The organism is Aldersonia kunmingensis, assembly GCF_001646865.1.
In the GTDB taxonomy this organism is placed as follows: Bacteria; Actinomycetota; Actinomycetes; order Mycobacteriales; family Mycobacteriaceae; genus Aldersonia; species Aldersonia kunmingensis.
Genome location: NZ_LRRB01000198.1, coordinates 1 through 56,778 on the forward strand (window position 1 = coordinate 1; position 56,778 = coordinate 56,778).

56 protein-coding genes, 1 tRNA gene and 2 pseudogenes are annotated in these 56,778 nt (G+C 65.8%); 30 read left to right on the forward strand and 29 right to left on the reverse strand.

Annotation, left to right across the window (positions count from 1 at the left end; translation table 11 throughout):
* Positions 1 to 325 (reverse strand): lactate/malate family dehydrogenase (locus A8G08_RS15355; RefSeq protein ID WP_425394564.1); only part of this gene is annotated, 325 nt, incomplete at its 3' end.
* A gap of 9 nt (positions 326 to 334) precedes the next feature.
* Positions 335 to 559: a DUF3618 domain-containing protein gene (locus tag A8G08_RS15360; protein WP_068275686.1), complete on the reverse strand. Its 225-nt coding sequence runs from the start codon at positions 557 to 559 to the stop codon at positions 335 to 337.
* A gap of 109 nt (positions 560 to 668) precedes the next feature.
* Here A8G08_RS15360 and bcp point away from each other — a divergent pair, with 109 nt between their 5' ends.
* The 5 genes from bcp to A8G08_RS15385 all read left to right on the forward strand — a co-directional run bounded on the left by bcp (position 669) and on the right by A8G08_RS15385 (position 4,029).
* Positions 669 to 1,139 (forward strand): thioredoxin-dependent thiol peroxidase, encoded by a 471-nt coding sequence (gene bcp / locus A8G08_RS15365; protein ID WP_068275688.1) that lies wholly within the window; start codon positions 669 to 671, stop codon positions 1,137 to 1,139.
* 100 nt (positions 1,140 to 1,239) lie between these two features.
* Positions 1,240 to 2,370: a DNA glycosylase AlkZ-like family protein gene (locus A8G08_RS15370; protein WP_068275689.1), complete on the forward strand. Its 1,131-nt coding sequence runs from the start codon at positions 1,240 to 1,242 to the stop codon at positions 2,368 to 2,370.
* Between the two features lie 88 nt (positions 2,371 to 2,458).
* Positions 2,459 to 2,941 (forward strand): hypothetical protein, encoded by a 483-nt coding sequence (locus tag A8G08_RS15375; protein ID WP_068275691.1) that lies wholly within the window; start codon positions 2,459 to 2,461, stop codon positions 2,939 to 2,941.
* A gap of 122 nt (positions 2,942 to 3,063) precedes the next feature.
* The gene (locus A8G08_RS15380) at positions 3,064 to 3,741 is read left to right on the forward strand and encodes a DUF998 domain-containing protein (protein ID WP_068275694.1); all 678 of its coding nucleotides are present in this window, start codon (positions 3,064 to 3,066) and stop codon (positions 3,739 to 3,741) included.
* A gap of 102 nt (positions 3,742 to 3,843) precedes the next feature.
* Positions 3,844 to 4,029, forward strand: a complete 186-nt coding sequence (locus A8G08_RS15385; RefSeq protein ID WP_068275696.1) for a hypothetical protein — start codon at positions 3,844 to 3,846, stop codon at positions 4,027 to 4,029.
* 173 nt (positions 4,030 to 4,202) lie between these two features.
* Here A8G08_RS15385 and A8G08_RS15390 read toward each other — a convergent pair whose 3' ends face one another.
* Complete coding sequence (locus A8G08_RS15390; RefSeq protein WP_068275699.1) at positions 4,203 to 5,420, reverse strand: serine/threonine-protein kinase; 1,218 nt, start codon at positions 5,418 to 5,420, stop codon at positions 4,203 to 4,205.
* A gap of 123 nt (positions 5,421 to 5,543) precedes the next feature.
* On the reverse strand, positions 5,544 to 6,224 hold the full coding sequence (locus tag A8G08_RS15395; protein ID WP_157108600.1) for a TetR/AcrR family transcriptional regulator: 681 nt from the start codon (positions 6,222 to 6,224) through the stop codon (positions 5,544 to 5,546).
* Positions 6,225 to 6,385: 161 nt separating this feature from the next.
* On the opposite strand from A8G08_RS15395, the gene A8G08_RS15400 reads away from it, so the two are divergent.
* The 3 genes from A8G08_RS15400 (at position 6,386) to A8G08_RS15410 (ending at position 8,912) form a co-directional block, all read left to right on the forward strand.
* Entirely contained in the window at positions 6,386 to 7,363 is a 978-nt protein-coding gene (locus A8G08_RS15400; RefSeq protein ID WP_068275703.1) for an ATP-binding cassette domain-containing protein, read from the forward strand.
* Positions 7,360 to 8,127, forward strand: coding sequence for an ABC transporter permease (locus A8G08_RS15405; RefSeq protein ID WP_068275706.1), 768 nt, complete (start codon positions 7,360 to 7,362; stop codon positions 8,125 to 8,127). The genes A8G08_RS15400 and A8G08_RS15405 overlap by 4 nt, the downstream gene beginning before the upstream one ends.
* Positions 8,128 to 8,300: 173 nt before the next feature.
* A complete protein-coding gene (locus A8G08_RS15410; RefSeq protein WP_245672847.1) occupies positions 8,301 to 8,912 on the forward strand; it encodes a TetR/AcrR family transcriptional regulator in 612 nt (203 codons plus the stop codon).
* A 128-nt stretch (positions 8,913 to 9,040) separates the two neighbouring features.
* Here the strand turns inward: A8G08_RS15410 and acpS are convergent, their stop codons facing one another.
* Together acpS and A8G08_RS15420 are read right to left on the reverse strand one after the other, a co-directional pair.
* On the reverse strand, positions 9,041 to 9,472 hold the full coding sequence (acpS, locus tag A8G08_RS15415; RefSeq protein ID WP_068275804.1) for a holo-ACP synthase AcpS: 432 nt from the start codon (positions 9,470 to 9,472) through the stop codon (positions 9,041 to 9,043).
* A pseudogene (locus A8G08_RS15420) lies at positions 9,469 to 18,793 on the reverse strand (fatty acid synthase subunit beta domain-containing protein). Before A8G08_RS15420 ends, acpS begins: the two are co-directional and overlap by 4 nt.
* 441 nt (positions 18,794 to 19,234) lie before the next feature.
* Between A8G08_RS15420 and A8G08_RS15425 the strand changes: the two are divergent.
* A tRNA-Leu gene (locus A8G08_RS15425) sits at positions 19,235 to 19,316 on the forward strand.
* 250 nt (positions 19,317 to 19,566) lie between these two features.
* Here the strand turns inward: A8G08_RS15425 and A8G08_RS15430 are convergent.
* From A8G08_RS15430 to A8G08_RS15460, 7 genes are all read right to left on the reverse strand, one after another.
* Positions 19,567 to 19,803 carry a hypothetical protein gene (locus A8G08_RS15430; RefSeq protein WP_068275708.1) on the reverse strand — a complete coding sequence of 79 codons (237 nt, stop codon included), beginning with the start codon at positions 19,801 to 19,803 and terminating at the stop codon, positions 19,567 to 19,569.
* Position 19,804: 1 nt separating this feature from the next.
* Positions 19,805 to 20,083 (reverse strand): hypothetical protein, encoded by a 279-nt coding sequence (locus A8G08_RS15435; protein ID WP_068275710.1) that lies wholly within the window; start codon positions 20,081 to 20,083, stop codon positions 19,805 to 19,807.
* A gap of 192 nt (positions 20,084 to 20,275) precedes the next feature.
* Positions 20,276 to 21,364, reverse strand: coding sequence for a ferredoxin--NADP reductase (locus tag A8G08_RS15440; RefSeq protein WP_068275713.1), 1,089 nt, complete (start codon positions 21,362 to 21,364; stop codon positions 20,276 to 20,278).
* 9 nt (positions 21,365 to 21,373) lie between these two features.
* A complete protein-coding gene (locus A8G08_RS15445; RefSeq protein WP_068275806.1) occupies positions 21,374 to 22,243 on the reverse strand; it encodes an SDR family NAD(P)-dependent oxidoreductase in 870 nt (289 codons plus the stop codon).
* Between the two features lie 29 nt (positions 22,244 to 22,272).
* The gene (locus tag A8G08_RS15450) at positions 22,273 to 23,865 is read right to left on the reverse strand and encodes a flavin-containing monooxygenase (protein ID WP_084436330.1); all 1,593 of its coding nucleotides are present in this window, start codon (positions 23,863 to 23,865) and stop codon (positions 22,273 to 22,275) included.
* A 55-nt stretch (positions 23,866 to 23,920) separates the two neighbouring features.
* Entirely contained in the window at positions 23,921 to 24,940 is a 1,020-nt protein-coding gene (locus A8G08_RS15455) for an AurF N-oxygenase family protein (protein ID WP_068275719.1), read from the reverse strand.
* 118 nt (positions 24,941 to 25,058) lie between these two features.
* The gene (locus A8G08_RS15460; protein ID WP_068275720.1) at positions 25,059 to 26,048 is read right to left on the reverse strand and encodes a diiron oxygenase; all 990 of its coding nucleotides are present in this window, start codon (positions 26,046 to 26,048) and stop codon (positions 25,059 to 25,061) included.
* A gap of 124 nt (positions 26,049 to 26,172) precedes the next feature.
* Between A8G08_RS15460 and A8G08_RS15465 the strand changes: the two genes are divergently transcribed.
* The 10 genes from A8G08_RS15465 to A8G08_RS15510 all read left to right on the forward strand — a co-directional run bounded on the left by A8G08_RS15465 (position 26,173) and on the right by A8G08_RS15510 (position 35,435).
* A complete protein-coding gene (locus A8G08_RS15465; RefSeq protein WP_068275721.1) occupies positions 26,173 to 26,526 on the forward strand; it encodes a DUF4873 domain-containing protein in 354 nt (117 codons plus the stop codon).
* 257 nt (positions 26,527 to 26,783) lie between these two features.
* Positions 26,784 to 27,653, forward strand: coding sequence for an MlaE family ABC transporter permease (locus A8G08_RS15470; protein WP_068275724.1), 870 nt, complete (start codon positions 26,784 to 26,786; stop codon positions 27,651 to 27,653).
* Positions 27,653 to 28,519 carry an ABC transporter permease gene (locus A8G08_RS15475; RefSeq protein WP_068275727.1) on the forward strand — a complete coding sequence of 289 codons (867 nt, stop codon included), beginning with the start codon at positions 27,653 to 27,655 and terminating at the stop codon, positions 28,517 to 28,519. The genes A8G08_RS15470 and A8G08_RS15475 overlap by 1 nt, the downstream gene beginning before the upstream one ends.
* A 4-nt stretch (positions 28,520 to 28,523) precedes the next feature.
* A complete protein-coding gene (locus A8G08_RS15480; RefSeq protein WP_068275730.1) occupies positions 28,524 to 29,573 on the forward strand; it encodes an MlaD family protein in 1,050 nt (349 codons plus the stop codon).
* Positions 29,570 to 30,577 carry an MlaD family protein gene (locus A8G08_RS15485; RefSeq protein ID WP_068275735.1) on the forward strand — a complete coding sequence of 336 codons (1,008 nt, stop codon included), beginning with the start codon at positions 29,570 to 29,572 and terminating at the stop codon, positions 30,575 to 30,577. The genes A8G08_RS15480 and A8G08_RS15485 overlap by 4 nt, the downstream gene beginning before the upstream one ends.
* Positions 30,574 to 31,647, forward strand: coding sequence for an MlaD family protein (locus A8G08_RS15490; protein ID WP_084436320.1), 1,074 nt, complete (start codon positions 30,574 to 30,576; stop codon positions 31,645 to 31,647). Before A8G08_RS15485 ends, A8G08_RS15490 begins: the two co-directional genes overlap by 4 nt.
* Before the next feature lie 3 nt (positions 31,648 to 31,650).
* Entirely contained in the window at positions 31,651 to 32,742 is a 1,092-nt protein-coding gene (locus A8G08_RS15495; RefSeq protein WP_084436322.1) for an MlaD family protein, read from the forward strand.
* The gene (locus A8G08_RS15500; RefSeq protein ID WP_084436324.1) at positions 32,739 to 33,797 is read left to right on the forward strand and encodes an MlaD family protein; all 1,059 of its coding nucleotides are present in this window, start codon (positions 32,739 to 32,741) and stop codon (positions 33,795 to 33,797) included. Before A8G08_RS15495 ends, A8G08_RS15500 begins: the two co-directional genes overlap by 4 nt.
* Positions 33,794 to 34,771 (forward strand): MlaD family protein, encoded by a 978-nt coding sequence (locus A8G08_RS15505; protein ID WP_068275740.1) that lies wholly within the window; start codon positions 33,794 to 33,796, stop codon positions 34,769 to 34,771. The genes A8G08_RS15500 and A8G08_RS15505 overlap by 4 nt, the downstream gene beginning before the upstream one ends.
* A gap of 43 nt (positions 34,772 to 34,814) precedes the next feature.
* Positions 34,815 to 35,435 (forward strand): hypothetical protein, encoded by a 621-nt coding sequence (locus A8G08_RS15510; RefSeq protein ID WP_068275743.1) that lies wholly within the window; start codon positions 34,815 to 34,817, stop codon positions 35,433 to 35,435.
* Between the two features lie 61 nt (positions 35,436 to 35,496).
* On the opposite strand, the gene A8G08_RS15515 is transcribed toward A8G08_RS15510, so the two are convergent.
* From A8G08_RS15515 to A8G08_RS15530, 4 genes are all read right to left on the reverse strand, one after another.
* Positions 35,497 to 36,183 (reverse strand): TetR/AcrR family transcriptional regulator, encoded by a 687-nt coding sequence (locus A8G08_RS15515; RefSeq protein WP_157108597.1) that lies wholly within the window; start codon positions 36,181 to 36,183, stop codon positions 35,497 to 35,499.
* A gap of 87 nt (positions 36,184 to 36,270) precedes the next feature.
* Complete coding sequence (locus tag A8G08_RS15520) at positions 36,271 to 37,017, reverse strand: hypothetical protein (protein ID WP_068275749.1); 747 nt, start codon at positions 37,015 to 37,017, stop codon at positions 36,271 to 36,273.
* Positions 37,018 to 37,062: 45 nt separating this feature from the next.
* On the reverse strand, positions 37,063 to 38,310 hold the full coding sequence (locus tag A8G08_RS15525) for a hemerythrin domain-containing protein (RefSeq protein WP_068275817.1): 1,248 nt from the start codon (positions 38,308 to 38,310) through the stop codon (positions 37,063 to 37,065).
* Positions 38,311 to 38,342: 32 nt separating this feature from the next.
* On the reverse strand, positions 38,343 to 39,002 hold the full coding sequence (locus tag A8G08_RS15530) for a TetR/AcrR family transcriptional regulator (protein WP_068275752.1): 660 nt from the start codon (positions 39,000 to 39,002) through the stop codon (positions 38,343 to 38,345).
* A 269-nt stretch (positions 39,003 to 39,271) separates the two neighbouring features.
* On the opposite strand from A8G08_RS15530, the gene A8G08_RS15535 reads away from it, so the two are divergent.
* The 7 genes from A8G08_RS15535 (at position 39,272) to A8G08_RS15565 (ending at position 45,856) form a co-directional block, all read left to right on the forward strand.
* On the forward strand, positions 39,272 to 39,946 hold the full coding sequence (locus A8G08_RS15535) for a TetR/AcrR family transcriptional regulator (RefSeq protein ID WP_068275757.1): 675 nt from the start codon (positions 39,272 to 39,274) through the stop codon (positions 39,944 to 39,946).
* Between the two features lie 191 nt (positions 39,947 to 40,137).
* Complete coding sequence (locus A8G08_RS15540; protein WP_068275759.1) at positions 40,138 to 41,346, forward strand: lipid-transfer protein; 1,209 nt, start codon at positions 40,138 to 40,140, stop codon at positions 41,344 to 41,346.
* 83 nt (positions 41,347 to 41,429) lie between these two features.
* Positions 41,430 to 41,873, forward strand: coding sequence for a type II toxin-antitoxin system Rv0910 family toxin (locus A8G08_RS15545; RefSeq protein ID WP_068275761.1), 444 nt, complete (start codon positions 41,430 to 41,432; stop codon positions 41,871 to 41,873).
* Between the two features lie 4 nt (positions 41,874 to 41,877).
* Positions 41,878 to 42,744, forward strand: coding sequence for a MaoC/PaaZ C-terminal domain-containing protein (locus A8G08_RS15550; RefSeq protein ID WP_068275763.1), 867 nt, complete (start codon positions 41,878 to 41,880; stop codon positions 42,742 to 42,744).
* 65 nt (positions 42,745 to 42,809) lie between these two features.
* Complete coding sequence (locus A8G08_RS15555; RefSeq protein WP_068275765.1) at positions 42,810 to 43,679, forward strand: SDR family oxidoreductase; 870 nt, start codon at positions 42,810 to 42,812, stop codon at positions 43,677 to 43,679.
* Between the two features lie 12 nt (positions 43,680 to 43,691).
* Complete coding sequence (locus A8G08_RS15560) at positions 43,692 to 44,945, forward strand: acyl-CoA dehydrogenase family protein (RefSeq protein WP_068275767.1); 1,254 nt, start codon at positions 43,692 to 43,694, stop codon at positions 44,943 to 44,945.
* 29 nt (positions 44,946 to 44,974) lie between these two features.
* Positions 44,975 to 45,856 carry an alpha/beta fold hydrolase gene (locus A8G08_RS15565; protein WP_068275771.1) on the forward strand — a complete coding sequence of 294 codons (882 nt, stop codon included), beginning with the start codon at positions 44,975 to 44,977 and terminating at the stop codon, positions 45,854 to 45,856.
* Positions 45,857 to 45,882: 26 nt separating this feature from the next.
* On the opposite strand, the pseudogene A8G08_RS15570 reads toward A8G08_RS15565, so the two are convergent.
* Both A8G08_RS15570 and A8G08_RS15575 read right to left on the reverse strand, forming a co-directional pair.
* Positions 45,883 to 46,074: pseudogene (locus A8G08_RS15570) on the reverse strand (DNA alkylation repair protein); the annotation flags it as partial.
* A 28-nt stretch (positions 46,075 to 46,102) separates the two neighbouring features.
* On the reverse strand, positions 46,103 to 46,462 hold the full coding sequence (locus A8G08_RS15575) for a nitroreductase family deazaflavin-dependent oxidoreductase (RefSeq protein WP_169823316.1): 360 nt from the start codon (positions 46,460 to 46,462) through the stop codon (positions 46,103 to 46,105).
* A gap of 173 nt (positions 46,463 to 46,635) precedes the next feature.
* Between A8G08_RS15575 and A8G08_RS15580 the strand changes: the two genes are divergently transcribed.
* Entirely contained in the window at positions 46,636 to 47,052 is a 417-nt protein-coding gene (locus A8G08_RS15580) for a transcriptional regulator (protein WP_068275775.1), read from the forward strand.
* The gene (locus A8G08_RS15585) at positions 47,049 to 47,420 is read left to right on the forward strand and encodes a DUF3817 domain-containing protein (RefSeq protein WP_068275777.1); all 372 of its coding nucleotides are present in this window, start codon (positions 47,049 to 47,051) and stop codon (positions 47,418 to 47,420) included. The genes A8G08_RS15580 and A8G08_RS15585 overlap by 4 nt, the downstream gene beginning before the upstream one ends.
* A 6-nt stretch (positions 47,421 to 47,426) precedes the next feature.
* Here the strand turns inward: A8G08_RS15585 and rdgB are convergent, their stop codons facing one another.
* The 10 genes from rdgB to clpS form a co-directional block, all read right to left on the reverse strand.
* The gene (rdgB, locus tag A8G08_RS15590; RefSeq protein WP_068275781.1) at positions 47,427 to 48,038 is read right to left on the reverse strand and encodes an RdgB/HAM1 family non-canonical purine NTP pyrophosphatase; all 612 of its coding nucleotides are present in this window, start codon (positions 48,036 to 48,038) and stop codon (positions 47,427 to 47,429) included.
* Positions 48,031 to 48,813, reverse strand: a complete 783-nt coding sequence (rph, locus tag A8G08_RS15595; protein WP_068275783.1) for a ribonuclease PH — start codon at positions 48,811 to 48,813, stop codon at positions 48,031 to 48,033. Before rph ends, rdgB begins: the two co-directional genes overlap by 8 nt.
* Positions 48,814 to 48,893: 80 nt before the next feature.
* Positions 48,894 to 49,655, reverse strand: coding sequence for a cyclic nucleotide-degrading phosphodiesterase (locus tag A8G08_RS15600; RefSeq protein ID WP_068275823.1), 762 nt, complete (start codon positions 49,653 to 49,655; stop codon positions 48,894 to 48,896).
* 56 nt (positions 49,656 to 49,711) lie between these two features.
* The gene (locus A8G08_RS15605; protein ID WP_084436328.1) at positions 49,712 to 50,482 is read right to left on the reverse strand and encodes a rhomboid family intramembrane serine protease; all 771 of its coding nucleotides are present in this window, start codon (positions 50,480 to 50,482) and stop codon (positions 49,712 to 49,714) included.
* Positions 50,483 to 50,563: 81 nt separating this feature from the next.
* Complete coding sequence (locus tag A8G08_RS15610) at positions 50,564 to 51,526, reverse strand: PLP-dependent cysteine synthase family protein (RefSeq protein WP_068275788.1); 963 nt, start codon at positions 51,524 to 51,526, stop codon at positions 50,564 to 50,566.
* A gap of 1 nt (position 51,527) precedes the next feature.
* A complete protein-coding gene (locus tag A8G08_RS15615) occupies positions 51,528 to 51,824 on the reverse strand; it encodes a MoaD/ThiS family protein (RefSeq protein ID WP_068275791.1) in 297 nt (98 codons plus the stop codon).
* A 27-nt stretch (positions 51,825 to 51,851) separates the two neighbouring features.
* The gene (locus A8G08_RS15620) at positions 51,852 to 52,307 is read right to left on the reverse strand and encodes a M67 family metallopeptidase (RefSeq protein WP_187344471.1); all 456 of its coding nucleotides are present in this window, start codon (positions 52,305 to 52,307) and stop codon (positions 51,852 to 51,854) included.
* Positions 52,308 to 52,321: 14 nt separating this feature from the next.
* Positions 52,322 to 53,425 carry a P1 family peptidase gene (locus A8G08_RS15625; RefSeq protein ID WP_068275792.1) on the reverse strand — a complete coding sequence of 368 codons (1,104 nt, stop codon included), beginning with the start codon at positions 53,423 to 53,425 and terminating at the stop codon, positions 52,322 to 52,324.
* A gap of 19 nt (positions 53,426 to 53,444) precedes the next feature.
* Positions 53,445 to 54,014 carry an oxidative stress transcriptional regulator AosR gene (gene aosR, locus A8G08_RS15630; RefSeq protein WP_068275794.1) on the reverse strand — a complete coding sequence of 190 codons (570 nt, stop codon included), beginning with the start codon at positions 54,012 to 54,014 and terminating at the stop codon, positions 53,445 to 53,447.
* A 66-nt stretch (positions 54,015 to 54,080) separates the two neighbouring features.
* Positions 54,081 to 54,410, reverse strand: coding sequence for an ATP-dependent Clp protease adapter ClpS (gene clpS, locus A8G08_RS15635; protein WP_068275796.1), 330 nt, complete (start codon positions 54,408 to 54,410; stop codon positions 54,081 to 54,083).
* 64 nt (positions 54,411 to 54,474) lie between these two features.
* Here clpS and A8G08_RS15640 point away from each other — a divergent pair, with 64 nt between their 5' ends.
* Positions 54,475 to 55,821, forward strand: a complete 1,347-nt coding sequence (locus A8G08_RS15640; protein ID WP_281182155.1) for a nicotinate phosphoribosyltransferase — start codon at positions 54,475 to 54,477, stop codon at positions 55,819 to 55,821.
* 9 nt (positions 55,822 to 55,830) lie between these two features.
* Positions 55,831 to 56,778, forward strand: a 948-nt coding sequence (locus A8G08_RS15645) for an ATP-dependent DNA helicase (RefSeq protein ID WP_157108599.1), incomplete at its 3' end; no start/stop codon positions are given.

A 56,778-nucleotide genomic window follows, 5' to 3' on the forward strand; every position in this document is an offset into this window, starting at 1 on the left:
CCAGCTCCGGAATCATCGTCCGGCAGATCTGGGCGTTCGTGGCGGCGAGATCGAGGCGGCTCTGCCCGGGCTTCTGCTTGGCGCCCGCGGTGATGACGATGATGTCGGCCCCGCGGCAGACCGCTATGTCACCGCCGCCGTCGACGTGTGCGGAGGGCACGAACTCGAGACCGTGCCGGAGATCGAGGACCTCGGCCTCGGCCTTGGCCGCCGCGAGGTCGTAGATCGAGAGACGACTACAGGCCCCTCGCAGCAGGCACGCATATCCGATGGTGGTGCCGACGCTGCCCGCGCCGACTACTGCGACGTGCGTGCCTGCGGCCACCGCGGCTCCCTAGCTTCGGAAAGTCTTCACCAAAACGATCGCTACGACAGCCACACCTGCGCCGATAAGGCTGTACTTGACCTTGGGCTCGCTGAGCTTCGCGAGCACCTGCGCCTTCGTGCTCGCCACGATGTTCTTTGGATTGGCCCGGACACTCAGCTCGTCGAGCGTGCTGGCGAGCTGGTTGCGGGCAGCGTCAATCTCCCGCTCGATGCTCTCGGTGTCCCTTGCCACGTGTCCTCCAAACAGATCGCGAACCTGCGCGCTACCGCGCTCCGCCGATGACAGTACCGGGGTGCCGTAACCGGTGGCTTGGTTCCAGGGTTCGGTAACGTGACAAATCGTGACCGACAACAGGCTCAACCCCGGTGACGCGGCCCCGGATTTCACCCTCCCGGACGCGGACGGAAACGACGTCTCGCTCGCCGACTACCGCGGCCGCAAGGTGATCGTGTACTTCTACCCCGCGGCGAGCACGCCGGGCTGCACCAAGCAGGCCTGCGATTTCCGCGACAACCTGGCCGAACTCGGCGGTGCCGGAATCGATGTCATCGGCATCTCGCCCGACAAGCCGGCCAAGCTCGCGAAGTTCCGCGACAACGAGGCGCTGACTTTCCCGCTGTTGTCAGACCCGGAGAAGACCACGCTGCAGGCTTGGGGCGCGTTCGGTGAGAAAACGATGTACGGCAAGAAGGTGACCGGCGTGATTCGCTCCACCTTCCTCGTCGGCGCGGACGGCAAGATCGAGGTCGCGCAGTACAACGTGCGGGCCACCGGGCATGTCGCCAAGTTGCGCCGCGATCTGCAGGTCTAGCTCGCCGCGCACCTTCTCGCCGCATCGCGCACGCCCAGGTGTGCGCGATGGCCGCAAAACGTGCGCGGCGGCTGTCGTTTCCCCGGCCTAGGCTTCGAACATGGCCTCCGGATTGACGGTGACCCGAGCCGACGTGCTCGGGTTTCGTTGGCGCGCGCACGGTCTCGACGCAGCGGCCGAGTCGGCATCCGTGGAATCCATTGGGATCCTCGATCTCGGCGTGCAGGACACCGGCGAGGGTGCGCGATGGTCGCTGCTCAACCGCGGCCTCGGCGCGACCGATCCCGATGAATTGCTCTACGCGTGGACTCTGCGCGGCGCGCCGCATGCCTACCGGCGCTCGGACGCGGCGGCGGTCGCGGTGGCAACCGCTCCCCTCGATGAGCGCGACGCCGGGAAGCGGATCTTCGATGCCGCCAAACCGCTGCGCGACAAGGGGATTGGATTCCTCGACGCACTGGCCCGCGTCGCGCACGCCGAGCGGGACATCGTCGCCCGACCGACGGTCAAGGGTGCACTGTCCACCGAGCTCACCGCTCGCCTGCCGGCCGAACACCTGCGCTTCTGCCGACCGTGCAACACCACGCACAGCTTCGAGCAGCCCTTCCGGATCGCTGCACTGCAGGCCGGGCTCGAACTCGAACCCGACACCTCGCCACCGGTCCTGCGCCGGATCCCCAAGCTGCGCGCGCCGATGTTCGGCAAACCCGGCACCGCCGCGGACGAGCGGTTCGATGTCGTGCGCGGTTACCTGCGCTTCTTCGGTCCGGCCGGGCCCAAACAGGTTGCTGCCTACATCGATGCCCCGCTGGCGTCGGTGAAGGCGCACTGGCCCGAGGACACGGTGCCGGTCACTGTCGATGGCACCGGCGACGCACTGCATCTGCTGGCCGAGGATGTCGAAGCGGCTGCGGCGGGACCAGCCCAGGGTGACGTCCGACTGCTCGGCGCGTTCGACCCGTGGCTTCAGCTGCGCGACCGCGAACTCCTCGTGCCCACCACGGCACATGCCAAGGATCTGTGGCGCACCCTCGGCCGACCCGGCGCCGTGGTGCGCGGCGGCGAGGTGATCGGCACATGGCGCCCGCGGTCATCGGGCGGAACGTTGGGCCTGCTTCTCGAGCGATGGGCGACATGGTCGCCGCAGGCCATCAAGGCAGTAAACGCGCAGGCAGAGGCGCTGGCGACGTACCGCGGCGCGAAGCTCGGGAAGGTCGCGATCGAGGCGTAGCGCAGTTTCGAGTAGTGCACTACTCGCGATCACGTGCTCCATGCCGCCCCACAATTACTCCCATCAGTCGGGGAACCGAGGAGGCGTCGTGACAACTTCGATCGCAGAATCGTCCGCTGCGCTGCCGCTCATCGCGGAGGTCTCGGCGCGGGCGCTGCAGATCGTGACGACTGCAAGGACGACCTCGCGCGGAACCCCCGGCCTGGACTTGCATCCGCTACCACCCCTGGAGCGCTTTCAGCGTGCGGCAGCGGAAATGACGCATTGGTTCGCACAACACGCGATCGAATCCGAGATCCAAGGACGACCAGGCAGCGGAGTCATCGACGAACTGGTCGATGACTGGTGCAGCGCATCGCCATGGCCGCGGGACTGGCCTCAGCCGGGGCCTGTTCCGGTGCTGGACCTGCCCGTCCGCCCCGAAACCGCTGATCCGCAACTGGTTCGGGCTGGACGCATCGTCGGTGCTCTCGTGCTGGCGGGCGTTGGCTCGCGGCTCCCGACCGGTGATCTCGGTACCGCAATGTTGCGGGGCGCGGAGCGGCTCTCCGAGGCCGCTCTAGCCGGCTGAAGCCCTTTTCCTTGGGGCTCAGGTCTTTCGGCCCTATTGCATGCGGCTGCGGAGTGGAACGGTGGGGATTGCGATGAGCGGTCTCATCCGGGTCCGTTCGCGTCGAAAGGTGGTGGCGGACGATGCGTAAAGTCCTGCTCGCCTGCGGCATCCTCGCAGCGGTGCTGTACGTCGTCATGATCTGGGTAATTAGTTACGACGGTTACAGCATGATCGACCATACGGTGAGCGAGTTGTCGGCATGGGATGTCTCGACGCGCCCGCTGTGGTTGGTGCTCGGTCTCCTGTTCGAGGTGTTGGTTGTCGCATTCGGATTCGGCGTGTGGGCGTCTGCCAATGGGAACCGTTGGCTGCGCGTCGTCGGTGCACTGCTCGTCGTCTACGGGGTGATCGGTGCCGTCGCTTGGCCATTCGCTTCCATGCACCAGCGCGAGGTGCTTGCCGCCGGCGGCAGTACCGCCGCCGACTCCGCGCATCTGATCATGGTGGCGATCGGCACCGTGCTACTCGTCGCGGCCATGGGCTTCGCCATAGCCGCATCCCGCAAACGGTGGTTCCGGTGGTACACCGTTGTGACCGTCGCGCTCCTGCTCGCGTTCGGGCTCGCGACGTCGTCGGGCATGTCCGACGTCGAACAGAACCTGCCTACGCCATGGATCGGGCTCTGGGAGCGTCTGAATATCTGCCTGACGATGCTGTGGTTCATCGTGTTCGCCGTCTACCTGCTTCGAGCGGAGCGACCTGCCACCGGCGTTGAGCCCGCCAAGGGCAAGGATCTCTCCGCGCGCCCAGTTGCTTGACCGGTATCCGCCGCCGCGCTACACAAGAACGACAACTTCTTCGTCGAGTAAGCGACGCGCATTGGTCGGCGGCACATGTCCACATGAGCGAGAGGCGGCGACATGAGCGACAACAACAGAAGCGCAGGCGCAGCCGGCGGCGGCGCCATCTACGGACTGGGCATCCTCGGCGCTTGGGTGTACTTCTGGCAGCAGGCCGATGGGTTCTGGGAATACGTGTGGGCGGTGATCGAGGGTTTGTTCTGGCCCGCATTCATGGTCTACGAGGTTTTCAACGCTCTCGACTGAGCGTGCCACGATAGCCGACTCGGCGGCTACCCGTCGAAGGTCTGCGCCGCGAGCGGTCGGGCTCGCCCACCGACGTGAAATCGACTACGGACAAGGATCTTTTCGATTCTTGGTCTGAATAACATTGCACGAGTTGGACTTGCGGGTGCACGGCAATAGGTGTGCGCAGGTGTCTAACCGCCGCCGTTGCCCTTCTCCTTGTTCTTCTCCTTGTTTTTCCCGTTCCCGTTGCCATTGGGTTGTTCTGCCGGTGGACTCCCAGGCGGTGGTGGGGGAACGCCGGTCAGCGCGGGCCCGGCAGGTTCGGGCACTGCGCTGACCGCCGCGGGCAGGGTGGTGTCGGTGGTGCCCGTATTCGGCGGCGCCGAATCGTCTTGGCCTATCGCGGCGACCGCTAGCGCGACCGCGATGACTACGGCGATAGCCAACCCGGCGATCAGCCAGACGATCCGGGGTCCGTGGCGGCCTGCTTCCGGCGGCGCACCGAGATCGACGCGCGGAGGGGCCGTGTCGAGTGGCAGCATGCCGGGAGGTCCGGCGGTGAACGGGCGGGTCGCAGAAGACACTGGGATCGGCACCGGACCGGGTGCGGACGGCATTGCCGCGCGCATGTCGCGTGCGCTCCCAAAACGCTGTACGGGATCGCGGGACATGGCTCGCTCGATCACCGAAGCAAGCACGGGATCGACGTCCGGCCGGATATCTGCCAGGGCGATTGGTCGATCCTCGACGATGGCACGCGCCGTAGCCGCCGGATGTTCCCGCGCGAAAGGCTTTCGAGCCGTGAGGGCTTCGTAACCCACTACCCCGAGTGCGTAGAGGTCGTCACTCACGGTAGCGGGTTCGCCGGCGAGCCGGTCGGGACTGAGGTACGGCAAGGTACCCAAGATCAATCCGGTGGAGGTGTGGTCGGTTTCGGAAGTCTTCGCAATGCCGAAGTCGGCGACCTTCACTTGCCCGCCGTTGGTGAATAGCACGTTGCCGGGCTTGATGTCGCGGTGCAATATGCCGGCATCGTGCGCGGCGGTGAGGGCGTCGAGCACCTCGCACAGGATCGTGCAGACCTGCTGCTGCGGCAGCGGTCCGTGGGCGATCTCGTCCGCGAGTGTCCCGCCCGGAAGTCGCTCCATGACGATGTACGGCGTCTGGTCGTGCTCGCCGCTGTCGTGCACTGCGACGATGTTCGGGTGGTTTAGGGCAGCCGCCGACCGCGCTTCCGCCTCGAAGCGCCGACGGTTCTCCAACGTTGCACAGAACATCGGGTACAGCCGCTTGATCGCGACCGCTCGGCCCAGGCGGGTGTCCCAGCCGGCGCGAACCTCCGCCATCCCGCCACGGCCCAATACGTCACGCACCTCGTAGCGCCCGCCAAGCAGTTCCGGTCGCGACATGCGCTCAACGCTAGTCGTGGTCACCGGTCGGCACACATCTCGGCACACATCACCGCTGGTCATGAGGTGCGCGCCGCGCGAGCATTACTTCGCAGACCTTGCCACGCTCGGTGACATCGGCGCCTACCCGTCGAAGCTCTCGACGAACCGCTCGTAGCCGTCGAGCAACCGCTCGAAGCCGAAGGCGAAATCCGAGACTTCCCATTCCGGATCGTCGGCGTCGAAGGTCTGGGCCGCGAGCGCGCGCGTGATCGCCGGGAACTGTGCGGGATCGAGCACCTGGGTCATGATGCGCCCGAAGTCGGCATCGGCGTCGGGATCGGATGCGGAGAACTCGCGCACCAGCCGGGTGCGGCCGATGACGTAGAACGACACGTTCATCACGAGCTGGAACTTGAGCGACTCCGGTAGGCCACTCGGTGCGATCGCCGCGAGCCCGGCCTCGAGCCACGCCATGTTGTTCGGTCCGGTGGGCGGTGCGCCGAGCGGAATATCGAGCCACCAGGGGTGCTTCATGATCGACTCGAATTCGGCCATCCCCCAAGCGAACAGCGCGTCACGCCAGCCGAGCGCGGGATCGATCTGCGGCGCCGGTCCGATTACGCGGTCGGTGACGAGCTGGATCAGCGTGTCTTTGCTGTCGACATAGCGATACAGCGACATCGTCGTGTAGCCGAGTTGCTTGGCGACCCGGCCCATCGACAGTGCTGACGCCCCCTCCGCGTCCGCCACCTCGACGGCCGCATCGACGATCTGTTCCAGCGTCAGGCCACGACGCGGGCCGCGGGTGCCGGGTGGGGCCATCCCCACGCCAACTCCACCGCCCGCGGGATTCCGCTCGAAACCGGGCCGGCCGGTTGCTCCGCCATGCGCACTCCTGTCGGGGTCTTGCGTCGATCCTAAAACTGCGTACCGTGTACACATAGCGTATTACATACACAGTTATCTATCGGATCGGAGGACCCATGACACCTCACGGACCCGCCCCCGCGATTTCCATCCACGGCCTGTGCAAACGGTTCGGTGATCAGACCGTGCTCGACGGTCTCGATCTCGACGTTCGCGCCGGTTCCGTCTTCGCACTGCTCGGCCCGAACGGCGCCGGCAAGACCACCACCGTGCAGGTCCTCGCCACCCTGCTCGCCGCCGATGCCGGCGAGGTAAAGGTCGCCGGACACGACATCGCACGTGAACCCGACGCCGTGCGCGCCGCAATCGGCGTCACCGGCCAGTACTCCGCCGTCGACGGCCTCCTTTCCGGCCGGGAGAACCTCGAACTCATGGCCGCGCTGCACCACCTCGACCGGCGCACTGCACGCAAACGCGTTGCCGAACTGCTCGAGCGGTTCGACCTCGTGGACGCCGCAGGCAAGCGCGCCCGCGATTACTCAGGCGGAATGCGGCGCCGGCTCGACCTCGCCATGAGCCTGGTCGGAAGACCGCGCATCGTGTTCCTCGACGAGCCGACCACCGGCCTGGATCCACGCAGCCGTCGCGGAATGTGGGCCGTGATCCGCGAACTCGTCGACGACGGCGTGACGATCTTCCTGACTACCCAGTACCTCGAGGAGGCGGATCAACTCGCCGACCGGATCGCCGTCCTCGACGACGGCCGACTCGTCGCCGAGGGCACGGCAGAGGAACTGAAGCGACTGGTGCCCGGCGGACATATCGAGGTGCGGTTCGCCGATATCGACGGCCTGGATGCCGCGAGTCGGAATGTGCCGTCGGCAGCCCGGGACACAGACGCCCTCACGCTTGCCGTGCCCTCGGACGGCAGCGTCGGCGCCCTGCGCGCACTGCTCGCCGAGCTGGACGAGCGGAACATCTCGATCGCTGATCTGGCCATCCACACGCCCGATCTCGACGACGTCTTCTTCGCGCTCACCGGCGCGGAACGCGCGAAGTCCGACACGACTCAGATGGAGGCCTCGGCCCGATGACCACCTTCCAATACGCGGCCGCCGACTCGTTGACCATGTTCCGGCGCGGTATCCGGCACACGCTGCGCACCCCGGACACCATGATCGTCGCGGTCGCCCTGCCCGTGATTCTGATGCTGATGTTCGTCTACGTCTTCGGCGGCGCGATGAGCGTCGGCACCGATTACATCGACTACGTCGTGCCGGGAATCATCCTGCTGTGCGCCAGCTTCGGAGCGGCGAGCACGGCGACGAGCGTGGCAGTCGATATGACCGAGGGCATCGTGGACCGGTTCCGCACGATGGCGATCGCCCGGTCCGCGGTCCTCACCGGCCATGTCGCCGCGAGCCTGGTGCGGAACCTGGTCACCACCGGCATCGTGATCGGCGTTGCCGTGCTCATCGGTTTCGGCCCGAATGCGACCTTCGTCGAATGGCTGGCTGCGGTCGGCCTGGTGGCGTTGTTCGTGCTCGCGATCTCCTGGCTGTCGGTCGCATTGGGGCTTATCGCACGCAGCGCGGAAGCCGCGAATGGGTTCACCTTCCTTCTGCTGTTCCTGCCTTACGTGTCGAGCGCGTTCGTGCCGACCTCGTCGATGCCGTCCTGGCTGCAATGGTTCGCCGAGAACCAGCCGGTGACCCCGGTGATCGAGACCCTGCGCGGATTGCTGATGGGCACCGCAATCGGCGATAGCGCGGTGCTGGCAATCGGCTGGTGCGTGGGAATCGCCGTGTTCGGATATCTCTGGTCGGGATGGCTGTTCCGGCAGAAGACCAGTCGGTGACCAGCACTTTCGGAGGCAGTCGTTAGGCGCGCGAGGGAATGCGGGAAGAATCTCACAGTTTCTCGCGCATCGAACCGACTAACCTGGTGATCGTGGATTCGGCAGCAAGCACCAGCGTCCAACGACGCCGCCCCGATCCTGCGCTCGAAATCCAAAATGACCCGCAGGAGTTGATGCCCCGCAAGCGGCCCACGCAGGAACGCAGCCGGCGCAAGTTCGACGCGCTACTAGCCGCATCCCGAAAGCTGCTCGTGGAGGTCGGCTTCGAATCTTTCACCTGTGAAGAAGTAGCGGCGCGTGCGGAAGTGCCGATCGGCACGCTTTATCAGTTCTTCGCCAACAAGTACGTGATCGTGTGCGAGCTCAATCGCCAGGACCTGGTGGCGGTCTCACAGGAACTGGCCGATTTCAACGGCGAAATCCCGTCGCTCGACTGGTTGCGGTACATGAACAGCTTCGTCGACCACATGGCGGAATTGTGGACCTCGGACCCGTCGCGCCGCGAGGTGTGGCTGGCGATGCAGTCCACTCCTTCCACCCGCGCGACCGGCGCGATCCACGAGAAGGAATTCGCCGAGGTCGTCGGGCAGATGCTGCGGCCGCTCACGCCGCGCACGCCTCGGCCGCGCCGAAAGATGATGGCCGAGGTGCTGGTGCACGTCGTCTATTCGATGCTCAATTTCTCCGTACAGGATGAGCAGTCCCATGAGGATGCGGTCGCCGAACTCAAGCGGCTGATGGTCGCCTACCTCCTGGTCGCCGAGAAGGAATCCCGCACGCGCTGAACGTAATTCGCGAGCAGAGCACGTAACTACCGGTACCTGACACTGTGCGCTCGCCGCGGCCTTGGCCGCGACGAGCGCACAGTTGTTTGTCGGTATCGCGAGGCGCGCCTGCTACGCGCGCCCGGCGATCAGTCCGGCAGTTCTACGAGATCCGCCAACTCACCCGGATCTTCGAGGACGACCACGGCAGCCGCGGTGTCCCCGTCGTGGGTCAGCGAGAGGTGGACCCGGACCCGCGGCAGGAAGTCCTGCGCGAGGCCGTGCAGCTTGATCGACGGCCGGCCCCACGCATCGTTGACGACCTCGATGAGCAGGTACGGGTTGTCACCAACCTGCGGGCGCCGGGCAAACCGGGACCCCGCCCAAGCCTTGATCACCGCCTCCTTCGCCGCCCAGCGCACCGCGTAGCTGCGCGCGGGGTCGGCGGTGCCCTTGCCTTCGCAGTAGCGCCGCTCCCCTGCCGTGAAGCTCTCCCGCAGCATGGTGGTGCCCGAGCGCTCGATCTGCTCGGCGAACTCGGACACCGTCACCAAGTCGAGCCCAATCCCGATGATGCTCACGCGCATCCGGGCTTTCCGCTGGTGTAGACATCGTCGTCACCGAGGCGCGCGCCCTCACTGAGGAGCACATCCGCCTCGAGCTCGCGGATCGCCTTGTGCGCAGCGTCGTCCTCGCCGAAGCGCCGGTCCGCCGGCCGCTCGTAGAGATCCGCACCGCCACACAGCGCCTGCGCGAAGCGCTGACGTCCGTCGGCGAGTCGCTTGTTCGCCTTGGCGAGGTACTCCTCTCGGTCCGCCGCGTCGAGGGCCGCGACGAACGCCTGCGGGTGCACCACCGCGATCAGGCCGGACACGTGCCCGAAGCCGAGGCTGGTCAGCAGACCGGCCTGCAGCGGCAGACGCTCACCGAAGCGGAGCGGCTCACGCGGCCACACCAGATGCGGGAACTCCTCCATCTTCGGATCGACGCAGTCCAGGCTGCGGTTCGGAGGGATGACGCCCTGGGTGAGCACCTGGCACAGCCCGATCAGCTGGAACGCCGCGGCGCCACCCTTCGCGTGACCGGTCAGGCTCTTCTGCGACACCACGAACAGCGGGTTGCCCTCGCTGCGGCCGATCGAGTTGGCAAGCCGCGTGTGCAGCTCGGCCTCGTTCGGATCGTTTGCAGCGGTGGACGTGTCGTGCTTCGAGATGACCGCGACACCGTCGGCACTCACACCGAGTTCGGCGAGCGCCTTCGCCAGCCGCGACTTCGTTCCACCGCGACCCGCGCCGAGCGCGCCCAGACCGGGTGCCGGGATGGAGGTGTGCACGCCGTCGCCGTAGGACTGCGCGTAGGCCACCACACCGAGGACCGGCAGGCCCATCTGCTGTGCGAGGTCACCGCGGGCGAGCAGGATCGTGCCGCCGCCCATCGACTCGACAAAGCCGCCGCGTCGACGGTCGTTGGCGCGGGAGAAGCGACGGTCGTCGATTCCCTTGCCGCTCATGGCCGCCGAGTCCGCCGTTGCCGACATATCGCCGAAGCCGATGATGCCCTCGTTGGACAGATCGTCGAAGCCGCCGGCGACCACCAGGTCGGCCTTGCCGAGCTTGATCTTGTCGACGCCTTCCTCGACCGACACCGCCGCCGTGGCGCACGCCGCGACCGGGTGCACCATCGCGCCGTAGCTGCCGACGTAGGACTGAACGACGTGCGCCGCAACGACGTTGGGCAACGCCTCCTGCAGGATGTCGTTCGCCCGCGCCTCGCCGAGCAGGGTGTCGATGTAGAGCGACCGCATCGAGGCCATGCCGCCCATGCCGGTGCCCTGCGTGTTCGCCACCTGGCTCGGGTGCGTCCAGCGCATCAGTTCCGACGGCGTGAAGCCCGAGCTGATGAACGCGTCCACGGTGCAGACGATGTTCCACAGCGCGACCCGGTCCACCGAGCTCGCCATGTCCGCGGAGATGCCCCAGCGGGTCGGGTCGAAGCCGGTCGGGATCTGGCCGCCCACGTAGCGGGTCAGCTTCATCTTGCGCGGCACGCGAATCTCGGTGCCCGCCTTGCGAGTCACCTGCCAGTCGCCGGAATCGGCGACCGCGTTGATGATCGTGTGCTCCGGGTCGGACGACGCGAACGCGCGTGCCTCGGCCTCGCTGGTCACCACGAAGGTGAGGTCGTCGTCGAGGAACACCGACGTCATGAGTGGCGCCGTGTTGTCCACCATCGCTCCGTCATCCGCGTAGCGGCGGATACCGCAGCGCTCGACGACCGCGTCGTGGTACATGTCGGCGACTTCCGCCTCGGGGACCAGGTCACCGGATTCGGCGTCGTACCAACCCGGCTTGGGATCGTTCTCCCACGTGACCAGGCCGGTGCTCCACGCGAGCTCCAGCACGCCGGCCGCCGAGAGCTCCTCGTCGACCTCCATCTCGAAGCGGGTACGGGCCGAGCCGTACGGGCCGAGCTCGCCCGCGCCGACGATGACCACGAGGTCCGCCGGATCGACGTCGAGTTCCGCCCAAGCGAGCTCGGCCACAGCCGCGACCTGAGTCGGCGGCGCCGGCAGCGCGAGAATCGTTCCCGCGGTATCGGTTTCCGCCTCGTCCTCGGCCTCATCGGTGTCGTCCTCGGCCGCAGCCTGCGCCTGCTTGGCCAGTGCCGGCAGGTCGAGATCCGCAGTGGCGAGCCCGCCGGTGAGATCGGCCTCGACCGGCTTGGTGGCAGCCTGCTCGCGAGCCTCGGCCGTTGACAGCTTCAGCAGCTCGGTCGCCATGTCCTGGGTGGACCAGGTGGTGACACCGGCAGCCTCGACCGCATCGACCAGCGGATCGTTGTGACCCATCAGCCCGGTGCCGCGCACCCAGCCGATCAGCGCGTGTGCCAGCGTGACGCCATCGGCCCACGAGCGCTCGGCGCTCCAGCGCGCAACCAGTGCATCCAGTGCGGCCTTCGACTCGCCGTAGGCACCGTCGCCACCGAACATGCCGCGGTTCGGGGAACCGGGCAGCACGACGTGCAGACGCGCATCGACATCGTGGTCGCGACCGATGCTCGACAGGCCGCCGATCAGTCGCTCGACCGACCACAGCAGCACGCGCATTTCCCATCTCGGCGCGGGCACCCGCGTCGGACAGATCGCCGGCCACTCGCGGAGCCGCGAACGGGAACAGCAGGGTCGGCGTCATCGCGCCCTTGACGACCGTCTTGGCGCCACCGGCCGAGTCGACCTGCTCGTTGCCGATCCACTCGATCAGTGCGTCGACGTCGGTGTAGGACGCCATGTTCGCCGGGACCACCCACAGGGCGGCGCCGTTCTGCGCGGAATCGCTGAACAGCTTGCGGTAGAAGCCGAGTCGCTCGGAGTCCAGGCGCGAGGTGGTCACCACGACAGTGGCGCCGCCGCCCAGCAGCTGGCCGGTGATCGACGCCGCGATCGAGCCCTTGCTCGCGCCGGTGACGACTGCGATCTCGTCTGCCCAGACGCCCTTCGCGGTGGCCTGGTTGGCAGCCTGCTCGATCTGCTCGTAGGTAGCGGCCAGCACGGACCGACCCGCGGTGCGGGCCTTGGCGCGCCACCACGCAGCCTGCGTGGCAACCGCGGCTCCGGCGCCGATGAAGCTATCGACGGCCACCGACTCCGCGCCGTCCTCCGCGATCCACAGCCGCGCGAGATCCTCACGCGCAGTGGCCCAACGGTCGTCGATCAGTACTGCCCTGCGGGCATCGAACGCCGGGGCAACAAGTCGCGGCCAGTCCGAACCGAGTTCGGCCGAAACCAGTTCCACGAGCTCGGTGTCGGTCGACGCCTCGGGCGCCGAGACCTTCTCGTCGAGGCCGAGCTGCTCGAGCACGAGTCGCGCGGCGGAGGCGAGCACGCCGTCCTTGCCGGTGATGTGCTCGGTGAACTCGCCGAGTGCGGCCGCGTCAACGGTGCCACCACCGGCACCGCCACCCGCCGACGGCAGGGAAACCGCGATACCGCGGCGACCCGCCACCGCAGCGACTGCGGCATCGACAGCGGCATCGACGGACGCGCCGTCGGTGAGCGCGCCGGCCACCAGACCGCCGAGGTCACCGCCGCGGACGCTGGCCCCATCGCGGGTGCCGAGGGCAACCTCGGCCATGACGTGGCTGGCCCAGCCGTCGCCGAGCTCCCAGACCTTCTTGACGCGGTCGGTCAGCGCCGCCGGGCGCTTGCCGGACGGGCCGAGCACCTTGCGCAGGTGGTCACCCATCGAGTCGGAGAGCACCGAGCCGAACGGCTTGTAGGTACGGGCGAGCTTGTCGACCGTGCCGGCCAGCGCCACCATGTCGGCGTCCGCCGCACCGTCGATCGCGCCGAGCGAGAGCTCGGAGCCGAGGTCGACGAGCAGCTGGTTACGCCGCGAGGAAACGCCGTCGCACAGCGCCTCGATGGTGTCCACGGGACCGATCTGGTCGAGTCGCAGCTTGGTCCACAGCGCGATCAGCACCTTGGTGGCATCCGAAGCGCTGAAGGCGATGTCGTCCGGACGCGGTCCACCGGACGGTGCGGCCGGCGCGGGGGCCGGTGCAGCCGGAGCGGCGGGCGCAGCCTCGGCCGCGGGGGCGGCAGGCTCCGGAGTGACCTCTTCCTCGACCGGCTCCGGGTCGACGTCGGTGGCGAACACGACCGCACGCTCGCGCTCGATGTTGGCAACCTCCACCGGGCCACCGATGCGGCCGGGAAGCTTCAGCGTGTTGGACGCCAGGTTCGCAACCGTCGGGGTCGCGGCCAGGCCGATCTCCACGAACCGCTCAACGCCGAGGCCGCCGTGCAGCTCGTCGGTGAACAGCAGGTCCTGGGTCTCGATCCAGCGCACCGGGCTGGCGAACTGCCATGCCAGCAGCTCGATGAGCACGACGCGGCACAGCTCGCCCGGACGTGCGGCCCAGCTGTCGAAGTCGGCCAGCACCTCGGCCAACGGGTCCGACGGCACCAGTTCCGCGATCTCGGCGATGAAGTCGCGCTCGAGCGAGAACGGCTTCGGCACCAGGTTCGGGATGTAGCGGCCGGTCAGGATTTCCGGGTGCAGGTCGGCAGGCAGCAGGTCCTGCAGCTTGTGCCGGAAGTCGGGGACACCATCGCGCAGCACCGAGGAGTGGAAAGGCACGTCGATGCCGGGCACCAGGATGTACGCGCGCTTACCGCCGAATTCGGCGACACGGCGGTCGATTTCGGTCTCGAGCGCCTCGAGTCCGGCGACCGTGCCGGCGATCGCGTACTGCGAGCCGCGCAGGTTCAGGTTGACGACCTGCAGGAATTCACCGTTCTGCTCACCGATCGAGGCGACGAAGGACTCGACGTCCTCATCGTTCAGCCCGAACTGCGACGGCCGGATGGCGGCCATGCGGTAGTTCGAGCGGCCGTCGGCATCGCGCGGCACCAGCTCGTGCATGGCAGTACCGCGCTGGAACACGACCTCGAGCACCGCCTCGAGCGGCAGCACCTGGGCTACCGCGCAGAGCGCGTTGTACTCACCGACGGAGTGGCCGGCCAGGATCGCGTCCTCGATGAAGGCGCCGGACTCACGCAGCTCCTCCACCTGAGCCGCGCCGAGCACGGCCATCGCGACCTGGGTGAACTGCGTCAGGTGCAGCACGCCATCCGGGTGCTTGTGCTCGACACCCCGGGCCTTGAGGTAGGTCGGGTTGTCACGCACCACAGCGAGGATCGAGAAGCCGAGGGCATTGCGGGTGTGCTTGTCGGCGCGGTCCCAAATCTCCTTGGCGGCCTTCGAGCGGGTCCGGGCGTCGAGGCCCATGCCCTTGGCCTGGATGCCCTGACCGGGGAAGGCGTAGACGGTCTTCGGCGGCGCGGTGCGGCCGGTCGCGACCATCACCAGGTCACCACCGACGCGGCAGGCGACCTCGACGATCTCGGCGCCGGCATCGATCGCGACCCGGTTGACCTGGACGTCGATCTTGGCGCCCGGGCGGACCATGCCGAGGAAGCGCGCGGTCCACGCGGTCAGCTTGCGGGCCGCGATGTTCGACTCGGGGTCGATCGCGGAAACCGCATGCTGGGCCGCGGCCGAGAGCCACATGCCGTGCACGATCGGGGTGCCCAGGCCGGCGAGCAACGCTGCGCCGTTCGAGGTGTGGATCGGGTTGTGGTCGCCGGAAACCTGGGCGAACGCACCCATGTTGGTCGGCGCGGTGATGGTGACGTCACGACGGCGACGACGCGAGGTGTCCACCGCGGACTCCGCGGCACCGCTGGCGCGCGGCGGGTCGGTGAGCTCACCGGCACCGGTGCGGCCGCGGATCGCGAACCGCTCGACCAGCGTTGCCAGCGGCAAGGACTCCAGGCCCTGATCGCGCATCACGCCGATGGTCACGTGCACCTCGACGACGCGACCGAGGTCGGTGTCGAGAACCGACGTCGACTCTGCCTTGACGGTCAGGATGCTGGTCTCGCTGGGCAGCGTGCGCTCGAGGTTCACCTGGTGATCGAGGTGGACCAGGTCGAGCATGCCCTCGATGACGCTCAGTGCATCGGCGGTCTTGGTCGCGCCAAGAGCCGCGAACACGGCCGGCCAGCAGGCGCCGACGAGCACATCGGGCACGGAATTGCCGACCGCACTGAGGGATTCGGGCATACCCGCGGCCGTGACGCCGGCGTGGTCGGCGACCAGGTCCGGGGTCCAGGCCAGGTTGACCCAGGCAGCACCGTTCTTGACCTCGGGCAGTTCCTGCCCGGCGGCGACGGCGAGCAGCGCCGACATCGAAGCCTCGGCGTCCTCGGCGGTCACGACCGGCGCACCGCCGGTGTGGGTCGAGGCCGGCACGGTGATGCGGATGCGCACGACGTTGTCGGCGAGGAGTGGAACGACGAGCTCAACATGCTCGGCGTCGATCTCGGAGAGCGTCGCGCCGGAGGCGGGGTGAACCGCGTTGCGGCCGTCCACAATCCACTCGGCGGTGTCGCCGAGGCGGCTGGCCGGGTTCTTGGTGATTCGACCGGCCCAGGTGACGTCGGGCGCGCCGAGCACGATGTCGACCGGTCCCGCCGCGAGACCTGCCTGGCGGCGGCTGACGATGGCGACCGGGCTGTCACCGCCCGCGACGAGCGCGTCGGCGGCGGCCTTCTCGAAGCGGTCGAGCAGCTCGCCGACCGGCTCGTTCAGCTTGGTGATACCGGCGACCGCGACGGTGCCGGGGATGACGCAGACCTGATCCGCCGAGTAGCGCGGATCGTGCGCCTGCCACAGCGAGTCGGAACGCCACCAGCGACGGACGTCGCCGTCGACGACGGGCACGAAGTTCACCGGCTTGCCGGGCGTCTTGCAGAGCCCGACGAAGAACGGGACGTCGGCCGGGTGCAGCACCGCGGTGTCGGCGTCGGGGTAGGCGGCACGCAGGGCGGCGATCGCCTCGACGGGCCGCTCGATGAGCGACTTGTCCTCGAACAGCGTCGCGATCGGGCCGCGGTCGGCCGGGTGCAGGCGAGCCTCGGCACGCTGCAGCATCTCGGCGAACCGGTCGCTCCAGGTGATATCGAGCCACAGCGAACGGGTGGCGTCGGAGATCGCGGCACCCACATCTGAACCGGTGTCGAACTCGGCGAGCGCGTCCGGGCCGATGGCCAGCTCGATGTAGCGGTCGAGCCACTGGCCGTAGGTCATCGTCGAGACATCGCCGAAGTACGGCTTCGCGGTGCCGTTGAGCGCGGCGATGATCTCGTCGCGACGCTCGGCGACGGCGTCGGCGTCACCGGCGACCTCGTCGAGCAGACGGCCGGTGCGGGACGCGGCGTTGTCGATCTCGTGGATGTCGGCACCGAGCTGGCTGCGGCCGGAAGCCATGCCGCCAACCGCGGTTCCGGCGCCGACCCAGTCGGGGGTGCCGGGGGTGTCGACGAGCAGCTGCTTGACCTCGGGAGCGGTGGTCGCCTCGAGGGTGGCCATCGCCGCAGTGCCGACGAGGATGCCGTCGAGCGGCATCTTCGGGAAGCCGTACTGGGTCGACCACTCGCCGGTCAGGTACTCGGACGCGCGCTCGGGGGTACCGATGCCGCCGCCGACGCAGATCACGATGTTCGAGCGGTTGCGCAGCTCGCCGTAGGTATCGAGCAGGAGGTCGTCGAGGTCTTCCCACGAGTGGTGACCACCGGCGCGACCGCCCTCGATGTGCATGATCACCGGGTAATCCGGCACCTCGTTCGCGATCCGGATGACGGACCGGATCTGCGCGACGGTGCCCGGCTTGAAGGCGACGTGACTGATGCCGACCTCGTTGAGCTCCTCGATCAGCGCGACGGCCTCTTCGAGCTCGGGGATGCCGGCGGTGACGATGACACCGTCGAACGGTGCACCCGCGGAGCGGGCACGCTGCACGAGGCGCTTACCGCCCAGCTGCAGCTTCCACAGGTAGGGATCGAGGAACAGCGAGTTGAACTGCACCTCGCGGCCCGGCTCGAGCAGCGTGCGCAGCTCGGCAACGCGGTCGGCGAAGATCTGCTCGGTGACCTGACCTCCACCGGCGAGCTCGGCCCAGTGGCCGGCATTCGCGGCGGCGGCAACGATCTTGGCGTCGACCGTGGTCGGGGTCATACCCGCGAGGAGGATCGGCGAACGGCCGGTGAGGCGCGTGAAGGAGGTCTCGACGACGACGCGGCCGTCGGGCAGCGTGACCGGCTTCGGGGCGAAGCTGGACCAGGCTGCGGCGATCTCCGGGGTCGCGCCCGGGGTCAGCAGGTGACGCTGTCCGTCACGGGTAGCGGCGGCGATGATGCCCGAGCCGGTGCCCCGCAGCGTCGAGGAGCTCATCCGGGTCAGCAGGTCGCCGGGGCCGAGGTCGAGCAGCCAGTTCGCACCGGCCGCAACCGAGTCCTCGACGGCGTCGACCCAGTCGACGGGATCGACGAGCACGCCGGCCGCGAGCTCGCGGGCGAGCTCAGCGTCGAGGCCGCACAGGCCTGCCCAGTCGGCGACGAGATCAATGGTCTCGCCGAGAGCCGGGTGATGGAAGCCGATTTCGACGGCGAGCGGCTCGAAGACCGGTGAGAACACCGCGCCGCCGCGCTTCTTGGCATCGCGGTCGTGGGTCTGCTCAGCAGTGATCTGCTCGCAGTACTCCTTGACGCGGTCGATCGAGGCGGGGGCGCCGGAGATGACGAAACGACGACGACCGTTGCGGATCGAGAGGTACGGCGCGATCGAGGAATCGGTGTTCGCTGCGACGGCCGCGATGGCCGCCTCGAGCTGCGCGCGGTCGGCGTTGGAAACGGCAACCATCGGCGCCCGGTCACCAACGGCAATCAGGCCGCGACGACGGCCGACGAGAGAGGCGGCCGCGCCGATCAGCTGAGCAACTGCGAGGAGTTCGGCGTCGGCGTTGCCACCACGCGCGACGGCCGCGACTCCGATGAGGCCCTGAGAGTGTCCGATCACCGAGACCGGCGCGTTCACCGCGGGATCGAGGCCCTGCAGCTTGAGCGCGCGCAGCGCGGCGAGCTGGGTGAGGAAAACGCCGGGCAGCGAGACCGCGGCGGAGCGCAGGGTCGCCTCCGACGGCGCAGCGCTGGTTTCGCCGCTCTCCTCGTCGACGATGTCTTCTTCGAGCATCCAGGCGATCGGGTCGAAGCCGACCGGGCGGACGACGAGCAGCTTGCCGGCCAGCGGCGAGAGAATCGCGGTGGCCTCATTGACGAGTGCGGTGAGCTCCGGCTCGAGAGCGCTGTCACGACTGATCTCTTCGAGGGCGCCGAGCCAGGACGCGCCCTGTCCACCGAAGGCGAGCGCGTACGGCTCACCTGCAAGGAAACGATCGAGCAGCGGAGTGCGGTCGAGTGCGGATGATCCGTTCGCGCGCGAGCCTGTGGCCGAGTAAGCGTCGCGTCCGCGGCCGGAGGCTGCGCTTTCATGGATGGTCACGGGTGTTTGTCCTCTCATGAGCGCCCAAGTACGCAAAAAGCGACGCCGTTTGCGGGCGTCGCGCACTTGGGCACGGTGTGGCTTCGGGCTCTCCTCGTCGAGTGATCCCAGGGTGGCACAGAATCATGAGGAAAGCCTCACGTTTCCTCTGCGAACGACCTCTGGGAGGGCCGATTTCCGGTGCGGACGTACCAGAAAGGGGCTCCGGAACCGGCGCTCCCAGCGCCTTTCCTGCTGGCTGGAGTGCATACGTGGACGTCATAGAATATGAGGAAAGCCTCACGTTGATCGTTACCAAGTCGTTATAGTGCCAGGTCGGGTTACTCGTGGGTAGACGCATTAGTGCGACGCGGCTGTGCGTCGACCGACCTTTGGAAGGCCGTCCGCGACGTCGGATCCTGGGCGAAGCCGAGCACCCGAGGTGTCGTAGGCTGAGCCCACGCGCGAGTGGCGGAATTGGCAGACGCGCCAGATTTAGGTTCTGGTGTCCTAGGACGTGGGGGTTCAAGTCCCCCCTCGCGCACAGATTCGAATCGGGTCACAAGGGTTAGGCCACCCGACAGACTGAACGCCGGCGCCCATTCTTCGGGCGATCGAGCGGGTTCCCGCGCAATGCGGCGAAAAGTGGGCGCTCACGCTCTGGCTCGGTCCCGCCGCGCACCTTTTCGCACCACCGCGCACGCCCAGGCATGCGCGGTCATGCGAAACGGTGCGCGCTCAGTCTGGATCGTTGCCGCGCCAACAAATGGCTAATGAGCCGATCGGCGACCGGCTTACTCTGCGCGGCCCTCGGGCAAGTCCTTGCCCAGCCGCGCCTTGGCGAAGTGGTGGCCGATGATCGAGGAGATCGCACCCGCCATCCCGACGGCCCACAGGGCAGTCCACCAAGACCAATCGCCGACGATCATGCTGAGGGCGAATATGACGACGAGCGCCCAGTACAACCAGTAGCTGCGGCGCGGTAAGACGCGATCGAACCCCAGGAAGATCTTCCAGGACTCCTTCGACACCTCAGCCGCTTTGCTCGGCGGACTCGTCGGGACTCTCCGACGCCGCCGGTGGGGCCTGGCCCGACTCCCTACGCAGTTTCGCCGTGGCGTAGTGGTGACCGGCGATCACGGTGATCCCCAACACGATCACGAGTCCGCTCAGTACCGCCGAAAGAGTCGAGTAACCGCCAAGGACAAAGGTCAGGATCGCTAAGACGACCACGACCCAGTTCGCCCAGTACGCGCGCCGCGGTAGGACGTTGTCGACCCTCAGAAAGTTCTTCCACCATGTTTTCGACACGTCAGCCCCTTAACCGGCCGGCTTGAGGTCATCGATCATCTCGACTAGGTGATAGTCCGTGGAGCTGTGCTCGATCATCCTAGCGACGCGCTCATCGTTGCCGGGTTCGTTTGTGGCGCACCTTTTCGCGCGACCACGCACGCCCAGACGTGCGCGCAAGGGCCAAAAAGTGCGCGTCGAGGCCCGCGCGCGCTACTGGTCGAAAACGATCTCGACGGAGTCAGTGACCGGTACCGACTGGCACGCCAACGTCAGACCCATTCGCAGGTCGGCGTCAACCAAGGTGTCATTGCGGAGCATTTTCACCTCACCGGCGCGCACAGTGCAGGCGCAGGCGCTGCACGCACCTTCCCGGCAGGAGTACGGCGCGTCGTACCCGCGGGTGAGCAACAGATCGAGCAGTTTGGCGTTGCGCGGCCAAGACAGCTCGGTTGTTTCGCCGTTGAGTTCGACCGTGACGGTCGCCGGCGCATCGGCGTCGTAGGTCGCCGGCAGCACGATCTCGGCGAACGGATCACCGGCCAGTGATCGGTACACCTCGACGTGCAATCGGGCATTGCTGACACCGATTGCGGTCAGTGCCTCGCGGGCAGTTTCCATGAAAGCTGTTGGTCCACAGACGAAAGTGTCGAAGTTCGCATACGCGCCGAAGTCGTCGATCATGGCATCGACCGTCGGCAAACCGCGCTCGGACTCGAGCCAATGCTCGACGTTGATTCGGTCGGGAAACTCAGCTTCGATCTCGTCCAACTCTGCGCCGAAGATCACCGTATCCGCGTCGCGGTTGGCGTAGAAGAGGTAGACGGAGCCTGTGCCGCCGATGAGTGCCGACTTGGCTATCGACATCATCGGCGTTATCCCGCTGCCTGCGGCGACGAGAAGGAGATCGGAGTCGAGCGACTTCGGGTAGAAGACCCCGGACGGCGTCAATACGGTGAGCGACATCCCGACTTCTGCGTTGTCGCACAACCAGTTCGAGGCATACCCGTCCGAAGTGCGTTTCACCGTGACGACCAGGTCGTCGTCGAGGTGCGGCGAGCTGGACAGCGAGTAACACCGCGCGACGGAACCGGTCCGTTCGCTGGGGACCTTCACGGTGAGGAACTGTCCGGGGTGGTACCGGAACTTCGAGAACGACGCCGGTGGCACCTCGAGGACAAGGGACACCGCGTCGGCAGTCTCCTTGATCACTTCGACGACCTGCAACGCATGGACGTGCGAATTACTCGTCTCAACAACACTATTCGGGGTGTCGTGTCCGCGGTCGTTGTTGTCAGCCATGGCGCACTACTAGCGTTCGATCTCTGCGCTGCGCTGCGCCTCCGCGATCCTCGACGCGATCCTGGGGCTCCGCCCGATCCTGCCCACGATGTCCTCGTAGCTTGGGCCGAGAATGCGTGGGACGAGATCGAAGACCCGCGCATCCGGGCCGATCAGGACCCGGGCCCGATTGCGCTCGATACCTCGAATGATCGCCTTGGCGGCACCGTCGGGGGTGGTGATGGCGATGCGATCGAACTGCCGAACGGCCTCGGCGCGCGCCTCGTCGGTCATTTCCATACCCCTGCTGTGCGCGACGATATTGGTCTTGATGCCGCCCGGGTGGACGCAGGTCACTCCAACCGGATGGCGGCTGATGATCATTTCCTGACGCAACGCCTCGGTGAATCCGCGGACCGCGAACTTCGCAGCGTTGTAGGCACTTTGGGACGGCACCCCGATGAGACCGAACACCGAGGAGATGTTGACGATGTGGCCGTCACCGGACTCGATGAGGTCGGGCAGGAAAGCCTTCGTGCCGTTCGCGACACCCCAGAAGTTGATGTTCATGAGCCATTCGAAGTCGTCCCATTCCATGTCCTCGACATTGGCGCTCAACGCGACGCCGGCATTGTTGACGACAAGGTTCGCCCCGCCGAATGCGTTGCGGACATCCGAGGCGTGTGCGTACACCGCGGTGCGATCGGCGACATCGAGTTCGTACGGAATCGCTGTCGCGCCGATCTTCTCGCAGCGCCCCGCGGTGTCGGCAACGGACGGGGCGTCGATATCCGACAGCGCAAGCTTCGCGCCGCGCCGCGCCAGGGCGAGTGCCAGTGCCCGGCCGATTCCCGAGCCGGCGCCACTGATCACGGCGACCTTGTTCTTGAAATCCTTCATGTGCATCCCCGTTCGGTATCGAAAGCCGGTCAGAGTTGGTCGGAAACAAGGTCTCGCGTTGCGGGGGCGGATTGTGCGGTCCGGCGGATCGGCGGACGTGGCACGGTGAGGAATTCGAAGTCACTGGCATCGATCTTCCGCGCGCGCGCCCAATACTCCCAGGTGAAACCCGACCACAGCGTGCGGTTCTCGCCGTGTGCATCGAGGTACCAACTGGCACACCCGCCGGTGTTCCACACCGACCGCCGCAGCTTGCGTTGGAGCTCGCGATTGAATGCGGCCTGTGCGCTGCGCCGCGGCACAATGGCCTGCGCGCCCTCACGCTCGGCGAGCCGAATTGCCTGGGACACATAGCGAATCTGCGCCTCGATCATGAAGACCACAGAGGTGTGCCCAAGTCCGGTGTTCGGCCCAAGCAGAAAGAACGCGTTCGGAGCGTCCGCGATGGCAGTCCCGAGGTAGGCCTGGACACCCTCGTTGCGCCAGCGATCGGCGATGTCAACTCCGTAGCGGCCATGGAAATCCAGCCGGGTGAAGACATCGAAAATATGGAATCCGGTGCCGTAGATGATGGCGTCGACCGGGCGTTCAACGCCATCCGAAGTGACGATGCCATTTGCGGTTACTGCCTGGATAGCGGCTGTGACGACCTCGGTCTTGGGCTTGTTCAACGCCGCGTAGTACGTATCCGACCCGAGTAGTCGCTTGCACCCGGCCCGATATGTCGGCGTCAGCTTGCGGCGCAGTTCCGGGTCGGTGATCTCCCGCTCTAGGTGCCGGCGCGCGATTCGCTCGACAATGCGCAACATGTCCGGCCGACGAGTCATCGCGTACGCGCCGGCCTCGGCCGACCAGTACAGACCGTTGCGGAGCAGTCGCCGCAGGCCTGGAACTAGGGCGAGCGCGCGCTTGGCGCGGGCGGAAAACTCGACATTGCTGCGGGGCAGCACCCATGGTGGTGTGCGCTGGTACACCTGCAGTGCCGCCACTTTGTCGATGATCTCCGGTACGAATTGGACTGCGCTGGCACCGGTTCCGATCACTGCGACATTCATTCCGGTGAGGTCGACCAGGTGGTCCCACCGTGCCGAATGAAACGTCGGGCCGGTGAAGGTTTCGATCCCAGGAAGTTCCGGAATATTCGGCACGTGCAGGGCCCCGATACCGGAAACCAGGAACTGCCCGATGAATTCACGCCCGTCAGCCGTCGCGACGTGCCAGCGGCATTCGGCATCATTCCAACGCGCGCCAGTGAAGGTGGTACCGAACTTGATGTGCTCGGCGAGCCGGTACTTCTGCGCCACCTGCTCGAGATAGGACAGGATCTCCGGCTGGTAGGAGAACAGGTTCGACCAGCTCGACTTGGGTTCGAACGAGAATGAGTAGAGATGGCTGGGGACATCGCACGCACAGCCGGGATAGGTGTTGTCACGCCAGGTGCCACCGACCCCAGTCCCCTTTTCCAGAATCAGGAAGTCCTCGATCCCCTGCTTCTTCAGCTCAATTCCCATGCCGAGACCCGAGAATCCGGTTCCGATGACGATGACTCGGGCCTCGATCGGTTTCGGCGGGCGCGCTGGATTGGCTTTTCGAGGCCTGGATTGGCGTTGGGGCACAGAAATACTCGTCACGTCGCCTCCCTGTGTTGCCTTCCCCCACCGGCAAATTGTTCGATCGTCAGACCGCGCGCGATCTCCGGTTTGCCTTCTTCCTGTCGAGGTCCGCGAGTACGTCGTCGGGTAGCGCGCGCGACATCCGGTACAAGCGGGTTGTCATGGGGCCCTTGATCATTCCGACCTCGTAGAGGTAGCGCATCAGTACCTCGGACCGGAACACCGCCTGCTCCCGGTAGCTCTTCTTGGTGAATGCGACGAGGAATCCGTGCACCGGATTGATGCCAACCGACCGATAGACGAGCGGATTGACCAGGATCGGCTGAACCAGGATGTTCTGGTAGGCGAATACGCCGCGGTGCCACGCGTTCGAGATCCTGCCGCGATCGGCGATCGCCCGGACGAGTTCCTCACGGGCATAGGTGATGTGGCGAGCCTCCTCGAGCACGTGAATCTTCATCAGCTGCCGCGTATGGGGCTGCATCTCGGGATCGTTCATGGCCTCACGCTGCAGTCGGTCGAGCAGTTCTTCGATCAACAGCGTGCCGGCGATTATCGATGGCCCGCGCGGGATGAATCCCAACCCGCGGAAGATCTTGGTCAGCGGTGCCGGCTGCCGGTAGGCATTGAGCCCGGACTTGTTAATGAGGCGACCGAACATCGTCGAGTGCCGTGCCTCCTCTGCGACCTCGGCGAGCGCGTACCGGCTGTGGTCGTCCGCGAGCTCGGGGTTTTCGATAACAGCGCGCAAAAGCATCGTGCTCAGCCCGAACTCGGCCACGATGCCGAAGCTCAGAATGGCGATCATCTCGTGCATCCCGAGGGTGCGACGCTGCTCATCGGTCAGCTTGTCCCACAACTTGGTGCCGTAGAGGGACTGCCGATAGTCGGGCAGCCATCGCATATCCGGTTCGAGCGGGGCATCCCAGTCGATGTCGAGCTCCCCGTCGTACGAACGGTCTGCCGTCGACCGGAGGAGGCGCTGCGCGGTCTTCTGGCGGTCGCCCACATTTTTCACCGACGTCGTGGAGATCCCGGCGCGATTGACCGCGATCCGGCGATCTCCGACCTCGCTAGTCGTCATCCCGTGGTCCTTCCCTCGCTTGGCCTGCGCGACTACCCGAGTCGCGCGAGACCAAAGGTATCTGATACCAGCGGTCCACCCAGTCTGGAACGAGACAGTTGGGGTGTCAAGGACCCAACTAACCGCGTTGTTCTTCGTCAGCTTCAGCCTTGGGCAAGCACCGGCCAGCCCGCAGGATCGAGCGGGCAACCAGCCCCCGGTACATGCCCGCGTCGATGCAGGACGACACGAGCACTCCCGTCAGCGATTCCATGCGCGCCCGGTACTGCCTGCTGGTGTAAGCGCTCCACAATCCGCGGGCTCGGCCGATCCCGATATCGCGGTACGCGCGCGAATCGAGCGACAGCGGGCCGAGCGACACGATCAGCGCCGCAGCAAGCACCTCCTGAACACGCCGCCAGCTCGGCAGCCCCCGAGACATGGCGTCGCCGAGTTCGTCCCATCCATACCGGATGTGCAGCTGCCGGCTGGCGGAGTGCACGGTCATCACCTGTCGCACGTGCGGCTGCAGGTCCGGGCGGGCGGCGACGGGATGGGCCAACGCATCGACGAACTCGTCGGCGAGGAGTCCGAGCACCTTGGCGAACGGCCCGTTCGGCGACATCAACAGCACCCGCGCGAACCGGTTGCTCAGGCCGGGGCGCAGGTACGGCTCGACCCCGATGCGGTTGACCAGACGGCTGAACATCGTGACGTTGCGGGCTCTGTCATTGATCATTGCGAGCTGGAATCGCGTCCGGTCGTCGGCCAGTGCTCGCTCCTCCATCGCAGATCGGAACGTCAACATCGAGGCCGCATTCTCGAGATACATTGCGGCGGTGAGGAGTACGACGAGTTCGCGCCTGCCGAGCTCGACCTGCTGCTGTCGGTTCAGCGAGCGCCACAATCGCGTGCCATAGACGGACACCAGCTCATCCGGTATCCACGGCGAGCCGACAGTGGGCGAACGGTCCCAGTCGACATCGAGTTCGCCGTCGTAGGTCTCCTCGGCCGCCGCGAAGAGGAGCTGTTGAGCGGCCTTTTGGCGATCGGCGACGCTTCGCCGACGCAATACCGGCCCGCCGGTGACCGTGTAGGGCCGATGAAACCTGATCTCACCGTCTGCCATCGCACCTGCTCGATTCCCCGAAGGTGGCCTTGCCTAATTGCGCTGTACCCAAGGAAGCGGTTACCCCAACCGTGAGTATCACATACCATCGGTCCACGGTCCGAGGGAACGGAAAGGGCCAACAATGAGCGAGAGATTCCCGCACAGCCCGCATGCAGGCTCCGACTACATCGGCGAAGCGACGATCGTCATTCGTGGTACCGAGGTGCCCGCCGAGATCGAGCTGCGGGGCTATCGTGAGCCGATCGACGGGGTGTACCGATGGATCGGCCGGATCGCGCCGAACGACACGCTTACGGCGATCCTCGCCGACAAACCGCGGGTCAGGGCGACAATTCGAACGCCACACAGCGCTCGCGAGGCATACATCGGCGACCCGGACCCATGGAATCGCTACCGGATCATGGGCAAGAGCACGCCGCCCTACCACGTCCCCACCGACCTGGATGAGGTCGAGATCGAGGGCGGCGCCACGTAGGGCCGAGAAGGAATTTCCTAAAGCTAGGGAATCAATTTTCCCGAAACCTTGACGCCAAAGTGTGATCTGGCACACACTACGAACCATCGGTATCGGCTACTGAAGGTAGCTCTTTGTGGGGGGCGGGGGAGTTCTCGAACACCGGCCGCCGGTTGTCGAACGCTCGACACCACGGGGGAGGTTCACGCGTGGTGAAACTCACGAAGAGGTGAGGTCTTGCGCGCAACATTTGCGGTCGCAGGTTGCACCGCGGTGCGATGTCAACGGTGAACCCCGCGCATGAGGCGCGGCCTACCCCGATCGCGACGTCCGAGTCCGCTTCACGGATCGTCCGAGAGAACTTCGCGAGCACCCTCACTTCCGCATTGCGGACGTTCGGCCGGGTGGTGGACCTGGCCCAGGAGACAATTCGCGGCACCGTCACCGACGTGCTGGCCCGCCGCTTCCAAGGGCGCGAAATGCTCCGGCAGGCCTGGTATCTCATCACCGTGACGGCCATCCCAGCCATCCTCATGGCAGTGCCATTCGGCGTCGTGGTATCGGTGCAGGTGGGCAATCTGATCCACCAACTCGGCGCCGACTCGATGATCGGGGCCGCCGGCGGACTTGGCGTGATCCAGCAGGGTGCGCCCATCGCCACCGGACTACTTCTCGGCGGCGCCGGTGCCTCGGCCATCGCGTCGGACCTCGGTGCACGGACGATCCGTGAGGAGATAGACGCGCTGCGCACGATGGGGATCAATCCTGTTCACCGACTGGTGATTCCGCGGGTATGGGCGATGATGCTCGTCGCTCCCCTGGTGAACATACTGATCGTTTTCGTCGGCATCATCGCCGGATACGCGGTCGCCATCGGCCCGCAGGGCGTCACACCCGGCAGTTACTGGGCCACCTTCGGGTCTTTCACAGTCGTCGCGGACGTCTGGTTGTCATTGATGAAGGCGATGCTCTTCGGATTCATCGTGGTGATCATTGCCTGCCAGCGAGGACTCGAGGCAAAGGGCGGGCCGCGCGGTGTGGCCGACGGCGTCAACGCCGCGGTAGTCCTGTCGGTCGCCGCGATCATCGTCGTCAACATGGTCATCACCCAGGTCGTGACCATGTTCCTACCGGTACGGGTGGCGTAATGACACCGAGCGCACACGCACCCTTCGGACTGCGCAGCCTCAGCGGCTGGGCCCGCCCGCTCCGAATCTTCACCGCGCCTGTCGAGGCGGTCGGGTTCGCTGCGAGTTTCACCTGGGAGGCCTTGGCGGCCATACCTTTCACACTTCGGCGCTACCGCAGTCAGACCGTGAAGACCATCACGGATATGACCTGGGGCCGCGGCTCGGTAATCGTCGGAGGTGGAACGGTCCCCGTTCTCGTGGTGCTCGGTATCGCGATCGGCGCCGGTATCGGCATCCAGACCTTTTCGGCACTGAACATGCTCGGCCTCGGACCCGTGACGGGCGTGGTGTCCGCGTTCGCGAACACCCGCGAATTGGCCCCGATCGTCGCCGCAATCGGATTCGCCGCACAGGCCGGCTGCCGGATGACGGCGGAGATCGGTGCGATGCGGATATCCGAGGAGATCGACGCGATCGAGTCGCTCGGCCTTCGTTCGGTCCCCTTCGTGGTCACCACCCGCGTCATCGCCGGCGCGGTCGCAATCGTGCCGACGTTCATCATCGCGCTGATCCTGAGTTACCTGGCGTGTTCAGCGGTCGTCGTGCTGGTTCACGGCCAGGCCTCGGGCGTATACGACCACTACTTCTACCAATTCACGAGTGCCTACGACCTGCTCGCGGCAGTGATCAAGATCCTCGTGTTCGGTGTCGCGATCATCCTGATCCATTGTTACTACGGCTTCTTCGCCACGGGCGGCCCCGAGGGCGTGGGCCGGGCGTCCGGGCGGGCAGTGCGAACCAGCTTCGTCGCCATCATCGTCCTCGACATGGTGATGACCATCCTGCTCTGGGGCGTCAACTCGTCGATCGAATTCACCGGGTGATCGGATGCGCGACTACTCGATGCCAGGTACTTCGGTCGGCCGAAAGGGCGCCCTCATCGTCGGGTCGGCGCTGCTGATCGGCGCGCTGGTCAGCGTGGTGGCAGTTAACGCGTCCACTGGCGGGAACAACGACGATCAGCTGACCGTCAGCCTGCACACCGAACAGATCGGTGAGGGAATCGTTACGGGCACCAAGGTTCGACTCGACGGGGTCAAGGTCGGCGAGGTCGCGAAGATCTCCAGCTCCGAACTGGGTAGGCAAATGATCGAGCTCGATCTCGATCGAGACCAGACCGCAGCGCTCACAGACGAATTGAACGTGGACTACGCACCGGCAAACCTGTTCGGCATCAGCGCGGTCGTGCTGAAGCGTTCCGATGCCGGGGCGTTACTGCAGGACAACGAGACGATCGACCTGACGGGACCGAACGCCGACAGGGTCGGCAACTTCACGTTGGCAAGGCTGCTGCGAATGGTCACTTCGACGTCGGTCAATGTGCTCACACCGCAGCTCACCGACTTGCTGACGAAGTCGGCCGACGACCTGCAACAGTTCACACCGTTCCTCGAGTCGGTCGTGGTGCTCAGTCGGACGGTCGCCGAAACACAGCGGTACCTGCCCTCGTTCCTGATCGGCGAATATGCTTCGTTCCTCTACGGATTGGGCGCGTACACCTCGGGCACGCTCGGTCTGGTGAACGAGGTCATGAACATCGACATCCTGCGGTACCAACGAGACAAATTCGACGCCACCATCGCCATGATGGGAAAGGGTGCACTGCCCGCATTCGGTCGAATCGGCATCGTGAGTGGCGAATACACCAAGGGATCCACCGACAGTCTCACCCCGTTGCTCGAGGCAATGGTGGCGACGATGCCGAATCCGGCCCGGTCGACCGCACAGTTCGATGAATTGCTCGACCGCGTCGACCGCACCTTCAGCGACGGTCCGAACGGGCCGCAGGTCAATCTGGAACTCACCTTGCAAGGTGTTCCCGGTCTTGCGGTTCCGCTGCTCGGGCTGTTGCCGTCGATGCCCGGGGGGCCGCGATGACCAAGCTCTCCATCCGCGGAACCGCAGTACGCCTGAGCATCTTCGCCGCTGCCATGTTCGCGCTGCTTTTCATTGTCGTACAGGCGATCCAGCGGCCCGTGCAGGGCGAGACCGATACCTACCACGCGACCTTTACCGACGTGAACGGACTGAAGACCGGCGACGACATCAGGATGTATGGGGTCCAGGTCGGCAAAGTGCGCGAGATCGAACTCGAAAATGCCCAGGCAAGTGTGGAATTCACCGTCCTGAAAAGTCGGCCGATCTACGACTCCAGCGTGCTGGCGATCCGGTACCAGTCATTGACAGGGCAGCGCTATATCGACGTCCGCCAGCCGACCGATCCGGGCAATCCACTACCGGCGGAGGCGACGATCCCAACGGATCACACGGTGCCCTCGTTCGACATCACCCAATTGTTCAACGGCCTGGAGCCGATACTCTCCGAAATTTCACCCGGTGCGCTGAACCATTTCACGGAAAGCGTGCTCGCCACGATCGAGGGCAACGGTTCGGGAATCGGTCCCGCGCTGGACGCGGTCGAACAGTTGAGTCGGTACGTCTCCGACCGGCAGTTCGTCATTTCCACGCTCGTGTCCAACCTCGCGACCATCTCCGATCAGATCCAAGGAAAGTCACCATATTTGGTGATCCTCCTGCAGGGTATCGCCGACGTGTTCACCGAGTTCGAATCCCAGATCGACGGACTCATCGAATTCGCGATGGCAGCGCCATCGACCATGGGACCGCTCAACAGCATCATGCGCACACTCGGATTCACCGAAACCAACAACCCCGACCTGCGCCGCCTGTTCCCGGATCCCGACGAGGCAGTTGCCACCCTCGCCAGGCTTCCCGCCCTGCTCCAGGCGATGGCCGCGACGATCCCGGAGCCGATGCCCGCCGGTCAGCTCAACCTGACGTGTTCGAAGGGCGCGGCTACGGTCCCCGGCGAGTTTCAGGTTCTCATTGCCGGGCAAAGGATCTCGATTTGCAACCCATGACGAACGACCCGATGGGACCCCTCACCGCGCAGCCGAGTCGCCGCGGGAGATTCGGGCGCAGCTCGGGCACGAAGCCCCGCCTCCGATGGACACAAGTCGCGGAGGACCGCCGGCAACTCCGGCTCGGTATCGCCGGCGCGCTCTTCCTGGCAATGCTCGTGGTCGTGACCGGAGTCTTGTACGCGCTGCCGATCGGGAAGTCCACTTACGCAGCCGATCTCACTGAGGTTCAGGGGCTTCAGAAGGGCGCCGAGGTGCGGCTGGCGGGGGTCACCGTCGGCAAGGTCACTGGCCTCGAGCTGCAACCCGAGCGGGTCCGAATGAGCTTTACCGTCAATGACGACGTGTTCGTCGGGGACCAGACCACGCTCGACGTCCGGATGCTCACCCTGGTAGGCGGAAAATACGTGGCGTTGGTGCCTGCGGGCACTGAGCCTCTCGGGTCGAAAGTCATTCCATCCGAAAATGTTCGGCTGCCCTACAGCCTTGTGCGCACTTTGCAGGACGCCGCTCGGCCGATCTCCGAAGTCAACGGCTCGACGCTGCGCGAGAACGTGACACAGCTGCAGACCGCACTCGACAAGAGCCCCGACTCGCTGCGACAGATAGGCAGCGCGGTGGAGTCGCTCGTCGTGACGCTCGATAGGCAGAACGCCGAAGTGTCTCGGGCCCTTGCGGTTTCCGACGAGTACCTGACCGCCCTGAACCGCAGTAAGTCTCTCTTGGGCACCTTCCTCCGCAAGCTCGGGGGGATGCAGGTCCTCGCCCTCTCGAAGCAGGCCGAGATCGAGCTGTCGATGAAGGTTACCGCCGAATTGCTTGCGCGGCTGGCTGCGATCGAACCGACATGGCGCGAGTCGATGCAGCCGGTCCTGCACCAGCTGACCCTCGCGGGCCCGCAGATGCAGGAGCTGTCGAACAAACTCGGTGCTCAGGCCAACGAGTTGCAAGCGCTTCGCGATCGCCTCCTGGGCGCGGTCTCGGACGAAGGCGGCATCCAGCTCGACCAGTCGGACGTCGCTCTCTTCGCACCGAGCGTCTGTGTGCCGGTTCCGGGGAGGGGGTGCTGAATCATGAAGGGGTTCCTGGCATCACGAGGCCTGGTATCCGTGGTCGGCGCGTTGGTTGTCGCCGCACTTGCCGTGGTGGCGTACTTCGTCGTCATCAATCCCGTCGAGAGAACCAACGCGTATTGCGCGATCATGCCCGACGCGATCGGGCTTTATCCGGGCAACCACGTGACCATGCGAGGGATGCCGGTCGGCTCGGTCACCAGCATCGAACCCGAGGGAGCGGGTGTCCGCGTCGATTTCGACATGTCCGCGAAGTATCCGCTCACGGGCGACGTGATGGCGACGACGGTCGCCGAAACACTGGTGGCCGACCGCAATCTGGCGGTGGTCGGCGACGTCACCTCACCCCAGGAGTGGCCGGGCGACACCTGCATTACCAAGACATTTACGCCGAAGAGCATCACCGAAACACTCGCCGCGTTCTCCAAGCTGTCACAGGAACTCAGCGGCGACGACGATGCGAACAACCAGCGAATCCGTCAGAGCATCGAAGCCGTTGACGTCGCGACATCGGGCACGGCACCGCGTCTGAACGCTCTCATCAATCGACTCGCCGATGTGCTTCGCAGTCCGAACGCCGCGATCGGGCACATCGGGGCGCTGGTCGATTCGACCGGGTCGCTCGCCAATTCCATCGCGGCAAACTGGGGCGATATCAAGATCGCGCTGGTGAATTCCGGTCCTGGTATCGCGCTGATCAACCAAGTCTGGGACGAGGCCACGAAGACGACGGACTCGATGATCGTCCTGTTCCCGTGGTTCAACAGCATCACTCGCGAGTACGGCCGGCCCATCCTCGCCGGGCTCGATTCCTCAGCTCCATCTCTCAGCATGCTTGCGGCGCAGGTCGGCACGCTCGAGCAGCTCATCTCGATGGTGCCGTCGATCGCCAACGCCTTCGAGCAGGTGAGCGACCCGCAGACCGGACGCCTGCAGGTCACCTACGCGTCGCCGAAGGTGGCGCTGCCGGTCGCCACATCCGCCGCGGTCTGTACGGCGATCAACGGCGTGGCTCCCGGACAGTGCGGCCACAACGGCCTCGCGCAGGTGGATCTCGTGCCCTTGGTCCTCGGATTGGCAGGCGCGCAATGACAACCGCGCGCGTCACCCGCGCCCTCGCCGTGACGGCAATCGTCACCGTCCTCGCTGGCTGCGGATTCAATCCGGCGGACGTGCCGGTTCCGGGATCGTCGACGAGCGGTCCGACGTACCGCGTCCGGATCGAGTTCGCCAACGCGCTGAATCTGCCCGACCAGGCGAAGGTCATCGCGAACGGTGCGCGCATCGGCACGCTCCGCGAGGTGTCGGTTGTCGAGCCGACGGCGGGACAGCCCGGTCACGTAATTGCCGACATCGATATCGACGACGATGTCCGACTGCCTGCCGACACGACCGCGCAGTTACGTCAGAACACCCTGCTCGGCGACATTTTCATCGGCCTCGACACCCCCGCCGGCGATGCCGCCGCGACCATTCCGGATAACGGGACCATTCCGCTGCAGCAGACCGAACCGGCCACCCAGGTCGAGGATCTGATGGCAACGGTGTCGACATTCGTGACCGGGGGCGCGTTCCAGCGATTCCAGGACATCGTCGACAGCACCAACTCGATCATGCCGGAAGACCCGGTGCAGACCCGACAGATCTTCGACACCCTCGGCCAGGACACCCGGGACTTGGCAAACAACCTCAACACCGTCGACGCACTTCTCACCGCGGTCGAGACCGATCTGCACGCGGCGCTCGACAACCCCGACGCGATTGCGACCATCCTCTCCGAGCGCGGCGCCGCCGAGATTCCCGTCGATGCGAACTCGCTGGTGCAGGTTCTTGGCATCATCGGGGGCCTGGGCATCATCGCCGAGTCGATCCAATGGATGGCGCCGTTCCTGGCGCAGGCGGACGCGGCCACTCAGGCCTTCGCTCCGCTGCTGCTGGGTAATCAGCCGCTCGACACGAGCTCGCCTTCGAACATGAAGCGTATCCAAAGCTTGTTGCGCGACAAGATCATTCCGTTCGCGGAAGGTGGTCCGACGGTGAACATCAAACGCGTCCAGGTCGAGCCGGCTCCGGGCCAGCCGGTAGCGCGAGACATCCAGGTCGACCAGATCGTCGACGTACTGCGGATGATCGGAATAGTTCGATGAACAGAGTCGGCACGATCGCCTCGCTGGGCGCCATAGTGGCCATCCTCGTCGTCGGCGTCACCTATCTCGCGCTCGGCGTAGCCAAGGTGTCGTGGCCCGGGAACTCGGATATCAACGCCTCAATGGTGTTGTCCGACTCCGGCGGGCTGGTGCCGCGGTCCAAGGTACTGCTGTCCGGCATCGAGGTCGGCCGCGTCGCGGACGTCCGCCACGGCGGCGAGCAAGTCACGATCGACCTTCGGCTCGACGACAAATACCGGATTCCTGCGGCAAGCGAGGCACGGATCGAAAGTCTTTCCGGGTTGGGCGAGCCGTACCTCCAGTTCGTGCCGGCCGGCACCGCGGGCCCCTACATTGAAGATGGGCAATTGCTCGGCGCCAACCAGGTCAGTCTTCCCGCCTCAATGCCTGAGGTCGCCCAACAGTCGACCGCGCTTCTGCAGCAGGTTAATCCGGACACGATCAATTCCGTGGTGGCGACCTTTTCGAACGCGTTGACCGGTACCGAAGCCGTGATCCCACAAATTGCCCGATCCACCGATCTCCTCGCCGCGGCGCTGCTGAGTCGCACGGACGTGATTCGTAACCTCCTGCTCGATCTCCAGCGCAACGCGACCGACATGTCCTGGGCAGGTCCAGCCCTTGCCGAATCCGCCGCTCCCTGGCGGGCGTTCGGCCCGAAGACCGCAACCGCGATCGTTGGGTTCGGCCGAATGATCGCGATCGGAGATACGCCGAGTGACTACCTCATAGATCGGCCCAATGACGTCGGCCTGATCCCGTTCCTCGATCAGACATCCGATCGGCTTCAGAAGATCGGCCCCGATCTGCTGAAACTGACCCCGGTGATGGAGCCGCTCATCGAGCAGAACGTCAAGCTGGTCCAACAGCTTGATTTGGGGGCGCTCATCGAACAGGCATTGAACGCAACCAGCGAAGACGGCACATTGCGTCTGCAGATTCAGGTCAAATAGTCGAACAGTCCGTCGTGCCAATCGAGAATCGTGGGGGATTCACATGGCTTCAGACACCGCATCGGAAACGACTGACAACGAGACCACGGCAGCAGTCGATTCCGAGCGCGAGAGTCCACCGGAAAAGACTCGCGAAAGCCGCAGTGCCGTATCGGTGCCGGTGTCCACGATCGTCGCCGGATCAATCGCCGCAATCGCCGTCCTCATTGCCATCGTGCTCGGCGTGCTGTTGTGGATGGCCCGCAGCGATATCGCCGACACAGACGCGAAGGCCGCCGACGATCAGCACGCCGAACAGGTCGCCACTGACTACGCGGTCGGCGCCGCAACCATCGACTTCAAGGACTTCGACAGCTGGGTCGGACGGCTCAAGGCCGGTACCGCTCCCGAACTGGCGAACAAGTTCGACGCCACGGGTCCGAAACTGGAAGGGATTCTCACGCCCTTGCAGTGGACCTCCACGGCGACGCCCATCGCCGCAAAGGTCGAGTCGACGGACGGCGGAATCTACAAGGTCGACGTGTTCGTCAATGTGTCGTCGACGAATGCGCAGAACCCCGAGGGTGCACAGACGACGGTGACCTACAACGTCACCCTCGACAAGGACGCCGACTGGAAAATCACCGATGTCGGAGGCGTAAACGCAGCGCTCCCAACCAAGTGAGTTGAGGGTGAAATCGCTTTGGGCTGTGACTATTTAAGGGCAGGGCTATTTAAGGGCAGGGCTATTCCGGCGTCGCCATGGCGGCGATCATGCCGGGCACCGCACCCGCTAGCGGCGCATCGAAATCGATGTCGAGGCCGGCTTCGCGACCAGCGAGCTCGGTGATCGCCCGAACCGCGGGTTCGACATGCGCGACAAAGGAATCCACCGGATCGGGGCCGGATTCGCCGTTCATCCACCAGTCCGCTGCACCGGTGACGACGCCGACGACCATTCCGGCGTAGAGGTGGACGTTGTGGGACCGTCCACCGGCAGCCTCCAGCACTGTCGAGAGAATCTTCGCGATTTCATTCGCGATCGCCCGCGAGTTCTCCAACGCGTGACCACCCGGCGAGTCGATGCCGAAGAGTAGGAATTTGAAGACGTTGGGGTGGCCGATGATCAGCGCGGCGTACCCGGTGAGCGCGACGTTCACCAACTCCCCGACCGTGCCGACCGACGCCTGCCGCGCCTTCACCAACTCGCCGATCACGTCTTCCTTGGCTTGGTCGGCGATGGCCGATGCCAAATCGGCCTTGTCCTTGAAGAACCGGTAAATCGTCGGCTTCGGTACCTTCGCCTCCGCCGCGATCTCGCGCATGCTGACCTGCGGTCCGATTCGTTCGATCGCGCGCATTGCGGACTGGGCCAGTTGGCGGCGCATCTCCACGCGGTGTCCGGCCCATCGCTCGGTCCGCGCGTCCGCCACCACAACCTCCAGGCCTGCTGAGCTCGCCGAATAGAACAAAAGAACCTGCTACCGATGGTAGCGCATACCGCTACGGGTCGTGGTCCGCTACCAGTCCCAACCCTTGCCACCCGTGATGAGCATGCCGATCCCGATGCCGGCTGGAATCGACGTCAGAATGACCGCCCCGACGAAGATGTAGCCGCCAAACCTCATTCGGCCGCGTGTCACCGCCAGTGCGCCCACAACGGATAGGCGCACACACGTGGCAATTGCGACGATGGTGATCGTCGTAGTAATCCGGCTGATCACATCGATAAAGTCGATATTCGAATCATCGTGCTGTAGAGCGTCATACGCGACCGACCGCAGCGCGATGAACGATGCGAGGATCAGCGCAAATACTGCGCGCCGACCTATCGCCTCGTGAAACCTCTGGATGTCGGCATTCTTCTCAATGGCAAAGAAGGTGAATAGCGCACATCCGAGTGTCACCAACGCCAATCCAGCGACCACGCCGAAGAAGATGCCAACGACGTCCTGGAGCACGCCCTGCATGCTGGACGGATCAACGATCTTCTCGTGGAAGGCATGCGGCGCAGCCACGTCCACGATGAGGATCGCCGCCATGCCCAGGAAAATCAGGTAGTGCTGTCTGTCCCATACCCGGCGGTGCCAGCTACGGGAGGCTCGCGGCGCATTTTCAATGCTTTCGGAGGATGATTCGATTTCGGCGTCCGAAATTATCGAGTTCGGCTCATCGGGGCCAGCGGTATCTTCGCCCGCCTCCTCCGATGCTTTCCGCCGAGCCATATGCAACTCCAGAAGCCGCCTGCGGATGCTTTCTGAGGTCACATCGTACGGTGCTTACTGCTCGAGATTTGGTTGTTCGGCTACCGGCTACCCAGCAGCAGACGTTTCACCAGGGACTTCGAGCCACTTCCGCTCGGCCTGCTCTCGCAGGACTTCGAGGTTCGCCTGCATCTGCGGCCGCATGTCACGGTGGTGCGGAAGCACCTTGCCGTACAGCCAGAAGAACGCCCGCAGCGGCAGCTTGGTGACCCGATAGGAGTGCGTCACGCGCGTTCCGTTCTCGTTCGGCGCGAACGAATACGACCAGGTGGTGGAGTCACGACGAGAAGGGTCGAAGCGCTCCGGAATCGTGCGGAACGTGAACTCCACACCTGGCTCGCTCACGACCACCTCGCAGACTCGCGACCATCCGAGGCGCCCGGACTTGTTCCGCCCGCGGAAGCGGGCACCCACAGTCCCTGGAGCCCGTCCGGGCAACCAAGCGCACGAACGGCACTCCGGACTTCGCTCGCCAACCCGAGTGACGTCCGCGACGATCTCATACAGCTGCTCCGGCGAGGCCGCAATGCAGAGACTCACCGATCCCTCGTTGCGGAATGAACTTCCGCTGGGGATGGCGGCCGGTTCCGTCGAGGCAACGGCCCTGCGCTTCGCCCGCGGTGTCACTTCCACATTGCGTCCCCAGCGAGTACCGCAGGCGTGGCGATACGCCCGGCCGTAGCCATGCAGCAGCACGAACCGCATCATCACAGGAACCTGGTGGACAACCAGGTTGTACCTCTCCTCGTCGAGCCCGTCGATCAGCCAGTGCCCCTCGATAGCGAGTTCACCTTGTGATTTCGGCGCGATGTTCAGCGCTTGGTCGAGTTCATCCCACTGCGCACGGGTAAGGGTGCGCGAGACGATCGGCATCATCTCGTCCTCTTCCCTGCGCAAATGGGGCAGCAACTCGGACTCGAGACCATCGATGGCCGACGCCAGCGCCTCCAGCGCATCGGGGGACTCGTCGGCGCGGTAGCGCGTCGCCGTGGTCGCCACCCGATTGATCTCGACGACAAGGCCGGTGTGGTCGGCGTCCAGTTGATCGAGCAACGCAGCGGCGTCGGGATTCAGGGAACGCACGAGTGGCCAGAACCCGAGATCCTCGGCGCCGTGGTGCATGTGCAGGAAACGCATCATCCAGAGGACGTGGTCGGCGATGGCAACGCGCTGTGCGTCATCCGGCGGAGTGGTCGCGCTCAGAACTTCTCGTGTTCGACCGAGATCGCGGCGCAGGGCGTCGTGCACGATACCCATCATGCGGGTGTCGGCAGGTGCGTTGGATTGAATAGTCATGGCGGCGGCCCCTTTTCGCCGAATGCGCGCCATCAGGTCGCGCGGGTAAACAATTCTTCAATGCGGTCGGTGAGCCACTCCTGGAAGGCATCCTGACCCCACCCGCAGTCGCGGACGAGCATGACCGTGACCGGGATACTCGTCAGCGTCCACAGTTCGTCGAATTCGGTCTGAGTCAGCTCGCGGCCGACGACGAGTTCGCCGCCGAGGACGATGTCGCGACGCCGACCGTCCTCGTATTCGGCCAGCAGGTCAGCTAGTTCCCGATCGACCAGGGCGCCCTGTCGCAGTGCCGGTTCGAGTTGGGCGGCACGCTCGTTGGTCTCGCCTGTCACTCGGGCCGCGGCGCGCGCGCGATCACGCAATGTCGCCCCGCGGCGGATCGCGGCGAATCCAGGGCGCTCGGCGATCGGGATGGGCTCGTCATCGCCCGCGATTGAGAAGTCCAGCGCCGCCTTCAGCACGGCCGCCTTGGCTCCGACTGTGGCGTACACGGTTTCGATCGACACGTCTGCTGTGCGCGCAATGTCCCGCACACTCGTGCCGACCCAACCGCGGGTGGCGAACAAGTCGCGCGCAGCCTCGAGAATCGCGGCGCGGGTCTGGTCCGCCTGCAGCCTTCGTCGCGGCGATCGATAGGCCCGGGTCGACGAGACTTCCGGGGCCGCGACGCTGTTCTCGGCCGTTGACACGCCTCAATTGTAGAACCGACGCCAATTCAATACAAGGTACTTCAGATCAAAATTCGTGGAACCCCCAAGGCCACCCGCCTGGCCACTCGTCGGTGCCGAGGCGGCGGGCGTTGCGATACCTGGCGGCTTGGCTATTGACGAGGATGATGTTGCGGTCATCGGCGCAAGCTCCTGAAAGTGTCGAGGTTTGCAACGAGGACCGCAGAGCAGAGCCATTTGTGACACAACAGCCGCGAGTTGCCGACACTTCTGTCGGTATTGTGTGGTCCATGACGGCTTCTCCTCGAACCGGCTCGCGCACCGTTCGCGCCGCCCCGAAACGCGCACGGCGCACCCAGGAGGAGCGCAGCGCTGAGACCCAGGCGAAGCTGATGGATGCGACGATCGCGTGCCTGCTCGAGCATGGTTACAGCGGGACAACCACGCCTCTCGTCGCCAAACGAGCCGGCGTCACACGCGGCGCGATGCTGCACCATTACCCGTCCCGGGAAGCCCTGGTGACGGCCGCGGTGCGGCATCTCGCAATCAAGCGCGTGGAAGAAGCGCTGGAGCTTTTCGGTGGCGTCGACTCGAAAGGGGACGCCCTCCCCCGGGCGCTGGACCTGCTCTGGCAGATGCATCAGGGCCCATTGTTCGCGGCGGTTACCGAACTTTGGGTGGCCGCTCGCACCGACGCAGCCTTGGCCGCGCAGGTCGAATCGGTCGAGCAGGTCGTACTGTCCAGCACCGCGACCGGCTCGACGGCACCGGCCGGCGTGCCTGCGGAGGTGGTGAACGACCTTGTATTCACCTCGATGGACGCCATCCGCGGCCTGCTGATCAGCTGCTACGGCACCACCGACCCGCGGCGCGCCGAGTCCCAGTGGCCACGCCTGCGACGGCATTTGTTGCGGTTGACAGAGGCAGAACTAGCTGCAGCCCGCACGGAAACAGCTGCTCGCTAGCCGCCACCGGCAGGACCGCACTGCAACGCAACGGCACCGAAACCAAGCCCGGTACCTGTGAATGGAATGAACGATTCGACACTTCCAGCTCCCTTACATACAAACAGTCATGCGTGTATGTTTATCGCCAAGTGGCGACCCCCGGGGGGCGACCTCAGCAGTGCCCGAGCCTGATCGAGGAGAGGTGTGCAATGCCGAATAAGGTCTTTGTCGTCGGCGTGGGAATGACGAAGTTCGAGAAGCCCGGCCGCCGAATGAACGATGACGGCAGTGCATGGGACTACCCGGACATGGCGCGCGAAGCGGGTACGAAGGCACTCGCCGACGCGGGCATCGACTACAGCGAGGTCCAGCAGGCCTACGTCGGATACGTCTACGGCGAATCCACCTCCGGTCAGCGCGCCGTCTACGAACTGGGTTTGACCGGGATCCCGGTCGTGAACGTGAACAACAACTGTTCAACCGGTTCGACCGCGCTTTTCCTTGCCGCACAGGCCGTTCGAGGCGGGTCGGTGGACTGCGCGCTCGCGCTCGGTTTCGAGAAGATGCAACCGGGTTCACTGACGGCTACCTATAGCGACCGTGAAATGCCGATGGTGAAGCACATAACGGCGCTGTCGGAGATCTCCGAATTCGGGATGCCCCCGGCTCCGTGGATGTTCGGCGCCGCCGGCCGCGAGCACATGAAGGAATACGGCACCACGCCCGAGCACTTCGCCAAGATCGGCTACAAGAATCACAAGCACTCGGTCAACAATCCGTACGCGCAGTTCCAGGACGAGTACACCCTGCAGGAGATCCTCGACGCGCGGGAGATCTACGCCCCGCTGACCAAGCTGCAGTGCTCGCCGACCTCCGATGGCTCCGGCGCGGCGATATTGGCCTCGGAAGCATTCGTCGACAAGCACGGCCTGGCCGGACAGGCCGTCGAGATCGTCGGGCAGGCGATGACCACCGATTTCGAGTCGACCTTCAGCGAGCGGACCGCCAAGGCGATCATCGGCTACGACATGAATGTCGCAGCGGCACAATCGGTATACGAACAATCCGGGCTCGGACCCTCCGACTTCCAAGTTATCGAGCTGCACGACTGCTTCTCGGCGAACGAGCTGCTGTTGTACGAAGCGCTCGGGTTGTGTGCGCCGGGAGAAGCCCCGTCGCTCATCGATGCCGACCAGACCACGTACGGCGGCAGGTGGGTCGTAAACCCCTCGGGCGGACTGATTTCCAAGGGCCACCCCCTCGGCGCCACCGGCCTGGCGCAGTGCAGTGAACTCACCTGGCAACTGCGCGGCCAGGCGGACAAACGGCAAGTCGAAGGCGTGAGCGCAGCACTGCAGCACAACATCGGCCTCGGCGGCGCAGCGGTCGTCACGGCGTATCGGCGCGCGGAGCGCTGATCCTTCCCCGCGCGGTAGGCGCGGGACTTTCACCGCTTTCTTCCATCCAGGAACCGCTCGTCCCCGGGAACCGAGGAGTCATCATGGCCCAAGTCCAGGTAACAAACCACCTCAACGCCAGCCCCGAGTCGCTCTGGGCGGTCGTTTCGAACCTCAGCCGCTGGGGCGACTGGTTCACCATCCACGACAGCTGGGTGACCGAGCCGCCGGAGACCCTCACGCCGGGCACCAAGCTGACGGCAAAGATTTCCGTGATGGGCATGACCAACAAGATCGACTGGACCGTGCAGGAAATCGACGCGCCGAGGAAGCTCGTCATGGAGGGCGCCGGAATGATGGGCGTCAAGACCATCTTTGGCTTCATCGTCGAGCCGGCGTCCGAGGGTGGAAGCAATTTCACCGTCGAGAGCGCGTTCGAGGGCGCGATGGTGACGGGAGCGATGGCCAAGCAAATCGAAACGGCCGGCGCCAGCCAACTCGAAGGAACCCTGCGCAAGATCGAACAGCTGGCCGCGGCGGAGGCCTGACGTCGTGAATCCGGATTTGACTTTTGCCGACGAGAATCTCGGCAAGTGGACCGAAGAGAACCAGTTCGAAGTCACCCGTGAGCGCATCGCCGAGTACGCCGCGGCGACCAACGATCCCATCGCCGCGCACCTCGCCGGTGACGTCGGCTCGCCGGTCTTCGCGATCGTGCCGGTCTTCGAGCGAATGATCGAACCGGCAATGAACGTCGTGCCATTCCAACTCCTGATGCGAGGCCTGCACGGGGAGCAGGACTTCCACTACCACCGGCCCATTCGGCCCGGTGAAACGCTGCGGTCGCAGGCCCGCATGATCGGATACCAGGGCCTCGAAAAGGGAACCCGCGCGGTAATCCAGATCGAGTGCCGCGGCGAAGACGGCGAACTGGTCAACGAGCAATACGTGACCATGTTCTTCCGCGGCCAGGATGCGACCAATGGCAAAGCTGCCGGCGATCCGGCACCCACACATGTCATGCCCGAAGGGCTGCGTGAGTCCGCACCCACCGCGAAAGTGCAACAGCACATCGATGCGGACCAGACCTTCCGCTACAGCCCCGCCTCCGGTGACCCGGTGCCCATCCACCTCGACGAAGAAGCCGCGAAGAACGCCGGGCTGCCCGGCATCATCGCCCATGGCCTGTGCACCATGGCTTTTGCCTCGTGGGGTGTGCTCGAGCAGGTCGGCGATTCCGATGTCAGCCGACTGAAGCGACTCGCCGTCCGATTCGCCAAAACCGTCTTCCCCGAAGACGATCTCGAAACGCGCGTATGGAAGGTCAGCTCGGGAAACGGTCTCACCACGTACGCCTTCGAGACCGCCCGAGGCGAAGATCTCGTGCTCACCGATGGCCTGGCGGTCATCGCCGACTGATTCGTCCGCGGTGCGGCGGACCGCCGCGCCCTATGTCACACATCGACTTTCGCAAGGAGTAATCAATGGGTGCATTGGAAGGCAAGACCGCCGTCATCACGGGCGCCGGCCGCGGAATCGGCCGCGAACACGCTCTGTTGTTCGCCCGCGAAGGTGCCATCGTCGTCGTCAACGACCTGGGTGGGAGCAACGCCGGCGAAGGATCGAGCGCGGGCCCGGCGCAGGAGGTCGTCGACGAAATCGTCGCTGCAGGCGGGCGAGCGTTCGCCAACTACGACAACATCGCCACCTTCGATGGTGCGAAAAACCTCATTCAGCAAGCTGTCTCGGACCTCGGCAAGATCGACATCCTCGTCAACAACGCCGGGATTCTGCGCGATGGATACATCGCCGGCTTGTCCGAAGAGCACTGGGACGCGGTGATCGCTGTGCACCTGAAGGGCCACTTCAGTGTGCTGCGTCACGCAGCCGAGTATTGGAAGAACGAGAGCAAGGCCGGGCGCCAGCCAACCGCCGCCGTCGTGAACACCTGCTCCGCGTCGGGGATGACGATGCCCAACCCCGGCCAGGCGAACTACGGCGCCGCGAAGGCCGGCATCGCCGCCCTCACGCTCGTCGCCGCCGGGGAGTTGGAACGATACGGCGTGCGCGTCAACGCGATTGCCCCGGTCGCTCGCACCCGCCTCACGCTGGCCACGCCTGGCATGGGCGCATTCTTCGGCACCGAGGTGGCCGAAGGCGAATTCGACTTCTTCTCGCCGGCAAATATCTCACCGCTGGTCGCCTTCTTGGCATCGGACAAGTGCGCGGTCACCGGCAAGGTGTTCGCGGTTCAGGGCGGCTCGATATCGGAGCTCGCGGGTTGGCACGACGTCAAGACCATCGACACCGATGGCCCGTGGTCGATCGACGACATCGCGGCCAGACTGCCCTGAAAGGAGCTCACCGTGATCGAGTGGTCCCCTACCGATCTGATGATCCGGGACGTCATCCGCGCGTTCATCGACAAGGAGATCCGTCCGAACATAGATGCGCTCGAGAGCGGTGAGCTACCTCCGTACGACATCGTCCGAAAGTTGTTCAGCGAGTTCGGTGTCGATGCGATGGCCGACGAACTCGTGAAGTCGATGCTGGAGAAGGAGCGAAAGCGCGAGGCCGGACAGGCCAAGCCGGACGACAACTCGGACGACTCCAGCGGATTCGGCGACATTGGAGGCCAGGCATCGATGGGGGTCATCCTCATCAGCGAACTGGCCGGCGTATGTCTCGGCGTTGTCGCGTCGGTCGGCGTCAGCTTGGGCCTGGGCGCTACGACGATCATGTCCCGCGGCACGCTTGCGCAGAAGGAGCGTTGGCTGCCCGACCTCATCACCATGCGCAAGGTGTGCGCCTGGGCCATCACCGAACCGGATTCCGGTTCGGACGCCTTCGGCGGGATGAAGAGCTACGTTCGCCGCGACGGCGAGGATTACATCCTCAACGGTCAGAAGACCTTCATCACGAACGGTCCTTACGCCGACACGATTGTTGTCTACGCCAAACTCGATGAAGAGGACGGCACGGACCGACGAGACCGCAAAGTGCTGACCTTCGTGCTCGACAAGGGGATGGAAGGCTTCACCCAGGGCAAGCCCTTCAAGAAGATGGGCATGAACTCCTCCCCCACTGGCGAATTGTTCTTCGACAACGTCCGGCTGAGCAAGGACCGCCTGCTGGGCGAGACGGAGGACCACCACGACGGCGACGGCCGCGAGAGCGCCCGCGGCAACTTCGTCGGCGAGCGGATCGGGATCCCGGTCCTGGCACTCGGAATCATCAACGAATGCCATCGCCTGTCGATCGACTACGCCAAGAACCGCACGTTGTGGGGCAAGGAGATCGGCCAATTCCAGCTGATCCAGCTGAAGCTGGCGAAGATGGAAATCGCACGAATCAACGTGCAGAACATGGTGTTCCAGATGATGGAAAGAATGAAGGCGGGCAAGATGCCGAGTCTTTCCGAAGCATCGGCAATGAAGTGGTACGCATCGGAGGCGGCCACAGATGTGGCGATGGAAGCGATCCAACTGTTCGGCGGCAACGGCTATATGGCCGAATACCGGGTCGAGCAACTCGCGCGGGACGCGAAGTCCCTGATGATCTACGCCGGCTCCAACGAGATACAGATAACCCAGGTCGCGAAGGGTCTACTCGCGCAATAGCCCCGGGGGTGGGTGCAGGAGCGACAACGATGTCCCTCGACGAGGCTGCACCGACGATCAGGGCCGGGTTCGAGCGTTTCGGCAACGTCCGAACCCGCGTCCTGACCGTTAGCGGGCAGGGCATACCACTCGTTTTGCTGCACGGCTTTCTCGATAGCGGCGCGACCTGGCTCGAGCTGTTGAAGATCTCCTCGGCACATGGGCATGCCGCCATCGCGGTCGACCTGCCGGGGTATGGCGAGGCCGATCGGCGTCCGCCGGGTCCGATACTGCCGGAATTGGATGCGTTCGCCGACGGCATCGTCGCCAGGCACGGACCCGTTGTGCTGATGGGTAATTCGCTGGGTGCGGCGGTGGCTCTGCGGGCGGCAGAACGTCATCCCGATCATGTTCGAGCCGTGGTCGCGGTCGATGAGCCGACGATGACCGCAAACGCAATTGCGCGTTATGTCCGGATTCCGGCGCCCCTCCATCCAGAGATCCTGGTGCGCTCGCCGTCACGGATCCTCCGCTGGGGCGTCGCGCGTTCGATGCCCCTGGCCCTGTACGGGCGGCCGCGATACCGGGTTCCGCCCGACATTACCGACCGATGGGTTCGGACCCTCGGGAATGGCGCGCGCTTGCGCACAGTCTTCCGGGAAGTCAGACAGCTGGCAGTCGAGACCGAGGTCGTCTGCTACCGGCCGGATCTCATTCAGTGCCCGGTGCTTATCGTGCACGGCAGCCGGGACGCGATCATCCCCGTCCGAGCCGGTGCGAGACTCCACAAGCTACTGCCCGGCAGCGAGTTTCACGTCATGCGCGGCAGTGGTCACTGCCCACAACTCGACAACCCGCAGGGGCTGTATCAGCTCGTGACGTCGTTCCTCGACCGCGCGATGCCCGACGACGACGCGGGGGCTGAGCACTAGGCGTTCTGCTCGGGGGTGCTCGATACCGTCTGCCAGAGCTCGCGCGCGAGGTCCTGCTGCGTCTTCAGTCGCTTGGCGACCGCACGTAGCTTGGTGAGGTTCACGCCGTGGTCGTCACCGTGCCGCTCGTTCACCGCGCGAATCTTCGGGTCCTCTAGCGCGGCCAGCTCGGCCATGACCTCGACCACCGTCGAGTCGGTCTCCGTCTGATCGGTCATCGCGTGCTGCCGGTCGTCACGAAGGCGATTATCCCCGGCGCTCCAGCTGTGCGAGCAACACCCGCCCGGTCAACCGACCGCCAACCGCCGCACCGAGCGGCACCTGCGCTTCGCGGCGATCGACCACGCGGAAGTCGGAGATGCCGTTGACGCGACCGCGGCGACGCAGTGATCCCTTCCCCGCCGCGATCAGGTTGTGCAGCCATTGGGTCTGCGGGCCGTAAGGCAGTGGGATCGCGATGAGGTCGCCTCTTCGGAACGCGACCACCACCGTCGAGTACTCCGTGCCCGTCTTGCGTCCGCGATGCTCCACCACGGCCCACGGCAACACGTACGGCGCCAACGGCCCCGCCAGTTTGTTGGTGACCGCCTTGTTGAACCGCGCCATTTGCCGCGGAACTCCGTTTCGTTCGAATCCCAAATCCTCGTACGCCGCCATCGCACTCCCCCGCTCGAAGTTCAAGATCGACTGCGCGGATTCTTTCCGCATCACACAGGCCCGTCAATACCCCGCCAGCACTGGTCGAATCCGGATATCCGCAGTTCGGTACCGTTTGGGGTATGACCTCCCGGCCGAAGCGGCACCGACCTGCACTGATTGTGTTCGTCGTCGTCGCCGCGGCGGCCTGCCTCGCGCTCGGTTGGTGGCAGTGGACGCGGTTCGAAGCGGTCGGCGGCACGGGCCAGAACCTTGGTTACGCGCTGCAGTGGCCGCTGTTCGCCGTGTTCGTCGTGTACGCGTACCGGCGGTTCGTGCAGCTCGAGGACGACCGCACCGACCCGGAGGCACCCGAGGTCGGCGCCACGCCCGAATCGGCGACGCGCGCGAAGGCCGAGCCCACCGAGATTCCACCGGACCTGCTGCCACACCGCCCGACCGCCAAGGCGACCGACGGGCTGGACGAACGGACGTCCGAGTACAACCGCTACCTCGCCGAGCTGAATGCTCGGGACCGCAACGACAGGAGCACTACGTGACCGCGAGCCCCGAAGGCACCCAGACCACGACGGCGCCGGACAACTCCAAGATCGCGAGCGCGCTGCTGCGTTTCCGGATCTTCGCCTGGGTGACCGGCGTATGGCTGCTCGTGCTCACCGGCGAACTGGTCTACAAGTACCTACTCCTCGATGACGCCGACAGCGCGCCGTCGTGGTTCTTCTACATCGGGCAGGCCCACGGCGTGTTCTACATGATCTACCTGGCGGTCACGATCGACCTGGCGATCAAGGTCCGCTGGAAGGCCGCCACCACGATCACCACCGCGCTCGCCGGCACGATCCCGTTCATGTCGTTCGTTGCCGAGCACTACCGCAGCCAGCAGGTCAAGCGCGATTTCGGGGTCTGACCACAGCTAGCCCGCCAGCGCGCGGAGTGCAGGCACGAGTTGTTTCAGCGCACGGCCCCGGTGTGAGCGGGCGTCCTTCTCCGCCGGAGTGAGTTCGGCCGAGGTGCGATCGGCGTCGTCCGGCAGGAAGACCGGATCGTAGCCGAAGCCGCCGCCCCCGCGGGGCGCGTCGACGATCACGCCCGGCCACTCGCCACGCACGACAATCTCGTCGCCATCGGGCAGCACCAGCGCACACACCGAGACGAAGCGCCCGGTTCGCCGCTCCTCCGGCACGTCGGCGATCTGGCCGAGCAACAATGCGGTGTTCGCCGCGTCGTCGCCGTGCCTGCCTGACCAGCGTGCCGACAGCACGCCGGGCATCCCGTTGAGCGCGTCCACTTCGATACCGGAATCGTCTGCCACACAAGGCAATCCGGACGCCTTCGCACCGTCCCGCGCCTTGATCAGGGCGTTGTCGGCGAACGTCGCGCCGGTCTCGGGCGCTTCGGGGAACGGTGGGATCTCGTCGAGCCCAACGATGGTGATGCCCGCGATGTCATGCTCGGCAAGCACACGTCGCAGCTCGGCCAGCTTTTTCGCGTTGCGGCTGGCGACCAGCAGTTGCCGGTCAGCCACCGAACTTCTTCTTCGGCGGATCAGCCGGTTCGGGCAACACACCGGGGTACGGCTCGGCCAGCGCGGCCTGCTGGGCCTCGAAGAGCTTGTCGCAGCCGGCCAGCGCAGAATCGAGCATCTTGTCGAGGGTGGAGCGCGGGAACGTCGCGCCCTCGCCGGTCCCCTGCACCTCGACGAGGGTGCCGGTATCGGTGGCGACCACGTTCATGTCGACCTCCGCCCGCGAGTCCTCCTCGTAGGGCAGGTCGAGCCGTACACGGCCGTCGACCACGCCGACGCTGACCGCAGCGATCGCACACGAAAGCGGCTGCGGATCCGACAGCAGGTTGGCCGCACGTAGATAGGTGACCGCGTCGTGCAGGGCGACATACGCGCCCGTGATCGCCGCGGTGCGGGTGCCGCCGTCGGCCTGCAGCACATCGCAGTCGATCGCGATGGTGTTCTCACCGATCGCAGCGAGGTCGATGCACGCGCGCAGGGATCGGCCGACCAGGCGGCTGATCTCCTGGGTGCGGCCGCCGACCTTGCCCTTCACCGACTCGCGGCCGCTACGCGTGTGCGTGGCGGCGGGCAGCATGGCGTACTCGGCGGTGAGCCAGCCGAGGCCGGAGCCCTTGCGCCAGCCCGGCACCCCCTCGGTCACGCTTGCCGTGCACATCACCCGCGTATTGCCGAACTCCACCAGTACCGACCCGGCAGGGTGACTGGTGAATCCTCGGGTGATGCGGACCTCGCGGAGTTCGTCGTCCGCTCTTCCATCGGCTCGTCTCGACACGGGCGAAAGCCTATCGGCCGAACGCGCGGCGGGACCGCCGGACCTCCGTATCGCGTGGACGGGAGGGTGCCGGGAGGCGGTCAGAAGTCGTACACCTCGCCCGGGGACACGGCGTGCACCGGTCCGGAGAACTCGGCCTTCGCCTCGGCGATGACGTCCTCGCGCGAGGTCCATGGCGGGATATGGGTAAGTAGCAATTCCTGCACTCCGGCGCGGCTGGCGAGCTGACCGGCCTCAGTACCGGACATATGCAGATTGGGCGGGCGATTGGGCGGGTCGTGCGTCCACGACGCCTCGGCCAGGAGAATGTCCGCTCCGGCGGCCAGCTCGACCACACCGGAACAGAGGGCGGTATCGCCGGTGAAGCACAGCGTCCGTCCGGCGTCGCTACGAATGCGCAGGCCGTAGGACTCCGGCGGATGACTCACGCGCATCGGGGTGATCGTGGCGGTGCCGAACGGGACCTCGACACCGGACTCCCACGGCCGCATATCGATCGTGTCGGACCAGTCATCGCAGGCTCCGGCGACCTCCGCGGACGCGACCCCGATCCGTTCGGCGGTGTCGCTCGGTCCATGCACGATTGCACGTCCGCCAGACGAGTTCGGGTGGTAGCGACGCCACACCAGCAGACTCGGTAAATCGAGACAGTGGTCGGCATGGAGGTGGGAAAGAAAGATCGCAACCTCGCCCGGGTCGGCATAGCGCTGCAACGCGCCGAGCACACCCGGCCCGAAGTCGATGACCGCGGGAGTCGTTCCCGGTGCCGTCAGCAGGTACCCCGACGCGGGCGAGTCCGGCCCGGACACACTGCCCGAACACCCGAGGACGGTCAACCGCATACGGTCATGCTGCCACGAACCATGCATTCAATAAACGTTCGATCATTTCGGAACGGTCACGTGGCGGCGGATGCCTGAGATCGCGCTCGGCGCGCATCGCGTTCGGGTCCCGACAGCATCCACGCAGCCACAACGCCGCCAATCGCACCGAAAAGGTGTCCCTGCCAGGACACTCCGGGCGTGCCGGGCAGCGCGCCCCACAGCAGGCTGCCGTAGATGAGAAACACCACGATGCCGATCAGGACCTGCGCGATCTTGCGGGTGAAGAAGCCTCGCACGAGCAGGTAGGCGAGCCAGCCGAAGACGATCCCGGACGCGCCGATATGCAGTGTGTTCTGCCCTCCCGTGAACCACACCCCCACCCCGGCCACCAGCCAGATGATGCCGGTCGCCGCGAGTCCGCGGCCGATTCCGGACAACATCACGAGGAAGCCGAGTACCAACAGTGGCAGCGTGTTCGCGGCGAGATGCTCCCAGTTCGCATGCAGGAGCGGCGCGAACAGGATGCCCCACAGGCCGTTCAGCGTCAGCGGCTCGATCCCCCACTGATCGAGCCGGTGGTCCATCAGCGCGTCGATGAACTCGATGACGTAGAGCAGCAAGGCGAATCCGCCGACGATCGCTGCCGCCACCTGCCACTGCGGGCGTTCTTTCTCCTCGCGAGCAGCGGGCTTAGCGGACGGCGTCGAGGCCGGCGGCGTCGGACGCGAAGTAGGGGCAGGAGGCGTCGCCGGGCGCGGATTGGCCAATTGGTCGCGGATCGCGTCCAGCCTCGAGCGGTCGAAGCTGGGATCGGAGAACCCCGGTCCCTGCGGACTGCCAGTCATCGCGTGACCTCTCGTAGTCACCCTCGAGCGCGGGAGCCGGTCACCGAGCCGTATCCGGGAGCGTTGTGGCAGCTCCGTCGCTTACGCCCAGAGCTGGCCTTCCAGCGCATCCTCTGCCTCTTCGAGCGTACCGGTGTAGGCACCGGTCGACAGATACTTCCATCCCGCGTCGGCGACCACGAACGCGATGTCCGCGCGCCGACCCGCCTTCAGTTCCTTGGCGGCGACACCGAGTGCGGCGTGCAGGATCGCGCCGGTCGAGATGCCGGCGAAGATGCCCTCCTCGCCGACGAGTTCGCGGGTGCGGCGCACCGCGTCGAACGGCCCGACCGAGTAGCGCCCGGTCAGCACCGACTCGTCGTACAACTCGGGCACAAACCCCTCGTCCAGGTTGCGAAGTCCGTACACCAGTTCGCCGTAGCGCGGCTCGGCCGCGACGATCTTGATGTCGGGGACCTGCTCGCGCAGGTAGCGTCCCGCGCCCATCAGCGTTCCGGTCGTGCCGAGTCCGGCGACGAAATGGGTGATCTCCGGCAGGTCGGTGAGGATCTCCGGCCCGGTGCCCTCGTAGTGCGCGAGCGAGTTGGCCGGATTGCCGTACTGGTAGAGCATCACCCAGTCGGGATGCTCGGCGGCGATCTCCTTGGCCATCGCGACGGCCTGGTTCGAACCACCCACCGCGGGCGAGTTGATGATCTCGGCGCCGAACATGGTCAACAGCTGACGCCGTTCGATCGAGGTGTTCTCAGGCATCACGCAGATCAGCTTGTAACCCTTGAGCTTTGCCGCCATCGCCAGCGAGATGCCGGTGTTGCCGCTCGTGGGTTCCAGGATCGTCGCGCCGGGCGCGAGCAGGCCATCGCGCTCGGCCTGCTCGATCATGCGCAGCGCCGGACGGTCCTTGATCGATCCGGTGGGGTTGCGATCCTCGAGCTTCGCCCACAACCGAACATGGTCATCGCCATCCCATTTCGGGGACAGGCGCTGCAGTCCGACGAGCGGGGTGTTGCCGAGCGTCGCAATCAGAGAGTCGTAGCGCGCCACGCTAGACGCCGACTGTGCTTGAACTGTCGCCTCCGGCGACGGCAGGCAGGATCGTCAAATTGGCACCATCGGACACCTCGGTGTCGAGCCCACCGGAGAAGCGGACGTCCTCGTCGTCGACGTAGACGTTCACGAAACGGTGCAGCTTGCCGTCCTTGATCAGCCGGTCCTTGAGCCCCGCATAGTTGGTGTCGAGATCATCGATAACCGCGGAGAGCGTGGATCCCGTTGCCTGGACCCGCTTTTCACCCCCGGTGTGGGTGCGGAGGATGGTCGGGATCGACACGGTGACGGACATCGGTGCTCCTGTTCTCGATCTGCTTGATTAGTTGGTGACGGATTCGTAGCGTTCGACAACGTCCACCGGTTCCTCGGTGACGACGCCGTCGACGATGCGGTAGCTGCGCAACTCGTGGACCTCGGGATCGCGCGTGGAGATCAGCACATAGTGCGCATCGGGTTCGGACGCATAGGAAACGTCGGTGCGGCTGGGGTAAGCCTCGGTCGCGGTGTGCGAGTGATAGATCACGATGGGCGCCTCGTCGGCGTCGTCCATCGCGCGATACAAGCGCAGCTGTTCACCGGAGTCGAACCGGTAGAAGGTGGGTGACCGCTCGGCGTTGATCATCGCGACGTGCCGCTCGGGGCGATCGGACCCCTCTGGTCCCGCAATCACGCCGCACGCTTCATCCGGATGGTCGGCACGCGCGTGCGCCACCATCGCCTCGACGAGATCCGCTCTGATCACCAGCAACGCCCGCAGCCCCTTCCGACCTACCAGTTGCGGCGCTCGCGTCACGCCTCGGCGAGCACCGCCGACGACAACATTTCCCGATATGCGGGTATTCCCGCGACCGAATGAGCGGCCAAAATCGCGTCGACGATCGCGCGCTCCATACACACCGCCGCTGCCGCGCACAAAGCACTGGTCGCGGCCAATTCGGTGGGAAATTCCGCCGGTAGCGCCGGCTCCGGCACGGCGAGCGTCACGCGATTGGTCGCGAGCGCGAAGAACGTGTCCCCGTCGAGCGGCGAATGCGCCGGACGCACCGCTCTGGCCAAGCCATCATGTGCCGCCATGGCCAGCCTGCGGCACGCCGCGGCCGGCAGTATGGCGTCCGTGGCGACCACCCCGATCGTGGTGTTCAGCACGGTGCCCTTCTCGGCGAGCTCGTTGAGCGCGACGACCTGTTCGGCGCTCGGCGCGCGCAGCCCGAAGAACTCCGCGCCATCCGATGCCACTCCCCACGGCAGGCCGGAACGCGGATCGACCACGGAGCCCACCGGATTCGCGACCACCAGTGCGGCGACCGTAGCCCCTGCGGCGGGGCCATCGACCAATACCGCACTGGCCGTGCCGATTCCGCCCTTGAGCATTCCGGCCCGCGCACCGGTGCCGGCTCCGACACAACCGCGGGCGAACTCCTCGGCCGCTGCTTGCGCCGCGCGATAACCGAAGTCTGCGGTCGGTCGCACGCCCCAATCCCCCACGGGCAGATCGAAAATGACGGCGCCGGGAACGATCGGGACCCGCAGCGATTCACTCGTCGTGCTTGTCGCCGACATATCGATGCCCTCGTCGTGCTCCTCGAGCCAGCGCATCACGCCGTCGGCCGCGGCGAGGCCGTACGCGCTGCCGCCGGTGAGGAGCAACGCGTGCACCTGCTGCACCGAATTGCTCGGCTCGAGGAGGTCGGTCTCCCGTGTTCCCGGCCCGCCGCCACGCACGTCCACCGCCGCCGTAGCGCCGCCGGGCGCGCGAATGACCGTGCACCCGGTCGCTGCGCCCGCGCCGGCCGTCTCGTCGGTCCGCACAACCACATCGGCGTCGAGGCGATGGTCGTGGCCGACGAGCAGGCCCGTCACGTCGGTCAGCGCGTTGCGCGGCCCCCGTTTCACGGTGCAGCATTCATGAAGCTCATGGCGCGAGCGCCTGAATCAGGGAATCCTGCATCCAGGTGAGCCAGTGGTAGACGTCGAGGTGTGGTGCCCGCGGGTCGTCCTCGTCGAGATGGTCCGGGGTGTCGGCGTCCACGCCGAGGGTGGCACCGAGGGCGAGCCGGACATCGTTGAGCCCCGTCAACCAGGCATCGGCCTGCTCCTGCGTGAGGACCACCTTGCCGCCCCGATGCGGGACGGTATCGAGGATCACCGAGCCGGCGGCGAGCTTGTCCGCGATGATTTCCGGCTCGTGCAGGCTGCGCAGCGCGCCATTGATATTGGCCTTGTCCGCGTCGGGTGTGCCCGGTTCACTGCGGTGAAAATCGGGCAACAGCCGGGCCAGCGCGGCATCCTCGGGCGGCGTGCTGTTTCCGGTTTGCAGCCCGGTCAGCTCGGCGAGCTCGTCGGTGGAAGCCTCTCGTTTGCGTTCGTCGAGGAGCCCGCACACGGATTCCACCAGCGAGCGCAGCACCGTTGCCTCACGGGCGTCGAGCTCGGACCGGAGCGTGACCCCCATCAGCGAGTTCTTCCGGGTCCACGTCCGCAAATTCGCCCCAATTTTCGTCGATGTCGCGCCGGGTGGCGCAGGAACGCGCGGGTCCGACTCGGCCGGTCAGGTATCCCGCTGCATGGTCGCCCAAAGCCCGGCCGCGTGCAGCCTACGAACATCGTGCTCCATCTTGTCCCGGGATCCGGAGGAGACGACCGCCTTACCGTCCTGATGCACCTTCAGCATCAGCTCGGTGGCCTTGGCTTTGCTGTAGCCGAACAGCTTCTGAAAGATGTAGGTCACGTAGTGCATGAGGTTCACCGGGTCGTCCCAGACGACAGTGACCCAAGGGCGATCCTCGGCTTCGAGGATGTCGGTGACCTCGAGTTGTTCGGGCGTGGCCTGCGGTACCGCCAGGCGCGGCACAACTTCGGCTGTTGACGACCAGGCCATATGTCCAGAGTACGACGTGCCCCGTGAACCACAACACCCGGCGTGTCGCTCGTAAGGTGGAATCGTGTCGCGTTCCGGTAGTACCGCGCTGCTCACCGACCAGTACGAACTGACGATGCTCGCCGCGGCCCTCGCCGACGGCACTGCGCAGCGGAAATGCACCTTCGAGGTGTTCGCGCGACGACTTCCCGATGGCCGCCGGTACGGCGTGGTGGCCGGAACTGGACGCCTGCTCGAGGCGCTTGCGGACTACCGCTTCGGAGCGGCCGAACTGGCCGTGGTCGCGCCCGTGGTGAACGAGCAAACCGCCGAGTGGCTGGCCGACTACCGCTTCTCCGGTGACATCGACGGCTACCGCGAGGGCGAGCTCTACTTCCCCGGCTCACCGATACTCTCGGTGCACGGCACCTTCGCCGAGTGTGTCCTGCTCGAGACGCTTGTGCTGTCGGTGCTCAACCACGACAGCGCAATCGCCTCCGCGGCCGCACGCATGGTGTCTGCCGCGCAGGGCCGCCCACTTATCGAGATGGGCACGCGCCGCACCCACGAACTCGCCGCCCCGGCCTGCTCGCGCGCTGCCTACCTCGCCGGATTCGCCGCCACGTCGAATCTCGCGGCGGTCCGCGATTTCGGCATCCCAGGCACCGGGACCAGCGCACACTCCTACACGCTGCTGCACACCGGCCCGGACGGCACGCCCGATGAGGCGTCGGCGTTCCGCGGGCAGATCGCTGCGCTCGGCACCGGCACCACGCTGCTCGTGGACACCTACGACATCACCGCAGGGGTCGAGCGGGCGATCGAGGTTGCCGGGCCTGGGCTCGGCGCGGTCCGCATCGACTCCGGCGACCTCGGCGTCATGGCCAGGCAGGTCCGGGAGCAACTCGACCGCCTCGGCGCGCATTCGACGAAGATCGTGCTGTCCGGTGACCTGGACGAATACGCGATCGCCGCGCTGCGCGCCGATCCCGTCGACGCGTACGGCGTCGGCACCTCCGTGGTCACCGGCTCGGGCGCGCCGACGGCGAGCATGGTCTACAAACTCGTCGAGGTCGACGGCGTGCCGGTGGCCAAGCGCAGCAGCCACAAGAAATCCCGCGGCGGATCCAAGTGCGGGCTCCGCCGGTATCGCAGCTCCGGGACGATGATCGAGGAGGTCGTGCACTCCGCCGCGGCGACGCTGCCCGACGAGCCGGCCACGCGCTCGCGCCCGCTTACCGTTCCGCTCGTTCGGGCGGGCGATGCCGCGGCAGACCTTCCGGACCTGGCGCAGGCCCGCGAACTCGTGGCCGCCGGGCTTCGGTCACTGCCCTGGGAGGGGCTGCAACTGTCGCGCGGCGAGCCTGCGGTTCCGACCACATTCCTCGACGCAGCCGTCGGGTTGGCCGAGCGGCGCGCGCCCAGCCAGTAACCTGCTCGGGTGTCCTCCGTTGCCCCCAGTTCAGAGTTGCCGCCCGTCAGCGAGCTACTCGCACACGCGGTGGAGGCACTCGGCGGCGCCGAGCGCAGCGGTCAGCAGACCATGGCCGCGGCGGTCGAGCACGCGATCGACACCGGTGAACATCTCGCGGTGCAGGCGGGCACCGGAACCGGTAAGTCCCTTGCCTATCTCGTGCCGGCGATCCGCCACGCGGTCCGGTCCGGCCGCACGGTGGTCGTATCGACGGCCACCATCGCGCTGCAGCGCCAGCTCGTCGAGCGCGACCTGCCGCGGCTCGCTGATGCCCTCACACCCGTCCTGGGTCGCGCGCCGACCTTCGCGATCCTCAAGGGCCGCAACAACTACCTGTGCCTGAACAAGCTGCACGGCGCGGTGCCCGACGAACCCGCCGAGGCGGAATTGTTCGACGCCTTCGCGGTTTCGCGGCTCGGACGCGAGGTGCAGCGTCTCCAGGCGTGGGCAAGCGACACCGAGACCGGGGACCGGGACGAGGTGGTGCCCGGCGTCCAGGATCGGTCGTGGCGGCAGCTGAGTGTCACCTCCCGCGAGTGCGTCGGCCGGAACCGCTGCTCGCATGGCGAGGAATGCTTCGCCGAACTGGCCCGATCTCGTTCCGCCGCAGCCGATATCGTGGTCACCAACCACGCGCTACTCGCGATCGACGCAATCACCGGTATCGCGGTGCTGCCCGAGCACGATGTGGTGATCATCGACGAGGCCCATGACCTCGTGGACCGGGTCACCGGCGTCGCGACCGCGGAGTTGTCCGCGCCGGCGATCAGCGCGGCCGCGCGGCGCTGCGTGAAACTGGTGGAGGAAGAGGAAGTCGACCGACTCGAGGGTGCCGCGGAGGCGTGGGACGACCTGGTCGGCGATTTCCGGACCGGCCGATGGGAACACCTGCCCGCCGGTGCGGATGCGGTGCTC

What these genes read in the sequence shown, in the direction of transcription:
- A8G08_RS15370 (WP_068275689.1), top strand. Translation starts at nt 1,240, where the DNA reads ATGGCCTCCGGATTGACGGTGACCCGAGCCGACGTGCTCGGGTTTCGT.
- A8G08_RS15380 (WP_068275694.1), top strand. Translation starts at nt 3,064, where the DNA reads ATGCGTAAAGTCCTGCTCGCCTGCGGCATCCTCGCAGCGGTGCTGTAC.
- A8G08_RS15385 (WP_068275696.1), top strand. Translation starts at nt 3,844, where the DNA reads ATGAGCGACAACAACAGAAGCGCAGGCGCAGCCGGCGGCGGCGCCATC.
- A8G08_RS15390 (WP_068275699.1), bottom strand. Translation starts at nt 5,420, where the DNA reads ATGTCGCGACCGGAACTGCTTGGCGGGCGCTACGAGGTGCGTGACGTA.
- A8G08_RS15395 (WP_157108600.1), bottom strand. Translation starts at nt 6,224, where the DNA reads ATGGCCCCACCCGGCACCCGCGGCCCGCGTCGTGGCCTGACGCTGGAA.
- A8G08_RS15400 (WP_068275703.1), top strand. Translation starts at nt 6,386, where the DNA reads ATGACACCTCACGGACCCGCCCCCGCGATTTCCATCCACGGCCTGTGC.
- A8G08_RS15405 (WP_068275706.1), top strand. Translation starts at nt 7,360, where the DNA reads ATGACCACCTTCCAATACGCGGCCGCCGACTCGTTGACCATGTTCCGG.
- A8G08_RS15410 (WP_245672847.1), top strand. Translation starts at nt 8,301, where the DNA reads ATGCCCCGCAAGCGGCCCACGCAGGAACGCAGCCGGCGCAAGTTCGAC.
- A8G08_RS15440 (WP_068275713.1), bottom strand. Translation starts at nt 21,364, where the DNA reads ATGGCTGACAACAACGACCGCGGACACGACACCCCGAATAGTGTTGTT.
- A8G08_RS15445 (WP_068275806.1), bottom strand. Translation starts at nt 22,243, where the DNA reads ATGAAGGATTTCAAGAACAAGGTCGCCGTGATCAGTGGCGCCGGCTCG.
- A8G08_RS15455 (WP_068275719.1), bottom strand. Translation starts at nt 24,940, where the DNA reads ATGACGACTAGCGAGGTCGGAGATCGCCGGATCGCGGTCAATCGCGCC.
- A8G08_RS15460 (WP_068275720.1), bottom strand. Translation starts at nt 26,048, where the DNA reads ATGGCAGACGGTGAGATCAGGTTTCATCGGCCCTACACGGTCACCGGC.
- A8G08_RS15465 (WP_068275721.1), top strand. Translation starts at nt 26,173, where the DNA reads ATGAGCGAGAGATTCCCGCACAGCCCGCATGCAGGCTCCGACTACATC.
- A8G08_RS15470 (WP_068275724.1), top strand. Translation starts at nt 26,784, where the DNA reads ATGTCAACGGTGAACCCCGCGCATGAGGCGCGGCCTACCCCGATCGCG.
- A8G08_RS15475 (WP_068275727.1), top strand. Translation starts at nt 27,653, where the DNA reads ATGACACCGAGCGCACACGCACCCTTCGGACTGCGCAGCCTCAGCGGC.
- A8G08_RS15480 (WP_068275730.1), top strand. Translation starts at nt 28,524, where the DNA reads ATGCGCGACTACTCGATGCCAGGTACTTCGGTCGGCCGAAAGGGCGCC.
- A8G08_RS15485 (WP_068275735.1), top strand. Translation starts at nt 29,570, where the DNA reads ATGACCAAGCTCTCCATCCGCGGAACCGCAGTACGCCTGAGCATCTTC.
- A8G08_RS15490 (WP_084436320.1), top strand. Translation starts at nt 30,574, where the DNA reads ATGACGAACGACCCGATGGGACCCCTCACCGCGCAGCCGAGTCGCCGC.
- A8G08_RS15495 (WP_084436322.1), top strand. Translation starts at nt 31,651, where the DNA reads ATGAAGGGGTTCCTGGCATCACGAGGCCTGGTATCCGTGGTCGGCGCG.
- A8G08_RS15500 (WP_084436324.1), top strand. Translation starts at nt 32,739, where the DNA reads ATGACAACCGCGCGCGTCACCCGCGCCCTCGCCGTGACGGCAATCGTC.
- A8G08_RS15505 (WP_068275740.1), top strand. Translation starts at nt 33,794, where the DNA reads ATGAACAGAGTCGGCACGATCGCCTCGCTGGGCGCCATAGTGGCCATC.
- A8G08_RS15510 (WP_068275743.1), top strand. Translation starts at nt 34,815, where the DNA reads ATGGCTTCAGACACCGCATCGGAAACGACTGACAACGAGACCACGGCA.
- A8G08_RS15525 (WP_068275817.1), bottom strand. Translation starts at nt 38,310, where the DNA reads ATGACTATTCAATCCAACGCACCTGCCGACACCCGCATGATGGGTATC.
- A8G08_RS15535 (WP_068275757.1), top strand. Translation starts at nt 39,272, where the DNA reads ATGACGGCTTCTCCTCGAACCGGCTCGCGCACCGTTCGCGCCGCCCCG.
- A8G08_RS15540 (WP_068275759.1), top strand. Translation starts at nt 40,138, where the DNA reads ATGCCGAATAAGGTCTTTGTCGTCGGCGTGGGAATGACGAAGTTCGAG.
- A8G08_RS15545 (WP_068275761.1), top strand. Translation starts at nt 41,430, where the DNA reads ATGGCCCAAGTCCAGGTAACAAACCACCTCAACGCCAGCCCCGAGTCG.
- A8G08_RS15555 (WP_068275765.1), top strand. Translation starts at nt 42,810, where the DNA reads ATGGGTGCATTGGAAGGCAAGACCGCCGTCATCACGGGCGCCGGCCGC.
- A8G08_RS15565 (WP_068275771.1), top strand. Translation starts at nt 44,975, where the DNA reads ATGTCCCTCGACGAGGCTGCACCGACGATCAGGGCCGGGTTCGAGCGT.
- A8G08_RS15575 (WP_169823316.1), bottom strand. Translation starts at nt 46,462, where the DNA reads ATGGCGCGGTTCAACAAGGCGGTCACCAACAAACTGGCGGGGCCGTTG.
- A8G08_RS15580 (WP_068275775.1), top strand. Translation starts at nt 46,636, where the DNA reads ATGACCTCCCGGCCGAAGCGGCACCGACCTGCACTGATTGTGTTCGTC.
- A8G08_RS15600 (WP_068275823.1), bottom strand. Translation starts at nt 49,655, where the DNA reads ATGCGGTTGACCGTCCTCGGGTGTTCGGGCAGTGTGTCCGGGCCGGAC.
- A8G08_RS15605 (WP_084436328.1), bottom strand. Translation starts at nt 50,482, where the DNA reads ATGACTGGCAGTCCGCAGGGACCGGGGTTCTCCGATCCCAGCTTCGAC.
- A8G08_RS15615 (WP_068275791.1), bottom strand. Translation starts at nt 51,824, where the DNA reads ATGTCCGTCACCGTGTCGATCCCGACCATCCTCCGCACCCACACCGGG.
- clpS (WP_068275796.1), bottom strand. Translation starts at nt 54,410, where the DNA reads ATGGCCTGGTCGTCAACAGCCGAAGTTGTGCCGCGCCTGGCGGTACCG.